The 57671-nt window shown below is 71.0% G+C and carries 47 protein-coding genes; 36 read left to right on the top strand and 11 right to left on the bottom strand.

The features are described 5' to 3' along the window. Positions 1-65: 65 nt before the first annotated feature. Positions 66-2132: a DEAD/DEAH box helicase gene (locus ACIGJI_RS08005; protein ID WP_363444872.1), complete on the top strand. Its 2067-nt coding sequence runs from the start codon at positions 66-68 to the stop codon at positions 2130-2132. An 89-nt stretch (positions 2133-2221) separates the two neighbouring features. Here the strand turns inward: ACIGJI_RS08005 and ACIGJI_RS08000 are convergent, their stop codons facing one another. Continuing rightward, positions 2222-2761, bottom strand: coding sequence for a YaeQ family protein (locus ACIGJI_RS08000; RefSeq protein WP_187663126.1), 540 nt, complete (start codon positions 2759-2761; stop codon positions 2222-2224). A gap of 43 nt (positions 2762-2804) precedes the next feature. Further along, entirely contained in the window at positions 2805-3896 is a 1092-nt protein-coding gene (locus ACIGJI_RS07995; protein ID WP_363444870.1) for an Rv2578c family radical SAM protein, read from the bottom strand. 74 nt (positions 3897-3970) lie between these two features. Between ACIGJI_RS07995 and ACIGJI_RS07990 the strand changes: the two genes are divergently transcribed. Both ACIGJI_RS07990 and ACIGJI_RS07985 read left to right on the top strand, forming a co-directional pair. Then, positions 3971-4900, top strand: coding sequence for a M15 family metallopeptidase (locus tag ACIGJI_RS07990; RefSeq protein WP_363444868.1), 930 nt, complete (start codon positions 3971-3973; stop codon positions 4898-4900). A 163-nt stretch (positions 4901-5063) separates the two neighbouring features. Continuing rightward, the gene (locus tag ACIGJI_RS07985; RefSeq protein WP_363444866.1) at positions 5064-6227 is read left to right on the top strand and encodes an acyl-CoA dehydrogenase family protein; all 1164 of its coding nucleotides are present in this window, start codon (positions 5064-5066) and stop codon (positions 6225-6227) included. Between the two features lie 97 nt (positions 6228-6324). Here the strand turns inward: ACIGJI_RS07985 and ACIGJI_RS07980 are convergent, their stop codons facing one another. From ACIGJI_RS07980 to ACIGJI_RS07965, 4 genes are all read right to left on the bottom strand, one after another. Then, the gene (locus tag ACIGJI_RS07980) at positions 6325-7200 is read right to left on the bottom strand and encodes a siderophore-interacting protein (protein ID WP_363444864.1); all 876 of its coding nucleotides are present in this window, start codon (positions 7198-7200) and stop codon (positions 6325-6327) included. A gap of 11 nt (positions 7201-7211) precedes the next feature. Further along, the gene (locus tag ACIGJI_RS07975) at positions 7212-8024 is read right to left on the bottom strand and encodes an energy-coupling factor transporter transmembrane component T (RefSeq protein ID WP_363445336.1); all 813 of its coding nucleotides are present in this window, start codon (positions 8022-8024) and stop codon (positions 7212-7214) included. Between the two features lie 2 nt (positions 8025-8026). Continuing rightward, positions 8027-9694, bottom strand: coding sequence for an energy-coupling factor transporter ATPase (locus ACIGJI_RS07970; protein WP_363444862.1), 1668 nt, complete (start codon positions 9692-9694; stop codon positions 8027-8029). A gap of 80 nt (positions 9695-9774) precedes the next feature. Then, positions 9775-10320: an ECF transporter S component gene (locus ACIGJI_RS07965; protein WP_187663132.1), complete on the bottom strand. Its 546-nt coding sequence runs from the start codon at positions 10318-10320 to the stop codon at positions 9775-9777. A gap of 176 nt (positions 10321-10496) precedes the next feature. Here ACIGJI_RS07965 and ACIGJI_RS07960 point away from each other — a divergent pair, with 176 nt between their 5' ends. The 7 genes from ACIGJI_RS07960 (at position 10497) to ACIGJI_RS07930 (ending at position 20309) form a co-directional block, all read left to right on the top strand. Continuing rightward, complete coding sequence (locus tag ACIGJI_RS07960; protein WP_363444860.1) at positions 10497-13688, top strand: S8 family peptidase; 3192 nt, start codon at positions 10497-10499, stop codon at positions 13686-13688. A 224-nt stretch (positions 13689-13912) separates the two neighbouring features. After that, the gene (locus tag ACIGJI_RS07955; RefSeq protein WP_363444858.1) at positions 13913-16198 is read left to right on the top strand and encodes a carbon starvation CstA family protein; all 2286 of its coding nucleotides are present in this window, start codon (positions 13913-13915) and stop codon (positions 16196-16198) included. Between the two features lies 1 nt (position 16199). Further along, entirely contained in the window at positions 16200-16445 is a 246-nt protein-coding gene (locus ACIGJI_RS07950) for a YbdD/YjiX family protein (protein WP_187663135.1), read from the top strand. A gap of 129 nt (positions 16446-16574) precedes the next feature. After that, complete coding sequence (locus tag ACIGJI_RS07945; protein ID WP_363444856.1) at positions 16575-17756, top strand: histidine kinase; 1182 nt, start codon at positions 16575-16577, stop codon at positions 17754-17756. Between the two features lie 8 nt (positions 17757-17764). Next, positions 17765-18484 carry a LytTR family DNA-binding domain-containing protein gene (locus ACIGJI_RS07940; protein ID WP_363444854.1) on the top strand — a complete coding sequence of 240 codons (720 nt, stop codon included), beginning with the start codon at positions 17765-17767 and terminating at the stop codon, positions 18482-18484. Continuing rightward, entirely contained in the window at positions 18481-18855 is a 375-nt protein-coding gene (locus ACIGJI_RS07935; RefSeq protein ID WP_105949188.1) for a heavy metal transporter, read from the top strand. The genes ACIGJI_RS07940 and ACIGJI_RS07935 overlap by 4 nt, the downstream gene beginning before the upstream one ends. Further along, positions 18852-20309, top strand: a complete 1458-nt coding sequence (locus tag ACIGJI_RS07930; RefSeq protein ID WP_280569197.1) for a cation acetate symporter — start codon at positions 18852-18854, stop codon at positions 20307-20309. The genes ACIGJI_RS07935 and ACIGJI_RS07930 overlap by 4 nt, the downstream gene beginning before the upstream one ends. A 228-nt stretch (positions 20310-20537) precedes the next feature. On the opposite strand, the gene ACIGJI_RS07925 is transcribed toward ACIGJI_RS07930, so the two are convergent. Together ACIGJI_RS07925 and ACIGJI_RS07920 are read right to left on the bottom strand one after the other, a co-directional pair. Then, entirely contained in the window at positions 20538-21455 is a 918-nt protein-coding gene (locus ACIGJI_RS07925; RefSeq protein WP_363444851.1) for a pirin family protein, read from the bottom strand. Continuing rightward, on the bottom strand, positions 21452-21820 hold the full coding sequence (locus ACIGJI_RS07920) for a GNAT family N-acetyltransferase (RefSeq protein WP_315638086.1): 369 nt from the start codon (positions 21818-21820) through the stop codon (positions 21452-21454). The genes ACIGJI_RS07925 and ACIGJI_RS07920 overlap by 4 nt, the downstream gene beginning before the upstream one ends. A 105-nt stretch (positions 21821-21925) precedes the next feature. Here ACIGJI_RS07920 and recQ point away from each other — a divergent pair, with 105 nt between their 5' ends. The 13 genes from recQ to ACIGJI_RS07855 all read left to right on the top strand — a co-directional run bounded on the left by recQ (position 21926) and on the right by ACIGJI_RS07855 (position 44321). Beyond that, positions 21926-23953, top strand: coding sequence for a DNA helicase RecQ (recQ, locus tag ACIGJI_RS07915; RefSeq protein WP_363444849.1), 2028 nt, complete (start codon positions 21926-21928; stop codon positions 23951-23953). A gap of 226 nt (positions 23954-24179) precedes the next feature. After that, positions 24180-26243: an acyl-CoA dehydrogenase gene (locus ACIGJI_RS07910; RefSeq protein ID WP_363444847.1), complete on the top strand. Its 2064-nt coding sequence runs from the start codon at positions 24180-24182 to the stop codon at positions 26241-26243. A 100-nt stretch (positions 26244-26343) separates the two neighbouring features. After that, positions 26344-27390, top strand: a complete 1047-nt coding sequence (locus ACIGJI_RS07905; protein WP_363444845.1) for an NAD(P)-dependent alcohol dehydrogenase — start codon at positions 26344-26346, stop codon at positions 27388-27390. Between the two features lie 629 nt (positions 27391-28019). Next, on the top strand, positions 28020-28589 hold the full coding sequence (locus tag ACIGJI_RS07900; RefSeq protein ID WP_259952775.1) for a DNA-3-methyladenine glycosylase I: 570 nt from the start codon (positions 28020-28022) through the stop codon (positions 28587-28589). A 130-nt stretch (positions 28590-28719) separates the two neighbouring features. Then, on the top strand, positions 28720-29853 hold the full coding sequence (locus ACIGJI_RS07895) for a serine/threonine-protein kinase (RefSeq protein ID WP_363444843.1): 1134 nt from the start codon (positions 28720-28722) through the stop codon (positions 29851-29853). After that, a complete protein-coding gene (locus ACIGJI_RS07890; protein WP_363444841.1) occupies positions 29853-35771 on the top strand; it encodes an Ig-like domain-containing protein in 5919 nt (1972 codons plus the stop codon). Before ACIGJI_RS07895 ends, ACIGJI_RS07890 begins: the two co-directional genes overlap by 1 nt. A 34-nt stretch (positions 35772-35805) precedes the next feature. Then, entirely contained in the window at positions 35806-36795 is a 990-nt protein-coding gene (locus tag ACIGJI_RS07885; protein ID WP_187663146.1) for a MoxR family ATPase, read from the top strand. Continuing rightward, positions 36792-38162, top strand: a complete 1371-nt coding sequence (locus ACIGJI_RS07880) for a DUF58 domain-containing protein (protein WP_268777671.1) — start codon at positions 36792-36794, stop codon at positions 38160-38162. Before ACIGJI_RS07885 ends, ACIGJI_RS07880 begins: the two co-directional genes overlap by 4 nt. Before the next feature lie 47 nt (positions 38163-38209). After that, on the top strand, positions 38210-40708 hold the full coding sequence (locus ACIGJI_RS07875; RefSeq protein ID WP_366244180.1) for a transglutaminase domain-containing protein: 2499 nt from the start codon (positions 38210-38212) through the stop codon (positions 40706-40708). Further along, positions 40705-42306, top strand: a complete 1602-nt coding sequence (locus ACIGJI_RS07870) for a DUF5684 domain-containing protein (RefSeq protein ID WP_363444837.1) — start codon at positions 40705-40707, stop codon at positions 42304-42306. Before ACIGJI_RS07875 ends, ACIGJI_RS07870 begins: the two co-directional genes overlap by 4 nt. After that, positions 42303-43130: a PP2C family serine/threonine-protein phosphatase gene (locus ACIGJI_RS07865; protein WP_187663150.1), complete on the top strand. Its 828-nt coding sequence runs from the start codon at positions 42303-42305 to the stop codon at positions 43128-43130. Before ACIGJI_RS07870 ends, ACIGJI_RS07865 begins: the two co-directional genes overlap by 4 nt. Then, positions 43127-43801: a hypothetical protein gene (locus tag ACIGJI_RS07860; RefSeq protein ID WP_363444835.1), complete on the top strand. Its 675-nt coding sequence runs from the start codon at positions 43127-43129 to the stop codon at positions 43799-43801. Before ACIGJI_RS07865 ends, ACIGJI_RS07860 begins: the two co-directional genes overlap by 4 nt. Positions 43802-43859: 58 nt before the next feature. Beyond that, entirely contained in the window at positions 43860-44321 is a 462-nt protein-coding gene (locus tag ACIGJI_RS07855) for a hypothetical protein (RefSeq protein ID WP_363444833.1), read from the top strand. 15 nt (positions 44322-44336) lie between these two features. Here ACIGJI_RS07855 and ACIGJI_RS07850 read toward each other — a convergent pair whose 3' ends face one another. The 3 genes from ACIGJI_RS07850 to eccD are packed head-to-tail and all read right to left on the bottom strand — an operon-like array spanning position 44337 to position 48340. Continuing rightward, on the bottom strand, positions 44337-45647 hold the full coding sequence (locus tag ACIGJI_RS07850) for a S8 family serine peptidase (protein ID WP_363444831.1): 1311 nt from the start codon (positions 45645-45647) through the stop codon (positions 44337-44339). Further along, positions 45647-47002: a type VII secretion protein EccB gene (gene eccB, locus ACIGJI_RS07845; RefSeq protein WP_363444829.1), complete on the bottom strand. Its 1356-nt coding sequence runs from the start codon at positions 47000-47002 to the stop codon at positions 45647-45649. The genes ACIGJI_RS07850 and eccB overlap by 1 nt, the downstream gene beginning before the upstream one ends. 3 nt (positions 47003-47005) lie before the next feature. Further along, positions 47006-48340, bottom strand: coding sequence for a type VII secretion integral membrane protein EccD (eccD, locus tag ACIGJI_RS07840; protein WP_363444827.1), 1335 nt, complete (start codon positions 48338-48340; stop codon positions 47006-47008). A 155-nt stretch (positions 48341-48495) separates the two neighbouring features. Between eccD and ACIGJI_RS07835 the strand changes: the two genes are divergently transcribed. The 13 genes from ACIGJI_RS07835 to ACIGJI_RS07775 all read left to right on the top strand — a co-directional run bounded on the left by ACIGJI_RS07835 (position 48496) and on the right by ACIGJI_RS07775 (position 57658). After that, positions 48496-48792: a WXG100 family type VII secretion target gene (locus tag ACIGJI_RS07835; RefSeq protein WP_259952759.1), complete on the top strand. Its 297-nt coding sequence runs from the start codon at positions 48496-48498 to the stop codon at positions 48790-48792. Further along, positions 48789-49445, top strand: a complete 657-nt coding sequence (locus ACIGJI_RS07830) for a hypothetical protein (protein WP_363444825.1) — start codon at positions 48789-48791, stop codon at positions 49443-49445. Before ACIGJI_RS07835 ends, ACIGJI_RS07830 begins: the two co-directional genes overlap by 4 nt. Positions 49446-49480: 35 nt before the next feature. Next, on the top strand, positions 49481-49792 hold the full coding sequence (locus ACIGJI_RS07825; RefSeq protein WP_187663158.1) for a hypothetical protein: 312 nt from the start codon (positions 49481-49483) through the stop codon (positions 49790-49792). Positions 49793-49816: 24 nt separating this feature from the next. Continuing rightward, positions 49817-50587, top strand: coding sequence for a hypothetical protein (locus ACIGJI_RS07820; protein WP_363444823.1), 771 nt, complete (start codon positions 49817-49819; stop codon positions 50585-50587). Between the two features lie 7 nt (positions 50588-50594). After that, positions 50595-51326 (top strand): hypothetical protein, encoded by a 732-nt coding sequence (locus tag ACIGJI_RS07815; protein ID WP_363444821.1) that lies wholly within the window; start codon positions 50595-50597, stop codon positions 51324-51326. 192 nt (positions 51327-51518) lie between these two features. Further along, positions 51519-51833 (top strand): WXG100 family type VII secretion target, encoded by a 315-nt coding sequence (locus tag ACIGJI_RS07810; RefSeq protein WP_187663161.1) that lies wholly within the window; start codon positions 51519-51521, stop codon positions 51831-51833. 41 nt (positions 51834-51874) lie between these two features. Then, positions 51875-52156: a WXG100 family type VII secretion target gene (locus ACIGJI_RS07805; RefSeq protein ID WP_136052373.1), complete on the top strand. Its 282-nt coding sequence runs from the start codon at positions 51875-51877 to the stop codon at positions 52154-52156. Positions 52157-52280: 124 nt separating this feature from the next. Beyond that, positions 52281-52676, top strand: a complete 396-nt coding sequence (locus ACIGJI_RS07800; RefSeq protein WP_187663162.1) for a hypothetical protein — start codon at positions 52281-52283, stop codon at positions 52674-52676. After that, positions 52676-54037 (top strand): S8 family serine peptidase, encoded by a 1362-nt coding sequence (locus ACIGJI_RS07795; protein ID WP_363444819.1) that lies wholly within the window; start codon positions 52676-52678, stop codon positions 54035-54037. Before ACIGJI_RS07800 ends, ACIGJI_RS07795 begins: the two co-directional genes overlap by 1 nt. Further along, on the top strand, positions 54034-55425 hold the full coding sequence (locus ACIGJI_RS07790) for a hypothetical protein (protein WP_363444817.1): 1392 nt from the start codon (positions 54034-54036) through the stop codon (positions 55423-55425). Before ACIGJI_RS07795 ends, ACIGJI_RS07790 begins: the two co-directional genes overlap by 4 nt. Positions 55426-55628: 203 nt before the next feature. Continuing rightward, positions 55629-56915, top strand: a complete 1287-nt coding sequence (locus ACIGJI_RS07785) for a S8/S53 family peptidase (protein WP_363444816.1) — start codon at positions 55629-55631, stop codon at positions 56913-56915. 48 nt (positions 56916-56963) lie between these two features. After that, positions 56964-57368: a YbaB/EbfC family nucleoid-associated protein gene (locus ACIGJI_RS07780; RefSeq protein WP_363444814.1), complete on the top strand. Its 405-nt coding sequence runs from the start codon at positions 56964-56966 to the stop codon at positions 57366-57368. Further along, positions 57368-57658 carry a WXG100 family type VII secretion target gene (locus ACIGJI_RS07775; protein ID WP_187663167.1) on the top strand — a complete coding sequence of 97 codons (291 nt, stop codon included), beginning with the start codon at positions 57368-57370 and terminating at the stop codon, positions 57656-57658. Before ACIGJI_RS07780 ends, ACIGJI_RS07775 begins: the two co-directional genes overlap by 1 nt. Positions 57659-57671: the final 13 nt, after the last annotated feature.

The raw sequence follows: 57671 nt of genomic DNA, 5'->3' as shown, positions 1-57671 counted from the left end.
GGATCGGAGTGCTCGCGCGTGCGCGCAGCGCTGTTCTCGTGCGAGAACGCAAGAAGGACACCCGAATGCCCAAGAACAAGAAGCCCCGTGGCGGTCGCGCCGCCGCGAACTTCGAGCCGCGCTACGGCGCTAAGAAGACCTCGTTCCACGACCGCCACCGACCGACCGGTGGTCGGGACACGGCCCGCGACGAGCGTCCCGCTCGCGAGGACCGCGACTCCCGGGCGACCGGCGGGTACGACCGCCGCCCCGGCAGCCGCAGCCCCGGCCACCGCGGCTATCGCCCGGAGGAGACCGAGTCCGGTGCGCCGAAGCGTCGGTGGAGCTCTCAGGAGCGCGCCGGCCGCGACGAGGCCCGCGGCATCCGCAACCGTGCGGAGTCCGGACGCCGCGAGGCCCCGCACCGCCGCGACGACCGCGCAGGCGCCGGCCGGTTCGACGCCCGCTCCGAGCGTCCGCGGTACAACGACCGCGCAGGGGCCGGCCGCTTCGACGACCGTCCGCGGCGCGACGACCGCGGCGGCTCGCAGCGACAGGGCTTCCGCGACGGCGACCACCGCGACGGGGGCCGCCCGCGCTTCGACGATCGCCGGAACGAGCGTCCGCGCTTCGACCGCGACGACCGTCCGCGGCGCGATGACCGCGGCGGCGACCGCGCCCGCGGCAACGACCAGGGGGCCGACCGCTCCTACGACGCCGCCCGTGCCCGCCGCGCCTTCGACCGCGACCGCACGCAGCGCTCCTTCGAGGGCGGGCGCGAGCGGCCGTCGACCGGCGGGGCCTACCGTACCGAGCGTCCGCGTCGGGACGAGCGCCCCCGCCGGGACGAGCGTCCGACCCGCAACGACTGGAACGCGAAGCCGAAGGCGGCGTTCGAGCAGGCCGACGACGTCGTCCACGAGCGCCTCGAGGCGCAGGCCGTGCAGGCCGTCGAGGTCGAGGGCATCACGTTCGCCGATCTCGGCCTCGGCTCGAACATCACCGAGACCCTGAACGGCATGGGGGCCGCGACGCCGTTCCCGATCCAGGCGGCGAGCATCCCCGCCGTCCTCGAGGGGCGCGACGTGCTCGCCCGCGGCCGCACGGGCTCCGGCAAGACCATCGCCTTCGGCGCGCCGCTCGTCGAGCGGGTGCTGAAGTCGCAGGCGGGCAAGCGTCGCGAGTTCGGCCGCTCGCCGCGCGCGATCATCCTCGCCCCGACGCGCGAGCTCGCGCTGCAGATCGACCGGACCATCCAGCCGATCGCCCGGAGCGTGGGCCTGTTCACGACGCAGATCTACGGCGGTGTGCCGCAGGGTCGTCAGGTGGGTGCGCTGAAGAAGGGCGTCGACATCGTCATCGGCACCCCCGGCCGGGTCGAGGACCTGATGAACCAGGGCAAGCTCGACCTGTCGGACTGCCGGATCGCGGTGCTCGACGAGGCCGACCACATGTGCGAGCTCGGGTTCGTCGAGCCCGTCCAGCGCATCCTCCGCCGCACGGCCGAGGGCAGCCAGAAGCTCCTGTTCTCCGCGACGCTCGACCGCGAGGTCGCGGCGCTCGTGGACGAGTTCCTCGTCGACCCCGCCGTGTTCGAGGTCGCGGGCGAAGACCAGGGCTCCAGCACGATCGAGCACCGGGTGCTCGTCATCGAGCACCGCGACAAGGCCGACATCCTCACCTCGCTCGTCGACCGCGAGGGCAAGACCCTGGTCTTCGCCCGCACCCGTGCCTACGCCGACATGCTGGCCGACCAGTTCGACGACGCGGGCATCCCCGCGGTCTCGCTGCACGGCGACCTCAACCAGGCCAAGCGCACGCGGAACCTGGAGAAGCTGACCTCGGGCCGGGTGAACGTCCTCGTGGCCACCGATGTGGCCGCGCGCGGCATCCACGTCGACGACATCGACCTCGTGGTCCAGGCCGACGCGCCGGACGAGTACAAGACGTACCTGCACCGCTCGGGTCGCACCGGTCGCGCGGGGCGCTCGGGCCGGGTCGTCACGCTCATCACGCGGCAGCGCCAGCGTCGGATGACCGAGCTGCTCGGTCGCGCCGAGATCGAGGCGCCGTTCGAGCAGGCGCGCGTGGACGACGACGTGATCGAGGAGATCGCGGGGCGCGTGCCGTCCGCCGCGGAACTCACCTCCTGACGCGTTCGGGATCAGAAAGGCCCCGGAGACTTCGGTCTCCGGGGCCTTTTCGCACTCCGCACCGGGAAGGTGCGCGGGCAGCCGGGGTGTCAGGGGAGGGTGTGCTCGTGGAGGGTGGTCGTCAGGGACGTGCCGTTGAGGTCGAGGTAGAGAACGCGCTCGGTGACCGTGAGGGTCAGGGTGTTCCGGCGGGCGAGGTGGGGCGTGGCGCTCTCGATGAAGCCGGGGTCGAAGCTGTACACCCGGATGTCCTCGGAACGATGGATGCGCTTGTCGGCCCACGGCGCCATGACCTTGGCCGGGTCGCGGTGCGTGTAGACCACTGTCCGGTCTGCGAGGCGGGAGGCGTGATGCAGCCGCGCGGCATCGGGAGCGCCCACCTCGATCCAGACGGTGACTCGGCCCGTGAGGTCGCGCACGAGCACCGCCGGCTCCTCCGTGTCGGAGACGCTGCCGCCGAACGCGATGCCCTCCGCGAACTCGAGCCCGTAGGCGAGGACCCGGGTGAGCATGTACGCGTCGGTCTCGGACGGATGCCGGGCGGCCCGGAGCGAGACGTCTTCGTAGACCCCGCGATCGGTGTCGGCGAGCTGCATCTCGAACGTGTGGACTGTCGAACCGATCGCCATGATCCTCGAGCCTACGCGGAGCCGCGCCCTCCGGCCGACCGGGTCAGAACAGCATCGGCTGCGGCGGGGCGGCGGCCGCGCGGCCGCTCGGCGTGAACATGACCGGCCCGGCCGGCGGCGTCTCCGTCTGGACATGCCCTTGGCCCGGGCGGGACCCGCGCCGCGGATAGTCGTCTTCGTGCCGGCCGTCGAGCCCGTGCATCCGGATGAGGGGGCGAGCGCGCTTGGCGAGCCACTGCCGGTACGGCTTCGGTGCCTCGACGGAGGCCCCGGGATACAGCCCGCGATACGACGACACGAGATCGGGACGGTTCTCACCGAGCCACTGGAAGAACCACGGCTTGACTCCCGGACGCAGATGCAGGGCCCCGTAGATCACGCTCCGCGCTCCGGCGGCCTTGATACGGCGGAGGGCGTCGTCGATCGCGGGAAGGGAGTCGGTCAGATGCGGCATGATCGGCATGAGGAACACCGTGACGGGGAAGCCGGCGTCGGCGAGCGCGCGCACCGTGTCGAGGCGGGCCTGCGTGGTCGGGGCGCCCGGCTCGATCGCCTTCTGCAGCGCGTCGTCGTACATCGCGATCGACATCTGCACGTCGACCGGCACACGCTGCGCCGCCTTCTTCAGCAGCGGGATGTCCCGACGGATCAGCGTGCCCTTGGTCAGGATCGACATCGGGGTGCCCGACGCCGCAAGCGCCTCGATGATGCCGGGCATGAGGGCGTAGCGCCCCTCGGCCCGCTGGTACGGGTCGGTGTTCGTACCGAGGGCGACTGTCTCGTGCTGCCAGCTCCCGCGGCGCAGCTCCCGCTCGAGCACCTCGACGACATTGACCTTGACGACGATCTGGGTGTCGAAGTCCGCGCCGCCGTCGAGGTCGAGGTACTCGTGCGTGCCCCGGGCGAAGCAGTAGGTGCACGCATGGGAGCAGCCGCGATAGGGGTTGATGGTCCAGGCGAAGGGCATGCGCGACGCCCCGGGGACGTGGTTGAGCGCTGACTTCGACAGCACCTCGTGGAACGTCATGCCGGCGAACTCCGGTGTGGTCACCGTGCGGAGGACGCTCGAACGGTTCTCGAGGCCCGGCAATGCCGCCTCGTCGCTGTCCGCGAGTTTCTGTCCCTGCCACCGCATCCTCCCAGTCGAACAAAGAATCGAATCGAAGTCAAGTGAGTGTGGCACTGATGTTCGAATGGAAGAATGGGGGCATGCCCTCCTCGCCGTACGCTCAGCATGCGGCGCCGCGCTCCCCGATCTTCGGACCCGCCCTGCCGGTCGGGCTGGCGGTGACCGCGATCGGCGTGGTGCTCTCGCTCACCGGCGCGGCCGCGACCCCCGTGGCATCCCCACCGCTCCCGCGCCCCGTCGCAGTGATGCAGGTACCGACCGTGCAGAACACGGCGACCCCTGCGGCGGACCCCTGCGCCGCCCCCGTGGTGCAGGCTGCGATCGCGGCCGGGGACGACGCCGCCACCGTCGCGGGGTTCGGCGGTGGAGCGCGCTTCCGTGAGGCGGTGATCGCCGGTAATGCACCCTGTGTCTCGCTCAGCGATCCCGCCCGGATCTGGGTCGTGGTCAACAAGGGGCGTCCGCTCGAACCCGCCGCCTACGAACCCGAAGGACTGAGCCAGGTGCCGCTGCAGATGACGACCCCGTCGGGCCGGGTGCGCGCGGAGGTCGCCGACGCCGCCGGGCGCATGGCGGACGCCGCCGCGGCGGCCGGGGTCGGACGCATCGGAGCGAACAACGGCTACCGTTCCTACGGCCTCCAGGTCGCGACATACGGTGCGCACGTGCGGGACCAGGGGCAGGCGGACGCGGATGCGGGCTCGGCGCGACCGGGTCACAGCGAGCATCAGACCGGTCTCGCCCTCGACGTCGTGGCCTGTGATGACGGCTGCGGCGGTCTGGACGGCTTCGGCGCGACGCGTCAGAGCGAGTGGGTGGCGGCGCATGCCTGGGAGTACGGGTTCATCGTGCGCTACGAACAGGTCGGCACGCCCGTCACCGGGTACGCCCCGGAGCCCTGGCACCTGCGATACGTCGGCACGGAGCTCGCGGCGGCGTATCACGAAGGCGGCTATCACACGCTGGAGGAGTTCTTCGGGCTCCCGGCGGCGCCCGATTACGACCATTGAGTCGGCGGGGCAGGGGTGTGATCCGCTCGCACTGAGGCATTCCACAAAGGCGATACCCAGTCCCACCCACGATGGGATGCATTCTCACAATCGCCTGCCCTGCCCCGTGTTCCCGCCGTAGACTCGCCGGAGCAACGACGCACGACACGTTCGGGAGGACGGCATGGAACGCGACATCTACGAAGAGGATCACGAGGCATTCCGCGACCTCGTCAAGGATTTCGTCAAGCGCCACGTCACGCACGAGGCGATCGAGAAGTGGGACGCCGCCGGCGAGGTGGACCGCGCCACGATGCGCGCCGCGGGTGAGGCCGGCATCATCGGGCTCTCCGTGCCGGAGGAGTTCGGCGGCGCCGGAATGCTGCAGGACTACCGCTTCCGCGCGATCGTGAACGAAGAGGTCATCGCGGCCGGAGCGGGATCGCTCGCCGGGGCCTTCGGCATCCAGGACGACCTGGCCGTGCCGTACCTCGTGCACATGGGCACGCAGGAGCAGAAGGAGAAGTGGCTGCCCCGCATGGCCACCGGTGAGGTCGTCGGCGCGCTCGCCATGACCGAGCCCGGCGCCGGCTCCGACCTCCGCGGCATCAAGACCACGGCGAAGAAGACGGACGGCGGCTACATCGTCAACGGCGCGAAGACGTTCATCTCATCGGGCGCGACCGCCGACCTCGTCGTCACGTTCGTGAAGACCGGCGAGGGCAACCGTCCCGACGCGTTCAGCCTCGTGCTCATCGAGAAGGGCATGGAGGGATTCGACAACGGCAAGAAGCTGTCGAAGATGGGCTTCCACGGCCATGACACCGCCGAGCTGTCGTTCAGCGACGTGTTCGTGCCGGAGGAGAACCTCATCGGCGGCGTCGAGGGCAAGGGCTTCATCCAGCTGATGATGAACCTCCCCCTCGAGCGCCTCTCGATCGCCGTGGCCGGAGCCGCCGCCGCGCAGGCCGCGTTCGACTGGACCGTCGCGTACACCAAGGACCGCGAGGCCTTCGGGGAGCGCATCATCGACTTCCAGAACAGCCGCTTCACCATCGCCGACATGTCCGCCACGGTCGACGCGCTGTGGGCCTTCATCGACCGCGCGCTGCTGGCCTACAAGGACGGCAGGCTCTCGGCGGAAGAGGCCGCGAAGGTCAAGTTCTGGGCGACCGAGCGTGAGTGGGAGGTGCTCGACGCCGGCGTCCAGCTCCACGGCGGCTACGGCTACATCACCGAGTACCCCATCGCCCGGGCCTTCCTCGACGCCCGTGTGCACCGCATCTACGGCGGCACGAACGAGATCATGCGCGAGATCGTCGGGCGTCAGATCGCCGGCAAGCGCTGACGTCCCCGGGCACAGCTTCGGAGATCCCCATCGACACGCCGGGGCGGCATCGTCCGCCCCGGCGTGTCGTGTCTTAGCTCCGAAGTTGTGCCCGGGATTACGTGCGGGGCTCCGTGGCGGCCTCGCGGGCGGCCTTCGAGGCGGGGGAGGCGGCACCGATCTTCCAGTAGCCGCAGAAGCTGACGGCGTTCCTGTCGACGCCGCGCTCGCCGACGAGCTGCTTGCGGACGCCGGAGGCCAGCGCCTGCTCTCCCGCCGCGTAGGCATGGAACGGCGCGGCGGGCAGAGTGGTACGAGCGAGGGTGTCCAGAGCGAGGGCCCCGGGCGGAATCTCCTGAGGCCGCACGACCCACACCACCTCGAGCCCCGACGGGTGCGCGAACTCCAGGGCGTCCTCCGTGGACGGGACTTCGATGATCGCCGTGCCCGAGGAGTCGGTCGGCAGGGAGGCGCTGATCGACGCGATCGCGGGGAGGGCGGTCTCGTCGCCGACGAGCACCACCCGATCGGTGCCCCGCTCGGGGTTGAATGTCAGGCCCTCGTCGATGATGAGGACGTGCTCGCCGGGGGCGCACGTCTCCGCCCATCGGGACGCCGGACCGGCGGTGCCGTCGGCCGCCGAGCCGTGCAGGACGAAGTCGACGTCGATCTCGGCGCCTGTCTCGGCCGTGGCCGGGCGGTAGGCGCGCACGGTGTAGTTGCGCATCACGGGGCGCTCGCCGTCGGGGATGCGGAGGAACTTCAGGTACCCGAACATCCGGTTCGCCTTCGCGGGCACCCGCTCCAGCCCCGCCTCGCCGCCGATCGGCAGGAACAGTCGGAACCACTGGTCGTAACCCATCGGGCGGAAGCGGTCGATCTCGCCGCCGCCGAGGGTCACCCGCACCCAGTGCGGCGCGAGTCGTTCGGTGCGGAGCACGGTGAGGTGCAGGAGCTCGGCCGTCTCCGGCTTGACCATCTTGCTGAATGCCATGCGGGCACCTTTCAGGGGAGCTGCCAGGGGAAGAAGACGGCGAAGATCGCGGCTGACACGGCGAGCATGACCACGGTGAAGACGGTGTCCCTCGTGCGGAACGGCACGAGGTGCCGCTCGGTCCGCGTCGGATGCGCGCCGAACGCCCGGGAGTCCATCGCAAGGGCGACGCGCTCCGCGTGCCGGATGGCACCCGCGAGCAGAGGGACGATGTACCCCCAGCCGCGGGCGATCCGCGCGAAGGGGCCGCGGCCGCCGTGGTAACCGCGCACCCGGTGCGCGGCGCGGATGACGGCGAGCTCGTGCCCGAACCGGGGCACGAAGCGGAAGGCGGCCAGGGCCGTGTACCCGATGCGGTACGGCACGCGCAGCTGCTGCACGCTCGCACGCACGAGATCGGAGCCGCTGGTGGTGAGGCCGCCGACCAGCGCGAGCGCGACGATCGATCCGAGCCGGAGCGCCGTGGCGAAGCCGATGAGGAGGGCGCCTCCGTAGAGGGTCCAGTCGCCGATCGTCACGACGGGGGCAGTGTCCGCGACCAGGGCCGCGTCGACCCACAGCGAGAAGCCGACGCCGATCGCGACCATAGCCACAGGGAGGGCCAGCAGGAGCAGCGCGAGAAGGCGGCCCGTCACCCGCGCGCCGACGAGGATGAGGACGTACGCGAGCACGAGGAAGGCGGCCGGGGTGGCCAGGTCGCGCACGAAGACGAGGAGCAGCATCGCGGGGGCGAAGCCGGCGACCTTCGCCAACGGATTGAGGCCGTAGAGGAACTGCCGCCGCGAGGTGGCCACGAGCTGCGCATACGGATCGAGCGTGGACATCGTCACGGTGTCACCTCCCACCCGGCCTCGGCGAGCACCCGCTGCAGGGCGGGGACGCGCAACCCGGCGGAGGGGAGGATCGCGGGATCGGAGAACAGTGCCGCCGTGGGGCCCGCGGCCCGGACCCGCCCGTCGGCGAGGACGACCGTGTCGGTGGCGTGCTCCGCGACGAGCTGCAGATCGTGGGTGACGATGACGACGGTCGTGCCGTCCGCCCGGAGACTCTCCAGCAGGTCCAGGAGCTCGGCGGCCCTGGCGCGGTCCTGCCCGAAGGTGGGCTCGTCGAGGGCGAGGACGGGTGGACGGGTGATGAGGGCCGTGCCCACCGAGAGTCGTCGCTTCTCGCCGCCGGAGAGGAGGAACGGGTGCACGTCGGCCTTGTGTGTGAGCCCGAACCGCTCGAGCATCTCCGTCACGCGAGCGCTGACCTCGGCGTCCGGCACATGGCGCAGCCGGAGCCCGTGGGCGAGCTCGTCGAACACGGTGGCGGCGATGAACTGGTGCTCCGGGTTCTGGAACACGAAGCCGATCCGGGCCGCGAGATCCCGGGGGGAGGCGGTGCCCGGATCGATGCCGTCGACGGAGACCCGGCCCTTCGGCGGGGGCACGACCCCCGCGAGGGCCTGGATCAGCGTGGTCTTGCCCGCGCCGTTCGCCCCGACGATCGCGGTGAGACTCCCCGCGGCGATGTCGAGGTCGACCCCGTGCAGGATCTCGGTGCGGCGCCGCGAGACGGTGAGGCCGCGCGCCCTGATGATCGGCTCCCGGTCGACGGCGGGAGGAGCGTCGGCGAGGATCGAGGACGCGCGGGCCGGACCGGCAGGCAGGGCCGCGGCCAGTGCCTCGGGCGTCAGCGGCAGCGGGTCGAGGACGATCCCCCGGTCGCGGAGGCGGAGCGCAGCGAGCGTCGCGGCGGGCAGCCAGACCCCCATCGCCACGAGCTCGTCGGCATGCGCCCGGATGGTCTCGGCGGCCGGACCGTCGAAGACCACCCGGCCCTCGCGGTCGAGCACGACGGTGCGCGTGACGAAGCGCATCGCCGCATCGAGGTTGTGCTCGACGAGGAGGATCGCCCGGTCCCCGGCGGCCACGACCTCGGTCAGCGCCGCATACACGTCGTCGATCCCCTGCGGGTCGAGGTTCGCGGTCGGCTCGTCCAGCACGATGAGAGGGGAGCCCATCGCGAGGGCGCAGGCGATGGCGAGACGCTGTCGGCCGCCGCCGGACAGGTGGTCCGGGTTGTCGTCCCGGCGCTCCCACAGGCCCACCCGCCGCAGCGCATCCTCGACGCGTGCCCGCACGGTGCCGAGCGGGAGCAGGAGGTTCTCAGGGCCGAAAGCCACCTCGTCGTACACCGTCCCCGTGACGATCTGGGCGTCAGGGTCCTGGAAGACCATGGCGACGTACGTGCTGAGGGTCGCGGTGTGCGCGGTGGTCGTGTTGACACCGCCGGCCTCGACGGATCCGGACATGGTCGCGGGGAGCGCATGCGGGATGAGGCCGTTGAGGGCGAGCGTGAGCGTCGACTTCCCGGAGCCGGACGGGCCGAGCAGCAGCACGACCTCACCGGGGTCGATGTCGAAGGTCACGTCACGGGGCGACGGATGCGCGGCATCCGCGTGGGTGAGGGTGAGCTCGCGCACGCGGAGGAGAGGCGCGGATGGGCGCACGGCAGGTCCCGGGTTCGACGGAGGGTGTGCCTCTAACTTAGCTGAGCCTTACCTGTGTTGCCAGCAGGGCGCGTGCGCGATCAGCGGCGTGCGACGCCGGCGGTGCGCAGCGCCGAACCGATGGCGAGGCCGATCGCCGTCCAGGCCACCGGGCCGAGCACGGAGATCGTCAGGTACAGCAGCTGGGCCCAGAGCGGCAGGACGGCGAGGTTCGCCGCGAAGAACACCGCCACCGCCACGACGACGCCGATCACGACCGCCGAGACGAAGAACCGCCAGGCGCCCCAGGAGCGATAGCGGGTGAGGGCGGCGACACCTTCCTGGATGAGGCCGAACAGCAGCGCCGTGCCGATGAACCGCAACGACCACGCCGGGTTGAAGGCGCTCGCGATGAGCGCGGCGAACACGTGCGTGATGAGTGCCACGAGCGGCAGCCGCAGCACCTCCTGCGCGATGATGCCCGGCAGCACGTGCGAGCCCAGCACGAGGCCGTAGAGGAACAGCAGCGGGCTGGCCAGGAGGAGGGGAGTGACCCATCCGGCGATGCCGCCGAGGATGCCCGTGGCGACACCGATCGCTGCGCAGATCAGCAGCACTCTGGTCGACAGGACGGAGGTACGGGCCACGTCTCCAGCCTACTGGCGACATTCGGAGACCCGGCCGTCGTCCACCCTGACCGATCGGCGCGATCGGGATTCGACCATCGTTCAGTTCTCGATCCGGCGCCGAGGAGCGGGTCTATCGTGAGCCGCGGTGCGGCAACGAGGCGGCATCGGGATCATCGGATCATCAGGAGCGAGATATGGGTCGAACACCCCTTCGGATCGCAGCAGCCACCACCCTGGCGACGCTGTTCATCGCATCGACGGCAACCGCAGGCTACGCAGCGACCGGGGAGGTGACGCACCCCGTTCCGGTCGCGGGGACCCCCGGGCACTACATCGTGATCATGAAGGCCGATCCCCTCGCCAGCTACGAAGGCGACGTCAAGGGACTCAAAGCGACGAAGCCCGACGAGGGCGAGCAGCTCGAGACGCAGTCGCAGGACGCGCGGCGGTACGTCAAGCACCTCGAGTCCGAGCAGAAGAGCCTCATCAACGACGTCGGCGTCACGCCGGACACGACCTACCAGGTCGTGCTCAACGGGTTCAGCGCCGACCTCTCGGGTGAGCAGGTGGACCAGCTCCGTGCCTCGAAGGACGTCCTGGGGGTGTATCCCGACGAGATCCGTCACCCCGATGCGCAGACCTCCACGGACTACCTCGGCCTCGGCGACGACCGCAAGGGCCGTGGCGGGGTGTGGCAGCAGACCGGAGGCGTGAAGAAGGCGGGCGAGGGTGTCGTGGTCGGCGTGATCGACACCGGCATCGCTCCCGAGCACCCCTCGTTCGAGGGCAAGAAGCTCAAGCAACAGAAGAAGCAGAACAGCCGCCACAAGGGCACGGATCCCTATACCGACGGCACCTACGTGTACTTCGACAAGTCCGACGGCGGACAGTTCCGCGGCGCGATGGTCGACGGCCAGGACTGGGACGAGCGCGACTACTCCACCAAGCTCATCGGCGGGCAGTACTTCTTCGCGGGAGCGCAGGCCGCCGGGTTCGACTTCCAGTACGACTACCTCTCCCCACGCGACGGCGACGGCCACGGCTCGCACACCGCGAGCACCGCCGCGGGCGACTTCGGAGTGGAGGCCGCGGTCGAGGGCGTCGACTTCGGGACCATCTCGGGCGTCGCGCCCGCAGCGAAGGTCGCCGCGTACAAGGCCTGCTACGTCGGTCCGGACACGACCGTGACCACCGATGACATCTGCGCGCTGAGCGACCTCGTCGCCGCGATCGATCAGGCCGTCGCCGACGGTGTCGACGTGATCAACTACTCGATCGGCGGCGGCGCCGCGAGCACCGTGATGGCGCCAGAGGACCTCGCGTTCCTCAACGCCGCGGCCGCCGGCGTCTTCGTCGCGACCAGCGCCGGCAACGACGGTCCCGATCCGGTCACCGCCGACCACGCCTCGCCGTGGTACACGACGGTCGCCGCCTCCACCATCCCCACGTGGGAAGGCACGGTGCAGTTCGACGGCTTCGAGGAGGCCGGGGCATCGGTGAGCGTGCCGTTCGGGGAGAGCGTCTCCGGGCCCTCCATCGCCGCCGTGGATGCCGCGGCGCCCGGTGCGGTGGATGCGCAGCTGTGCCTGCCGGGCACCCTCGACCCGACGAAGGTCGCGGGGCACATCGTGGTCTGCGACCGCGGCGGCAACGCGCGCGCGGAGAAGTCCCAGGTCGTGAAGGACGCCGGAGGCATCGGCATGGTGCTGGTGAACGTGCCCGGTGGCGCGGACTCGCTCGACAACGACTTCCACGCGGTGCCGACGGTGCACCTGAACGCCGTGCACCGCGCAGCCGTGCTCGCCTACGTGCAGGGCGGTGTCGATCGGCCGATCACCCTCGTCGGTGAGAACACCACCGGGGTGACCACCCCGACCCCGCAGATCGCCGGATTCTCGAGCCGTGGGCCGGTCCTGGCCGACGGCACCGACGTCCTCAAGCCGGACATCGCCGCTCCCGGCGTCGCGATCCTCGCCGCCACGCACAACGCGCCGGGCGAGGAGCCGACCTTCGGCATCCTCTCCGGAACGTCGATGGCCTCCCCGCACATCGCGGGCCTCGGGGCGCTGTACCTCGGGGAGCACCCGAGAGCGACTCCGGCGGAGATCCGTTCGGCCATGATGACCACCGCGTACGACACGGTGCTGCCCGACGGCTCGAAGAACACGGACCCCTTCGAGCAGGGTGCGGGGCAGATCGACGCGAAGCGCTACCTGAACCCGGGCCTGCTGTACCTCAACGGCTTCAAGGACTGGGCGGCCTTCCTCGACGGGAAGGGGCTGTCGGACTTCCCCGGCATCGACCCCATCGACGGCAGCGACCTGAACCAGGCATCGATCTCCATCGGCTCCCTGGCCAGCGCGCAGACCGTCACCCGCTCGGTCACCTCGACCGAGAAGGGCGTGTTCACCGCGAAGGCGTCGGTCCCGGGCGTGAAGGTCACCGTCACTCCCTCTCAGCTCGCCTTCGACAAGCCGGGACAGACGAAGACGTTCACGGTCACGTTCGACAGCACCACCGCTCCGGTCGAGCAGTGGGCCACCGGCTCCCTCACCTGGACGAGCAAGAAGAACACGGTGCGCTCGCCGATCGCGGTGTTCCCGGTCACGGCGGATGCCCCGGCCGAGGTCACCGGCAGCGGCGTCGACGGCAGCACGACGGTGGACATCATCCCCGGTCTCGACGGCGATCTGGCACTGGGCGTCTCGGGCCTCACCCCGTTCCAGCTGCTCAGCGACCCGGACAACCCGGTCGAGGGGCACTCGGGGAACGAGAAGTCGGGGGACGCGAACAAGGACGTGTCCTGGATCGTCGACGTGCCGGAGGGCGCCACGCTCTCCCGGTTCGACCTCGACTCGTCCGACGACGAGGGCAGTGACCTGGACCTCACCGTCTACCGGGTGGTGAGCCCCGACGACCTGCGCTACTACGAGCGCTGGCAGTCGGCCACGGGCTCGGCCGACGAGCAGGTCACGATCCCCACGCCGACTGCGGGCACCTACCTGGTCGTGGCGAACGTGTACTCCACCACCGGGCCGATGACGTGGGACATGACCTACGCCAACGTGCTCCCGGACGGGGAGGGCTCGTTCACCGCGACGCCGAACCCGATCGCCGCGGTCCGCGGGCAGGAGACGAGCTACGAGCTGAGCTGGACCGGTCTGACCGCCGGGACCCGCTACCTCGGACTCGTCCAGTACGGGGACTCGGCCGTGCGCACCGTGGTGACGGTCACGACGCCCGCGGAGGTCGCGCCGACGCCGACCCCCGCTCCGAAGCCGACACCGACACCGACTCCGGAGCCGTCGCCGACCCCGGATCCGACTCCCGCGCCGGAGCCGACCCCGGAGCCGACCCCGCCCCCGGAGACCGACGCCCCCGGGTGATCCGGGATCGTCTGCACGACTCAGGCACGGCCGCACGACGGAATCCGTCGGGCGGCCGTGCCGTCGTCTCCGGGTCGTGCATCCGGTCGGAGCGGGGACTGCCGGGCATCCGTTCGTCGCATGGCCGCCGCCGCTCGTCGCAGCGTGCCCGGATCCGGGTGCGACGGCGGGACGCACTCCCTACCGTGGGGAGACGCAATGATGCGCCCCCAGAGGAGAACCCCATGACCGCACCTTCGTCGCGCCGCCGCGACGGCGCCGGGCTCGTCGACGACGACCCCGTCATCGAGACCGACCCGAACCTCCCACCCGTCGCCCTCTCCGCGGAGCACGAGGCCAAGAGCGGCCGCTGGACCCTGCCGAAGATCCTGCTGTGGACGGCCATCGCCCTCCTCGGCGGCGTCGCCTGGGTGATGCTCGCCATCGTGCGCGGCGAGACCGTGAACGCGATCTGGTTCGTGTTCGCCGCCGTCTGCACCTACCTGATCGGCTACCGCTTCTACTCGAAGGTCATCGAGCGGTACATCACCCGCCCCGACGACCGCCGGGCCACGCCCGCCGAGGTGAAGCAGGACGGCAAGGACTACGTCCCCACCGACCGCCGGGTGCTCTACGGCCATCACTTCGCCGCCATCGCCGGCGCCGGCCCGCTCGTCGGCCCCGTGCTCGCGGCGCAGATGGGCTACCTCCCCGGCACCATCTGGATCATCGTGGGCGTCGTGCTCGCGGGAGCCGTGCAGGACTACACGGTGCTCTTCTTCTCGATGCGTCGCGGCGGCCGGACCATCGGCCAGATGGCGCGGCAGGAGCTCGGCAAGATCGGCGGCACTGCGGCGATCATCGCCTCGCTGCTCATCATGCTCATCATCGTGGCGATCCTCGCGCTCGTCGTCGTCAACGCGCTCGGCGAGAGCCCGTGGGGCGTCTTCTCCGTCGCGATGACCATCCCGATCGCCCTCTTCATGGGCGTGTACCTGCGCTACCTGCGTCCCGGCAAGGTGACCGAGGTCTCGATCATCGGCTTCGTGCTGCTGATGGCCGCGATCATCGGCGGCGGCTGGGTCGCCGGCACCGAGTGGGGCCAGGCGATCTTCCACCTCGACCGCACCACGATCGCGTGGGGCATCATCATCTACGGGTTCATCGCCGCGGTGCTGCCGGTCTGGCTGCTGCTCGCGCCCCGCGACTACCTCTCCACGTTCATGAAGATCGGCGTCATCGTCATGCTCGCCGGCGCGATCATCCTCGTGCGGCCGGAGATCTCGGTCCCCGCGGTCAGCATCTTCGGCGAGAACGGCATGGGACCGGTGTTCGCGGGTCCGCTCTTCCCCTTCCTGTTCGTGACGATCGCGTGCGGCGCGTTGTCCGGATTCCACGCGCTGATCGCGTCGGGCACCACACCGAAGCTCGTGGAGAAGGAGCGGCAGACCCGGTTCATCGGCTACGGCGGCATGCTCATGGAGTCGTTCGTCGCGATCATGGCCCTCGTCGCCGCGATCTCGATCGACCAGGGCATCTACTTCGCGATGAATGCCCCCGCCGCCGCGACCGGGGGCACCGTGGAGGGAGCGGTCGCCTTCGTGAACTCGCTCGGTCTGACCGGGGTGAACCTCACTCCCGACATGCTCACGGGCACGGCTGCGGCGGTCGGCGAGGAATCGATCGTCTCGCGCACCGGTGGCGCTCCGACGCTCGCGCTCGGCCTCGCCCACATCATGCAGCAGGCCCTCGGCGGGCAGGCGCTCATGGCGTTCTGGTACCACTTCGCGATCATGTTCGAGGCGCTGTTCATCCTCACAGCGGTGGACGCCGGAACCCGAGTCGCGCGCTTCATGCTGCAGGACTCGATCGGCGCCTGGTTCCCGAAGTTCCGCGACGTCTCCTGGCGCCCCGGGGTGTGGATCTGCACCGCGATCATGGTGGCCGGCTGGGGAGCGATCCTCATCCTCGGCGTCACCGACCCGCTCGGCGGCATCAACACCTTCTTCCCGCTGTTCGGCATCGCGAACCAGCTGCTCGCGGCGATCGCGCTCGCCGTGGTGCTGGCCATCGTCGCCAAGCGTGGTCGCAGCTACTTCCGGTGGCTGTGGATCATCGCGCTGCCGCTCGCCTTCACCGCGGTCGTCACCATCACGGCCTCGCTCTACAAGATCTTCTCGCCGGTGCCGGCGATCGGGTACTGGGCGAACCACTTCCGCTACCTGGAGGCGCTGAACTCCGGTGACACCACGCTCGGCGCACCGGAGGTGCTGCAGGCCGTCATCCGGAACACCGCGGTGCAGGGTACGCTGTCGATCATCTTCGTGGTGCTCGCGATCATCGTCATCGTCATGGCCGTCATCGCGACCGCGAAGGCGATCCGCAACGGCGGCGGCGAGAACACCGAGGAGCCGCCCGTGCCGTCGCGCCGCTTCGCCCCGGCCGGGTTCCTCCCCGACACGGAGGAGCGCGAGCTGGAGAAGCAGTGGGAGCCGATCCTCGCCGAAGAGCGCGCGGCGGCACGGCACTGAGATGACCCACGCGATGGATCGGACGGATGCCGCGACCTCCCCGCTGCGGGCGCTGTGGAGCGCCCTCGGCCGGGTCGGCCGCGGCATCCGCTGGTACATGACGACGCTGATGGGCGACACCGCGTACGCCACGTACGTCGCCCATCACCGTCGGCATCATCCGGGCGAGGAGCCGCTGACGGAGCGGCAGTTCTGGCGTCAGCGCATGGACGACCAGGACCGCAATCCCGGTGCCCGCTGCTGCTGACCCTTCGACAGGCTCAGGGACCTTCGACAGGCTCAGGGCCCTTCGACAGGCTCAGGGACCCAGGGTGGGTCGCTGAGCCTGTCGAAGCGCGGGTCGCTGATTCCGCGCGCGCGTCCCTAGGCTGAGCGCATGAACGACGTCGTCCTCGCCGCGGTCCTCGGCGCGCTCGGCGGCATCGCCCTCACGGCGCTGCTGCTGCTCGCCCGCCGGTTCGCGCGCGGGTCCGCCGACCTCGGCAGCGAGGCGGAGCAGGGGGCGCTGCGGGCGCTGCATCAGGCGAGCCTCGCCGCCCCGCATCTCCGCGGCGGACTGACCGGGCCGGATGCGGTCAAGGCCGCCCGGCACCTGCGGGCCCTGCTGGGCAGCGCTGCGGTCGCCATCCTCGGCGACGACGACACGGTCACGCTCGACGGCGCCGCGGACGGGCTCGAATCCGCCGCCGTGCGCATCGCCGCCCAGGTGCGCGCGTCCGGGCGACGGCAGGTGTTCCCCGCGCCCTCGCGGACGGACGACCTGGAGGCGGTCGGCGCGCCCATCCTCGTCGACGGGGTGCCGGTCGGGGTGGTCGTCGCCTTCGCGTCCCCGGTGCGCGCTGCGCTCGTGCGGGCGGCGGAGGAGGTCGCCGACTGGTGCGCGGCGCAGGTCGCGCTCGGGGGACTCGAGGCCTCGCGCACCCAGCTCGCGGAGGCCGAGCTCCGGGCTCTGCGCGCGCAGATCTCCCCGCATTTCATCTACAACGCCCTCACCGCGATCGCGTCGTTCATCACGACCGACCCGGACCGGGCCCGCGACCTCGTGCTCGAGTTCGCCGATTTCACCCGATACTCCTTCCGTCGCCAGGGGGAGTTCACCACGCTCGCGGAGGAGCTGGGCAGCATCCACTCGTACCTCGAACTGGAGCGCGCGCGATTCGGCGACCGCCTGCGGGTGACGCTGCAGATCGCACCGGAGACGCTCGCGACGGTCATCCCGTTCCTCTCGGTGCAGCCGCTCGTCGAGAACGCCGTGCGGCATGGCCTGGAGCCGGGGGAGGGCGGCGGCGAGATCCGCATCACCTCCCGAGATGACGGCACGCACACCGAGATCCTCGTCGAGGACGACGGCGTGGGCATGGACCCTGACGGCCTGCGCGCGCTGCTGACCGCGCGGGAGGAGGGCAGTCACGTGGGTCTGCGGAACGTCGACACCCGGCTCCGTCAGGTCTATGGAAGCGGGGGAGGGCTGGTCGTGGAGACCAACGCCGGCGCGGGTACCCTGGTGCGCATGCGAGTCCCGAAATCGCAGCCCCTCCACGACCCGGATGACGACTGAGGAGCGGCATGATCGACGTCCTCGTCGCCGACGACGAGCAGCCGGCCCTCGACGAGCTCGTGCATCTGCTGCGCGCCGACCCGCGCGTCGGCGAGATCCTCACCGCGGGCAACGGCGCCGACGCGCTGCGTCAGCTCTCCGCGCGTGCGGTGCGGATCGCCTTCCTCGACATCCACATGCCGGGCCTTCTCGGCACGGAGCTCGCCCGCGCGCTCCTCGGTCTCGCGGAGCCGCCGGCGGTCGTGTTCGTCACCGCCGACGAGGCCCGCGCGGTCGAGGCATTCGAGCTGCGCGCCGCGGACTACCTCCTCAAGCCCGTCCGGCGGGAACGGCTGCGGAGTGCCGTGGACAGGGTGGTCGCGCAGGAAGCCACGCCGCGCGGCGAGGACGAGGTGCTGCCGGTGACGGTGGGCGCGGCGGTGCGGTTCGTGCGGCGCAGCGACGTGCGCTGGGTGCAGGCGCAGGGCGACTACGCGCGCCTGCACACCGAGGACGACGGCCCCGGCCACCTCGTGCGCGTCCCCCTCTCCGAGCTCGAGACCCGATGGGCGCCCGTGGGGTTCCTCCGCATCCACCGTTCCACGCTCGTCCGGATCGCCGCGGTGACCGAGGCGCGGCTGTCGGGCGGGGAGCCCACGGTCGTCGTCGGCGCGGCCGTGTTGCCGGTGAGCAGGAGGCTCGTCCCCGCGGTGCGGGAGGCGCTCGTGCGGGGCGAGGGGACGGCATGACCGAGGCGCCGAAGCGGGTGCGGGTCACCGCGGACACCCCGCCGCGCCGCTCCTCCGCCGCCACGCGGGGGATCGCGCTGCCCGGAGCACCGGTCGCGGAGGCCGATGCCGTCTACGCGCGCGCTCTGATGCGCAGCCAGCTCCGGCTCGCCCTGGGCACCGTCGCCGGCTTCGTGGTTGTCGTCGTCGCTCTGGCGCTCGGGATCGCGCTCATCCCCGAGATCGACGCCGTCGTCCTCGGCGGGCTGCCGCTGTCATGGCTTCTCCAGGCCTTCGCGTTCTACCCCGTGATCCTCGTCTTCGCGGTGCTGTACGTGCGCACGGCGGTCCGCAACGAGCGGCGGTACCGCGCCCTGCGAGACCGCGAATGAACGCCGTGCTTGACCTCGTCGGCGTCGCCCTGGTCGTCATCGCCACCCTCCTCATCGGCGTGTACGGGCTGCGGGTGTCGCGCACGACGAGCGACTTCTTCGTGGCGTCGCGTACGGTGCGTCCGGTCTGGAACGCCTCGGCCATCAGCGGAGAGTACCTGTCGGCCGGCACCTTCCTCGGCCTCTCCGGGCTGGTGCTGCTGGACGGCGCCCGCGGGTTCTGGTTCCCCATCGGGTACGCCGCGGGGTATCTGCTCGTGCTCGTCTTCGTCGCCGCGCCCCTGCGCCGCAGCGGGGCGTACACGATCCCGGACTTCGTCGAGGCCCGGCTCGACTCGACGGCCGCGCGCCGGGTCACCAGCCTCGCGGTGCTCATCATCGGCTGGCTCTACATCGTGCCGCAGCTGCACGGCGCGGGCATCACGCTCGTCGTGGTCGCCGGGTTGCCGGAGTGGGTCGGAGCCGTGACGATCGCGGTGCTCGTGGCGGCGGCGGTCGCCGCGGGCGGGATGCGCGCGATCACCTTCGTGCAGGCATTCCAATACTGGCTCAAGCTCACGGCGCTCCTCGTGCCGGTGGTGTGCATCGCGTTCGCGCTGAGCGGCGGCCCGCACGATTTCGATCCCGCGCTCGTCTTCCCCGCGGAGGCCGGGCCGTCGGGCTTCGACGCCTACGAGACCGCGTCGCTGCTGCTCGCCCTGCTCCTCGGCACGATGGGTCTGCCGCATGTCCTGGTGCGGTTCTACACGAGCCCGACGGGGGCCTCCGCGCGGCGGACGACCGTGATCGTCATCGCCATGGTGAGCGCGTTCTACGCCGTGTCGAGCGCGATGGGGCTCCTGGCGCGGATCGCCGCCCCGGACCTCGCGCGGCCCGGGATCGCCGACACCGTGGTGCTGCAGCTCCCGTCGCGGGTGTTCCCCGGGCCGGCCGGCGAACTGCTGACGGCGCTCATCGTCGCCGGGGCCTTCGCCGCGTTCCTGGCGACCTCGGCCGGACTCGTGGTCTCGCTCGCGGGGGTCATCAGCCAGGACGTCTTCTCCGGCTCCGTGCGCTCCTTCCGGCTGTCCGCGGTGGTGTGCGCGCTCGTGCCGCTGGGGGTCGCGCTGCTCACGGTTCCCGCGGGGCTCGTGTCGAGCGTGGGGGTGGTGTTCGTCGTGGCGGCGTCGACGCTCTCACCCGTGGTGCTGCTGGGCGTGTGGTGGCGGGGCCTCACCGCGCGTGGGGCGGTCGCGGGCATGGTGTGCGGCGGTCTCGCGACCGGCCTCGCCCTGCTCGTGCACGCCGCCGTGGACGGGGTCGGCGTCGCGGCACCCTACCTCGCGCAGCCCGCCGCCTGGACGATCCCGCTGGCGACCGGGGTCACGGTCGCCGTGTCGCTGCTCGACCCCCGCGGACCCTCACCCCGCACGGACCGCTTCCTCGCGCGCGTGCACACCCCCGACCGCGCCTGACCCTCCTTCTGCGTCCCGGAACAGGCGATCACGCGGGTTCAGGCAGGTGAAAGCCAATCGAGCCTGAGCCCGCGCGAGTGCCTGAAGAGCGGGAAGGGTCGGTGTGTGTGTGGGTCAGGGGGCTCCCGCGCGGGGGCAGGCACTGGCGTGAGAGCAGGCAGGGAGCACCAAGAGTGCCTGTGTTGGCGGGAGTGCCTGAATCAGCGGGAGTGCCTCAGCGGGAGGGGGTCAGAGGGTGCGGCTGCGCGGCATCAGGCGCACCGGAGGGAGCGGCGGCGCGGGGATGCGCTGGTCGTGCCCCTCGACGACGCCGAACCGCGGGGACGCCGCCTCCCAGTCCTCGCGGGCGGCGACGATCTCGTCGTGGGAGCGCCCGGCGAAGTTCCACCACATGACGATCTCGTCCTCGAACGGCTCACCCCCGAGGAGGAACAGCAAGCCGCCCTCACTGCTGGTCACCTCGACGCCGTCGCGGGAATCGCCGAGATAGAGCATGTCGTTGCGGGTCATCGCGTGCTCCGGGACGGCGGCGTCGCCCTCGACGAGGAGCAGCGCGTGTTCCCACTCGGGCCGCAGCGGCAGGCGCACGGCGGTTCCAGCCGGCACGACGATCTCCGCCCCGACGATCGGTGTGTGCACGGTCGCCGGCGAGTGCACGCCCGCGAACTCGCCGAGCACGACCGTGGCCGTGGCGTCCGATCCGGTCGCGGACGGCAGCGTCGTCGTCGGCAGATCGGTGTGCCGCTCGAAGCCGCCGTCGCCGTGGCGCGCGGACTCCGGGAGCACGACCCAGAACTGCAGCGCGTCGAGCGGGACGGGGTCGTCGCCGATGGAGTACTCCGAGTGCGAGATACCGTTGCCGGCGGTCATGAGGTTGAGCTGTCCGCGCCGGAGGTCGGCGTCGCTGCCCAGCGAATCGCGGTGCCGGATCTCCCCGACGAGCGGCCAGGTCACCGTCTGCAGACCGATGTGCGGGTGCGGCTCGACGCGCATCCGGGTCTCGGCCGGGCCGAACCGGTCGAGGAAGCACCACGCGCCGATGGTGGGGAGGTTGCGATGCGGCAGCACCCGGAGCACTTCCATGCCGCGCACGCCGCCGAGCGGGACCGCCCGCGGCTCGAGGACGAGGCGGCGCTGCCCGATCATTCCGCCCTGCCCGTGGGGTCCTCGTCCGCGCCGGCCGACTCCTCCTGCACCGGGGCGTCCGCCGTCGAGCCCGGACGCTGCGGCCAGCGGATCTCGGCGCCGGGCACCTCGTGCGTCTGGAGGTACTTCGCGATGTACGGGCAGAGCGGCACGATCGCGTCGCCCGTCGACGCCACGTCGGTCAGTGCCGCCGCGGCGAGCTTCCCGGCCAGGCCCTGGCCCTGGAAAGCGGGGTCGATCTCGGTGTGCAGGAACCGGATCGCGCCGGGGCGGGTGTCGAACTCGGCGAACCCGGCCAGCACGTCATCGGAACGGATCTCGTAGCGGGAGGCCTCGTCGTTGCGGGTCACGGTGATGTCGGTCATCGGATGCTCCTTCCGGCGTCTGGAACCAACCTACGCCCGGGATCGGGGGTGCGGGCCTGTGGACGTCGCCGTGCCGCTGTCCGTCGGGGTGATTACGCTGGAGGGATGCCGCAGACTCCCCGCGATCCGTACGACGGATGGGTCCCCGAGCCGGACGCGGCATCCGACCAGCCCTGGGACGACGGGTGGGAGCCGACCGAGCCGCCGGAGCCGATGGACTGGGAGCCGCAGGGCGCGGGCTTCGAGCCGCCCCTCGACTGGGGCCCGGGCCCGACGACCGCGGTGACCACCGCGCCGGCCGTCCGCCGCGCCACGCCCAGCCGGTATGCGACGGTCCGCGAGGCACTGCACACCGTGTTCGGCTACGACGACTTCCGCGGCGACCAGGCGGCCATCGTCGAGCAGGTCATCGGCGGCGGCGACGCCGTCGTCCTGATGCCCACCGGCGGCGGCAAGAGCATCACGTACCAGGTGCCGGCACTCGTCCGCGAGGGCACCGGACTGGTCATCAGCCCGCTCATCGCGCTCATGCACGACCAGGTCGACGCGCTGCGCGCCAACGGCGTGAAGGCCGCGTACCTCAACTCCACCCAGTCGATCGAGGAGCGCCGCGAGGTCGAGCGTGCCTACGTCGCCGGAGAGCTCGACCTCCTCTACGTCGCCCCGGAGCGGCTGTCGGGCGCGCAGACGACCTCCCTCCTGCAGCGCGGCACGCTCAGCGTCATCGCGATCGACGAGGCCCACTGCGTGTCGCAGTGGGGTCACGACTTCCGGCCCGACTACCTCGCGCTCGGCGACCTGGGCGAGCGGTTCCCCGGCGTCCCGCGCATGGCCCTGACCGCGACCGCGACGCGGGCCACGCACAAGGAGCTCACCGAGCGTCTGCACCTCGACGCGGCGCAGCACTTCGTCGCGAGCTTCGACCGCCCCAACATCCAGTACCGGATCGTCCCGAAGGTCGACCCGCGCAAGCAGCTCGTGCAGTTCATCCGGTCGCAGCCGGAGGGCGCGGCGGGCATCGTCTACGCGCTCAGCCGGAAGTCCGTCGAGCAGACGGCGACCTATCTCGCCGCGCAGGGTCTCGACGCGTTGCCGTACCACGCGGGCCTGCCCGCCGAGGTGCGGGCGGCGAACCAGTCGCGCTTCCTCCGCGAAGACGGCGTGGTGATGGTGGCGACGATCGCGTTCGGCATGGGCATCGACAAGCCCGACGTGCGCTTCGTCGCCCACATCGATCTGCCGAAATCGGTCGAGGGGTACTACCAGGAGACCGGTCGCGCCGGCCGCGACGGGGAGCCGTCCGTGGCGTGGATGGCGTACGGGCTCGGCGATGTCGTGCAGCAGCGTCGTCTGATCGATCAGAGTCCCGGCGACCGCACGTTCAAGATGCGCATGGGGCAGCACCTCGACGCGATGCTGGCGCTGTGCGAGACGGTGGAGTGCCGCCGGCAGAACCTCCTCGGGTACTTCGGTCAGGACTCGCAGCCCTGCGGCAACTGCGACACGTGCCTCGACGACACGGCGACCTTCGACGGGCTCGTCCCCGCGCAGAAGCTGCTGTCCACCATCGTGCGCCTCAAGCGCGAGCGGAATCAGGCCTTCGGCGCGGGCCACCTCATCGACATCCTCCGCGGTGCCTCGACCGAGCGCATCCGCCAGCAGCGGCACGACGCCCTCGCGACCTACGGCATCGGCGCCGACCTCTCCGACCAGGACTGGCGGAGCGTGGTGCGCCAGCTCCTCGCCCGGGGCATCCTCGTCGCGCAGGGCGACTACGGCACGCTCGCGCCGGGGGAGGCGGCGGCCGGGGTGCTGCGCGGCGAGACCGCGGTGCCCCTCCGGAAAGACACGATCGGACGCCCGTCCTCGCCGTCCCGCGCCCGGAAGGCGAGTGCCGCCGACGCCCTCGACGCCGGAGACCGGGAGCTGTTCGAGGCGCTGCGGGCCTGGCGGGCCGAGACCGCCAGGGAACAGGGCGTCCCGGCGTACATCGTCTTCGGTGATGCCACGCTCCGTGCTCTCGCGGAGCATCGTCCCACGTCGCACGCCGACCTCGACGGCATCACCGGCATCGGCGCGAAGAAGCGCGAGGCCTACGGCGACGGCGTGCTCGCCGTCATCGCCGGCTCCTGACGTCGACCCACCCCCTTCCGTTCGAGCCACCCCTTCGCGGACGCCCGCAGGGGGCCGGCGCGCACGGAAGAGGGTGGGCCGACGGGCCGAACCTGTCGCGAGCCGACAACGACGGGCGCGGACGGGGCGGCGGGGGGTTGGAGGATGCGGACAGGGGACTTCGTGTCGTTTTGTCGCACACCTACCATGAGAGGAATCCACCTTCGTCTCTCCGAGAGGAACGCTCATGGTCGACGCCGCCGTCCGCCCTTCGACGACACCTGACCCGCGCGAGAGCGCGACCGCCCCGCGGATCGATGTCGCCCGCCTGAACGACGCCCTGATGGGCACCTGGGGCGACGTGCGCCGCCAGGCCCGCGAGATGATCAAGGATTCCGCATTCTGGCGGAAGGACGAGGTCGGCAAGGACGACCACCGCGAGCGGGTGCTCAGCCAGCTCCACCTCCTCGTCGACAACAAGGCCGTGCACCGCGCGTTCCCGAAGCGCTTCGGCGGCGAGGAGAACAACGGCGGCAACATCGCCGGATTCGAGGAGCTCGTCGCCGCCGACCCGAGCCTGCAGATCAAGTCGGGCGTGCAGTGGGGCCTCTTCGGCTCCGCGATCCTGCAGCTCGGCACGAAGGAGCACCACGACACCTGGCTCCCCGGCGTCATGGACCTGTCGATCCCCGGTGCGTTCGCGATGACCGAGATCGGGCACGGCTCCGACGTCGCCGCCGTCGGCACGACCGCGACGTACGACCCGGAGACGGAGGAGTTCGTCATCCACACGCCGTTCCGCGGCGCGACCAAGGAGTACCTCGGCAACGCCGCCCTGCACGGCATCGCCGCGACGGTCTTCGCCCAGCTCATCACGAACGGCGTCAACCACGGCGTGCACTGCTTCTATGTGCCGCTGCGCGGCGAGGACGGCGTCGACCTCCCCGGCATCGGCCGCGAGGACGACGGCCTCAAGGGCGGACTCAACGGCATCGACAACGGCCGTCTCTCCTTCGACCAGGTGCGCATCCCGCGCACGAACCTGCTCAACCGCTACGGCGACGTCGCCGCGGACGGCACCTACTCGAGCGCGATCGACAGCCCCGGCCGCCGCTTCTTCACGATGCTCGGCACCCTCGTGCAGGGACGCGTCTCGCTCGACGGCGCCGCCTCCTGGGCCTCCGCGCTCGGTCTGCACATCGCGATCACCTACGCCACGCAGCGTCGCCAGTTCGACGGTGCGGACGGGCAGGAGATCGTGCTGATGGACTACGGCAAGCACCAGCGCCGTCTGCTCCCGCGCCTGGCCACCACGTACGCGCAGATCTTCGCGCACGACGAGTTCCTGCAGAAGTTCGACGGCGTGTTCTCCGGTCGCACCGACACCCCGGACGACCGGGAGGACCTGGAGACGCTCGCGGCGGCGCTCAAGCCGCTGTCGACCTGGCACGCGCTCGACACCCTGCAGGAGGCCCGCGAGGCGTGCGGCGGCGCCGGCTTCATGTTCGAGAACCGGCTCGTCGGGCTCCGTGCCGACCTCGACATCTACGTCACGTTCGAGGGCGACAACAACGTCCTGCTCCAGCTCGTGGGCAAGCGGCTGCTGACCGACTATGCGAAGCAGTTCCAGGGCAAGGACGCCGCAGCGCTCGCGCGCTACGCCGTGGGGATGACCGCCGGCAAGGTGTTCCACGGCGCCGGCCTCCGTCAGCTCGGTCAGGCGGTGACCGACTTCGGTCAGGTCGCCCGGTCGGTGGAGCGCGGCCTGCGCGAGGAGCAGCAGCACGACCTCCTCGCGGGCCGCGTGCAGCAGATGGTCGCCGACATCGCTACCCGGCTGCGCGCCGCCGGCAAGGACAAGGTGCTCGGGGCGCGGCTGTTCAACGAGAACCAGGCCGAGCTCATCGAGGCGGCCAGGGCGCACGCCGAGCTCCTGCAGTGGGAGGCCTTCACCGACGCCGTCCACGCGATGGACGACGCCGAGACGAAGAAGGTCATGACCTGGCTGCGCGACCTCTTCGGACTGCAGCTCATCGAGAAGCACCTCGCCTGGCACCTCATCCACGGACGGCTGTCCACCCAGCGGGCCGCGGCGGTGTCGAGCTACATCGATCGGCTGTGCGCGCGGCTGCGTCCGTACGCGCTCGACCTCGTGGACGCGTTCGGGTACGAGCCCGAGCACGTGCGGGCTCCCATCGCGAGCGGTGCGGAGAAGCAGCGGCAGGACGAGGCCCGTGCGTACTACGCCGACCTCGAGGCCGCCGGTCAGGCGCCCGTCCTGGAGAAGACCCTCAAGCGGCAGAAGCGCTGAGCGGTCGGCCCGGGCCGTCCCCACACGGCCCGGGCCCTCCGGACAGCGGATTCATCGACGGAGGCGGATAGTCTCGGCGAGTACCGACCCGAGGAGCATCATGTCGACCGTCACCGCCTACGCCGCCCCCGCCGAAGCCGCCCCGCTCGAGAAGACCGTCATCGAGCGTCGAGAGCTCGGCCCGCACGACATCCTCATCGACATCGCCTTCGCCGGCATCTGCCACTCCGACATCCACACCGTGCGCGGCGACTGGGGTCCGCAGCAGTACCCGCTCGCCCCGGGACACGAGATCACCGGAACGGTCGCCGCGGTGGGCGCCGAGGTCACGAAGCACGCCCTCGGCGACCGCGTCGGCGTCGGCTGCCTCGTGAACTCGTGCCGGGAGTGCGTGTACTGCCTCCGCGGCGACGAGCAGTTCTGCACGCAGGGCGCCGTCGGCACCTACGGGGCGGTCGACCGCGACGGGACGATCACCCAGGGCGGCTACTCGCAGCAGGCCGTCGTCACCGAGGACTTCGTGCTGCGCATCCCGGACGCCCTGCCCCTGGACGCGGCGGCTCCGCTGCTGTGCGCGGGCATCACCACGTACTCGCCGCTGCGGCATTGGAAGGTCGGCCCCGGCACGCGCGTCGCGGTGGTCGGACTCGGCGGCCTCGGTCACATGGGGGTTCAGATCGCACACGCCCTCGGCGCGGAGGTGACCGTGCTGTCGCAGACGCTCTCGAAGCAGGACGACGGCCTCCGCCTCGGCGCCGACCGCTACTTCGCGACGAGCGACCGGGAGACCTTCCGTGACCTGCGCGGCTCCTTCGACGTGATCCTCAACACCGTGAGCGCCGTCATCGACCTCCGCTCCTACCTCGGGCTGCTCGACGTGGACGGCACCATCGTGTGCGTGGGTGCTCCGGCGGAGGCCCTCGCCCTGAACGCGGGGTCGCTGATCGCCGGACGACGCTCCATCGCCGGCTCGAACATCGGCGGCATCAGGGAGACCCAGGAGATGCTCGACTTCTGCGCGGAGCACGGCATCACCGCGCAGATCGAGGTCATTCCCGCGTCGGCGATCAATGAGGCGTACGAGCGGGTCCTCGCGTCCGATGTCCGCTACCGCTTCGTCATCGACGCCGCCACCTTCGCCGACTGACCCCCGCCCGGTCCCAGGTCCGTCCCCGCCTCACCCGGTGCCGGATCGAAAGCGCACCCCCGTTACCCTCGCGAGGCGTGATTTCCGTCCCGCTCTCGCTCTCGCTCCGGTCTTGGTCCCGCTCCCGTCCGGTGCGAGATCAAAAGCGCACCTCTGGTGCGCTCGCGAGGCACCTCTTTGAGCCCGCTCCTGTCCGAGCCGCCCTGGAGCGGTCCTGTCTTTCCGTCCGGCCCGTTCCGTCCGGCGCGGCGGAGGCGTCTTCCTGATCCCTCTCGGAGGACCTCGGTCCGCTGCCTCCGCGGTCGGTGTGGGAGGGGAAAGGTGCCGGAGTTCCGTGTCGGAGGGTCTGTTTTGATCTCGCGTCGGAGGTGCGCGGCATGGCGGGATGGGAAAGGTGCCGGAGTTCCGTGTTGGAGGGTCTGTTTCGATCTCGCGTCGGAGCTGCGGGTGCGGGATGGGATAGGTGCCGCGGATCTGCGTCGAAGGGCCCTTTTCGATCCCGCGTTGGAGGAGGGCGTCGTGGCGGGATGGGGAACGGGCCTGGGGAGGCGAGGGGAGGGGCGGAATTGAACTCGCACGAGGGGACGCGGGGCCGGGAGGGCGTCGGTGGGGGCGGATACGGTGAGGGGATGACCTCCCTCCTCCTGGGGCCGGACTCCCGCGCGCGCTGCGCGTGGGTCGGCGACGACGCAGAATACCGCCGGTACCACGACGAGGAGTGGGGGACGCCGCTGCACGGGGACCGGGCGCTGTTCGAGAAGATGGCGCTGGAGGGTTTCCAGGCGGGACTGTCGTGGATCACGATCCTCCGCAAGCGTCCGCGGTTCCGGGAGGTGTTCGCGGGCTTCGTGCCGGAGGCGGTGGCGGCGTTCGACGACGCCGACGTGGAACGGCTGATGGCCGACACCGGCATCATCCGCAACCGCGCCAAGATCCTCGCGACGATCGGCAACGCTCGGATCGTGCAGTCGATGGCCGACGGCGAGCTCGATGCGCTGATGTGGTCGTTCGCCCCGCCGGCGACCGGAACGCGGCCCCGGTCGTTCTCCGAGGTCCCCGCCGTCACACCGGAGTCGACCGCACTGAGCACGGAGCTGCGCCGGCGCGGGTTCCGCTTCGTCGGCCCGACGACGATGTACGCCCTCATGCAGTCGGCGGGCATGGTGGACGACCACATCGAGGGGTGCTGGAAGGCCTGACGTCTCGACGGAAAAGAGCGCGGGGCCACGGTCCCTCGCCCGATATACTCGGCACATCGGGGGATCTCCCGGCGCACGACGCCGGGTGGCTGCAGGCGCGCGGTCTCCCATCAGACCGTGAGGAGCAGGAGTGGCAACGCGCATGGCCGCGACACCGCCGACGCTGGCGGGGTACAGCTACGTGCGTCCACTCGGGTCCGGCGGGTTCGCCGACGTGTTCCTCTACGAACAGGACATGCCGCGTCGCGTCGTCGCCGTCAAGGTCCTGCTCGCGGATGCCGTGAACCCCGAGGTGCTGCAGACCTTCAACGTGGAAGCCGACATCTCGGCGCGACTGAGCGCCCACCCGTCGATCGTCACGATCTACCAGGCGTCCATCTCGGCGGACGGGCGGCCGTACTTCGCGATGGAGTACTGCCCCGACACGATGAGCGCGCGGTACAAGAAGGCCCCGCTCCCGCTCGCCGAGGTGCTGGACATCGGCGTCCGCATGGCCGGCGCGCTGGAGACCGTGCACAGGGCCGGGCTGCTGCACCGCGACATCAAGCCGTCGAACGTGCTCATCAACTCCCTCGGCGCGCCCGTGCTGGCCGACTTCGGCATCGCCGCCGCCGTCATCGAGGAGGGTGAGGGCGAGACCATCGCGATGTCCGTGCCCTGGAGCTCCCCCGAGGTCCTCCAGGAGCGCGTGTCCGGGTCCATCCCCAGCGAGGTCTGGAGCCTCGGCGCGACGCTCTACACGCTGCTCGCCGGCCGCAGCCCGTTCGAGCGCGCCGACCGCGGCTCGAACTCCCGCGATCAGCTCACGGACCGCATCATCAAGGCGCGGTATACGGCGGTGCCCGTCGCGGGCATCCCCCCGATCATCGACGACCTCTTCGCGAGCGCCATGCACCGTGACCCGGCGAAGCGGCCGGCGAGCATGGCCGAGTTCGCGGAGAAGCTGCGCTGGGCGCAGTACGAGCTCGGCATCTCGCCGACCGCCTTCGAGGCGGCGTCGGCGGAGTGGGCCGCGGCCGCGCCGGTGAACTTCTCGGACGCGACCGTCCGCGGTCCCGTCATCACCACGGTCGCGCCCGACTCCCGGAGAGCCGCGCGTGCGGCCCGTCCGCAGGTGGCACCCCGCGAGCGGGACGACGTCCCGGCGAGCACCCGCGGCCGGACCCGGTCGCCCCTGGTCGTCGGCATCGTCGGCGCGGTGATCGGCGCGGCCGCCATCGCGGGGATCGGCACCGCGGCCCTGTTCCTCACGGGGATCCTCTGATGGCGGCAGGCAACCGCACCGGCGCCGATGCCACGACCCCACCCCGGGGCAGGCTGATCGCGCTGATCTCGGGGATCCTCGCACTCGTGGTCGTCGTGGCACTCGCGGTGACGGCGCAGGGGTATCAGTCCCAGGAGGTGCCGCGCCTCGAGCCGGCCGTCTGGGTCATGCGCGACAGCGGACAGTACGCCCGCGTCAACACCGAGCTCGCCGAGATCGACACGGTCCGCGACGTCGACGACCCCGAGGCGGTGTGGCAGAGCGGCTCCAGTACGGTGCTCTTCGCCCAGGGGAACCGGCAGCGGTGGGACGTCGATGCGGCCAGCCCCTCCGATCTGCTCGCCGACAGCTCGGAGGAGGGCACGCCGCTCGCCTCGCAGCCGACGCCCGCCGGGACGCGCGACGTCCTCTCCGCCGGGGTCTACGTGGCCTACCGGACCGACACCGGGCAGGTGTCCGTGTCGACCCTGGCCGCCGGGGCGGGGACAGCCCTCGTCGACCCGTTCGCGGAGGTCGAGGTCGAGGAGGGGGAGGACCCGCCGACCTACACCGCCGACGCGATCGGCCTCTCGCCGGACGGCCTGCTCGTCCTCTACTCCGCGGACGAGGAGGCTGTCCGCCGGTTCGACATCGACGAGCACCGCTTCCTCGGAGACGAGTCGCCGGTGGCCGACGCGCCGGAGGCGGGCGAGGGTCTGGCGATCGCGGTCGTCGGCGAGCGCTGGGCGATGCTGCAGCCGGGGTCGGGGGAGCTGTGGCTCTCCGGACGCGATGAGGTCGTCGCCCTGGACGTCGCCGAGGACGCACGCCTGCAGCGCGGGGCCGCCGAGGGCGATGCGGTGCTCGTCGCCGATTCCGACGGCCTCGTGTCCGTTGACCTCTCGTCCGGCGAGTCCGATCGCGTGGCAGAGGCATCCGGTCTCCCCGCCGCACCGGTCTCCGTCCGCGGGGAGACCTACGCGGCCTGGCTCGACAGCGGCGGCGGGACGCTCTGGAGCGCGGGGGAGACCACCCCGCTGCAGGTCCCTGACGAGACGCTCGACGCGGCCGCCATCGAGCCGGTCTTCCAGGGGAACGGCGACCGTGCGGTGCTCGTCGAGACCGGGACGGGGCTCATCTGGACCGCTCCGGACGGCGTGCTGATCCCGCTCGAGCAGTGGAAGATCGAGGACGACACGGAGCAGCAGGAGGGCACCATCGTCGTCGAGGACGTGGCGGAGCAGCTGCCGCCGGTCGCGGTCGACGACGCGTTCGGCGTGCGTGCGGGGGAGCAGGTCATCCTCCCCGTCCTGCTGAACGATCACGATCCGAACAAGAAGGACGTCCTGACGATCGACCCCGAGTCGGTCTCGGCAGGACTCAGCGACCCTGCGTTCGGGGACCTCGCGCTCGTGGCGAACGGGCAGTCCCTGGTCGTCGATGTGAAGGCGGGCTCCGGCCAGGCGAGCTTCACCTACGCCGTGACGGACGGCGCGGCCGTCTCGCCGCCGGCGACCGTGACGCTGACGGTCGTCGATCCCGGCGTCAACTCGGCCCCGGTCTGGTGCGGCGTCGAGGCCTGCACGCAGGACTGGCCCGCGCCGCAGATCCTGGCCGGCGGCAGCACGATCGTCTCGGCGCTCTCCGGCTGGGTGGACCCCGAGGGCGATGCGTTCATCCTGAGCGACGCCTACGAGACGGACTCCTCGGCGCCGGTGATGGTGGCGCCGACGGACGACGGCCGGGTCGCGATCCGGCACACCGATCCGAACGCCGCGGACGCCGTGATCCCGATCACGGTCGTGGTGCAGGACGTGCACGGCGCGACCGCGGAGAAGACCCTCGAGGTCCAGGTCAGCGGCAGTCCCGCGCTCCAGGCATCGGCTGTCGCGGTGACCGCGCGCGTCGGCGAGCGGCAGTCCATCCGGATCTCCGATCACCTGTCCGGAGGCTCCGGGTCGTATCGCCTCCTGGACGCCGTCCAGACCGCCGCGACCGCGCAGGGCTTCGAGGTCACCCCGAACGCGGCCGCGGGCACCGTGGAGCTGACCGCGGCGAAGCCGGGCCAGTACGTGGTGACCTACACCGTGCAGGACGTCACGACCCAAGCCGAGCAGTCCGCCGTCATCCGCATCACGGCGGTCGACGGCTCCGCGGCGCTCGCCATGGCACCCCTGACCGCGTTCGTGCGCGAGGGTGAGGACACGACCGTCGATGTGCTCCGCGCCGTGCAGAACACCAGCGGACGCGTGCTGCTGCTGTCCGACGCCGTGAGCTCCACACCGCAGCTCAACGTGCGCGTGGTCGGCAACGAGAGCCTGCGGGTGAACGGCACGACCGAGGACGGAGAGCCCGGTCTGATCGGCACGGCCACCGTAACGGTCGCGGATGGCGCAGGCGGGGCGGTGCAGGGCACGGTGAGCGTGTTCCTCACCCCGCCGTCCACCGTCACCCGCCCGATCGTCTTCCCGGACGCGGTGACGGTGCGCGCCGGTTCGCTCACGCGCATCGAGGTCGCCGCGAACGACGTCGCGCCACGCGGGGAGCCGCTCCTCGTGCTCCCGGAGGTGACGGGATCCGGCGAGCCGGACGAGCTCGTGTTCGCCGACCGCAACGCTCTGCGTTACCTGGCACCGAAGACGCCCGGCACCTACCGGCTGACGTATTCGGTCTCGCTCGAACGGAACCCGTCGCTGTCCGACGACGGCGTCGTGACGGTCACGGTCGTCCCGCCCGGAACCAACCGCGCTCCCACACCGATCACCCTCACCGGTCGCGTCCTCAGCGGCCAGACGGTCACCGTCCCCGTGCCCACGACCGGGATGGACGGCGACGGGGACCGCGTGGTCCTCTCCGGCGTCGATCAGCCGAAGAAGGGCGGCGGCACGGCGACCATCTCGGCGAACGGCGAGGCGATCGTGTACCGGGCGCCGGCAGGCGGAGTGGACGGCGGACAGGTGTCGTTCCGCTACACCGTGCGGGATCCGCAGGGCGAGGAGGGCAGCGGCGCTGTCCGCATCGGCGTCCTCGACGCGGATGTCGACGACGCCGCTCCGGTGACGTTCAGCGATTACGTCCGCGTCGAGGCAGGATCCCGCACACCGGTCGTGCTGGACCCGCGCTCGAACGACCTCGACCCTGCGCAGAGCGAGCTCGAGATCACCGCGCTCGTGCCGAACGCGCCCCCCGTCAAGGGCAATCCGCTGTACGAGCGGCTGAACGCGCTGATCGATTCGGACACCTCCCTGAAGGACGGCCGCGTCGTGCTGCGCGCCGGGGAGACGGCGGGGACGAACTCGTACTTCTACACCGTGAGATCGACGCGGACCGGGAGCACGGCGCAGGGCCTCATCGTGTTGACCGTCACCGAGGGCACGGTCGCCGATCAGCCGGTCATCGCGGACACCGTGCTCACGGCGCGCGACCGTGACGATCTCGCGGACGGCGGTGTCGATGTCGTGACGGACCGGGTGCGGTGGCCGTCCGGCGACGTCTCGTCCCTGCGCCTGAGCCTGTGGGGTGAACAGTCCGGATACACGGTGCGGGGCAACCGGATCATCGGGGAGGCGCCGAAGGAGGGCGCGCTGGTCCCCTTCCAGCTCACCGGCACCGCCGCGGGCGGACGGGACGTGGCCGCCTACGGCTTCCTGCGGATCCCGGCGTTCGACGATATGCAGGTCCAGCTCGTCCCCGGCGCGACACCGGTCGTCGTCGACGAGGACGCGTCCGTGTCGTTCGCGGTGCAGGACTACCTCGATCTGCCGTCGTCGGATGCCGTGGAGATCGGCTCCGGTGCCTTCACTGCTCAGCGGGCCGCAGCGTCGTGCGCGGCCGACGGTCCGCGCAAGGCGGAGTACCGCGCCGGTCGCGAGGCGCCATGGTCGGACACCTGCCTGATCCCGGTGCGCCTGGAAGGTCAGAAGCGCTGGTCCTTCGTCGACGTGCCGGTCAGCATCCGTCCCTCGGAGCCCCAGCTGCTGCTCTCCTCGATCTCGCACACGATCGCCCCAGGGGCCACCGAGAGCGTCGACCTCTACGCCAACATGGCCGCCTGGGAAGGCGGACGCGAGGGCAACGCGGGCTCCCTCGAGTACCGGATCGTGTACTCGGGGTCGGCGTTCGTCGTCACGCAGAGCGGGGCGAAGCTGACGATCGAGGCGCGCGCCGATGCACGACCCGGCAACACCGAGAACGTCAGCGTGACGGTGCCGCAGTACGGTCAGCCGTCGGCCTCCGTGCGCCTGGTCGTCGGCGCGGCCCCGCCCGACGCTCCACGGGGGGCCACCTTCACGAAGCAGTGCGTCGTCACCAGCGCCAACTGCTCGATCGACGTCGTCTACGTGGCCGGCGAGTACGACCCCTTCGACGGCAAGCCGGGCTCCGGCTTGCGGCTCATGTCGCTCGGGGCAGGCGCGCGCTGCGACGTCGCCTCCATCTCGACGACCGGCACCAAGACGATCACGGCGAGCTGGCCCCGCGGCGGCCAGGCTCCGGGAGGACAGTGCGTGATCCCGTTCGTCGTGGCCGACGCCCAGGGGCGGACCGGCACGGGAACCCTCACGCTCGACCTGCAGGGCTTCCCGCAGGCGCCGGCGAGCGTGACCACCGTGGGCTTCACCCGCTCGACCGTCGTCCTGGAGGTGCCGCTCGGGGAGGCGCGGCGCGCCCACCCCGGGGTGTCCGGCGTGACCATCCTTCAGGACGGGGCCGCAGCCAACGCCTCCTGCAGTCCGGCCGGTGCCGTGTACCGCTGCACGGTCAGCGGGCTGACCAACGGCGCCCCGCACACCTTCACGGCGGCCGCGGTCAACGCCGTCGGCACCTCGGCGTCCACCTCGCCGCACACGAGCTGGGCCTACGCGGCTCCGGTGGTCGCGAACGCGACGGCCACGCCGGAGTATCGACCTGGCGTCTCGGACCGTGGGCGCGGGGCGGTCAGGGTCTCGATCGACGCCGGCGACGACGCCGTCTCGTTCCGGATCGAGGAGACGGGCGAGGTGATCAACCGCACGGGGGCGACCACCACCGCCGACATCGCGCTCTCGCCGGGAGCGCAGACCCTGACGATCGTCCCGATCAGCCAGTTCCAGCCGCCGACCGGCGGCGGGAACGAGGGTGGCGGGTTCCGCACGTCCGTGACCGTCGCGGGCTCCGTGTACTTCGACCCGGCGTCGACACAGGCGACAGCGGTCTCCAACACGGCGGTGAACGTCTCCGGCATCGCCGCGCAGGCCAACGGCAGCGCCAAGGGTGTCCAGGTCACCTACGTGGCGTGGCGGTCGGGCAACGTCAGCTGCACGGCGAACGGGGACGGCACGCTGTCGGTCTCCGGCGGAGAGGTACGGTCCGAGTCCCCCTCGCTGCAGGGGCTGCGGCCGTACCAGCTGTACTACCTCAAGGCGTGCGCATCGAACGGCTACGGCGTGGCCGAGTCGTCCACCACGACCGTCTTCACGTTCACGTTCGTCGAGGGCCCCGGCGGCGACACCACCTACACGGTCGCGAAGGACCCGCGGCGCGACGGGAACCGCTACGACTACCGCCTGGCCTCGGCCCCGCGCATCGACGTCGAGAACGGCTTCGTGCCGCAGTACTACATGTACGGATCGTGGCGCGACGACTTCGCGCTCACCCCGGACTCGTCCCCGGGGCAGGTCCGTGCCAGGGCCTGCCATGCCACGCAGACCGGCTCGTGCTCCGGAGAGGTGAACATCACCGCGACGACCGCGCCGACGGTGGTCAACGCCGTGTTCCAGCCCTGCATGCCCGTCGTCGAGGGTGACGTCGTGACGGTGTCCGGCGCGGCACGCGGCTCGTTCATCCTCGAGGTGACACCCCTGGTCGACACCCCCGGCACCTTCGACGTGAAGCTCTCGTGGAACGGCGCCTACGAAACCCTGACCCCCATCACGCATCGCGTCACGGGCCTGTGCCCCTGATCGCCGAGCACACCGACACGAATACTCTTTCCCTATGCCAGCCACCGCAGCCGCCCCCGTCACCCTCGCCCCCGAACAGGCCTCCTGGTTCGCCGAGACGTTCTCGATCCTGACCGGCAACGTCGAGCAGGCGATCCTCGGCAAGCGCCACGTGGTCGAGCTCGTGCTCGCGACCGCCGTCAGCGGCGGCCACGTCCTCCTGGAGGACTATCCGGGGACGGGCAAGACGGCGCTCGCCCGCGCCGTCGCCCAGACGGTCAACGGCACCAGCAGCCGCATCCAGTTCACGCCCGACCTCCTTCCGGGTGACGTGACCGGCATCACGGTCTACGACCAGAAGGAGGGCACGTTCGAGTTCCACGCGGGGCCCGTCTTCGCGAACATCGTGCTCGCCGATGAGATCAACCGGGCGAGCCCGAAGACCCAGTCCGCGCTGCTGGAGGTCATGGAGGAGGGCACGGTCACGGTCGACGGCGTCACCCGTGCGGTCGGCTCCCCGTTCCTCGTGATGGCGACGCAGAACCCCATCGAGCAGGGCGGCACCTACCGGCTCCCCGAGGCGCAGCTCGACCGCTTCATGATCAAGACCTCCATCGGATACCCGGACGAGGCGGCGACCATGCGCATCCTGCAGGGCGCCGGTCGCCCGAAGACGGTGCTCGACGGCATCGTGGACACCGACACGATCCTCACGATGGCGGAGATGTCGCGCGGCGTGTACGTGAACCCGCTGGTGTCGGATTACATCATGCGCATCGTCGATGCCACGCGCCGGGCGTCCGAGGTCCGTCTCGGTGCCAGTGTGCGCGGCGCCCTCGCGCTGTCCCGCCTGGTGATGACGTGGGCGGCCAAGAACGGACGCACGTTCGTCACCCCCGACGACGTGCGCGAACTCGCCGTCGTCGCCCTCGCGCACCGCCTGGTCCTCGAGCCGGAGGCCGAGTTCGACGGGGTGACGGCCGTGGCCGTCGTCGGGCAGATCCTCCTCGACGTCGAACCCCCGCGCGAGAACGGCACTGCGTGACCTTCAGCACCGAATCCCGCCTGACGCGGACGACCGCGGGCACGAGCACGTCGACGCGGACGTCCACCGTCACGCGTTACGACCGCACGCGCCGCGGTCCCGTGCGCGGCGCGGTCTTCGGCGCGCGTCGCGTCGCCCGCTCCGTGGGCCGCGCGACCAGGGCCACCGTCGGCTGGGTCCGCGAGACGGTGACCACGGCGGGCATGCTCGTGGCCGTCGCGGTGGTGCTCGGTGTGCTCGCCGGGCTGCTGTTCGGCTGGGTGGAGGCCTGGGCGGTGGCCACGATCGCGCTCGTGCTGCTGGTGGCCTGCGTCCCGTTCATCCTCGGTGCCCATGACTACCGGATCGATCTCGTGCTCGATCGCGACCGCGTCGTCGCGGGCGCCGAGATCGGCGCGACCCTGGACGTCCGCAACAACGGCGAGCGCCTCTCGCTCCCCGGTGTCGTGGACGTGCCGGTGGGCGAGGGCCTCGTCGAGGCGCACGTCCCGCTGCTGCGGCCGGGGGCGCATCATCGGGAAGAGCTGACCATCGCCGCGCACCGCCGCGGCGTCATCGACGTGGGCCCCATGACCATCACCCGCGGCGACCCGATCGGCATCCTCCGCCGCGAACTCCGGTGGCCGGACGTGCAGCGCATCCACGTGCACCCGGTGACCGTGCGGCTCCCCAGCACCAGCGCGGGACTGATCCGCGACCTCGAGGGCACGCCGAGCACCACTCTGGTGGACGCGGACCTCTCCTTCCACGCGGTGCGCGAGTACGTCGTCGGCGACTCGCCGCGCCACATCCACTGGAAGTCCACGGCGAAGACGGGCACCCTCATGGTGCGGCAGTACGAGGAGTCCCGGCACGCGCGCATCGCCGTCATCCTGGATCTCGACCCGGAGTCGTACGCCGACGACGACGAGTTCGAGAACACCGTCAGCGCGGCCGCCTCGCTGGCGCTGCAGGGTGTGCGGGACGGCAGGGACGTGCTGTTCTCGGTGAGCAACGAGATCCCGGAGCACGGCCGCGCCGAGGTGCTGTCGATCCGTACGCTGCCCACGGTCACCCCCAAGGCCCTCCTCGACGCGACCTCCACGATCGATCAGACGGCGCGGGTGATGCGGCTCGAGGCCGTCACCGCTCTCACGGCGCAGTCGTATCCCGACCTCTCGATCGGGTTCCTGCTCACCGGTTCCGTCCTGCCGATCGAGCGTCTGCGTCACGCGGCGGTGAAGCTCCCGGCAGCCGTGGAGGCCGTCGCGGTGCGCAGTGAGCTCGGCGCGCAGCCGACGATGCGGACGGCCAGGGAGCTCGCGGTGATGACCCTCGGTGCGCTCGGCGACCTCCCCCAGATGCTCGCCCGCGGAGCGCTGCGGTGAGCGCCGGCGGGCCGAAGCGCGGACGCGCGCGATCCGGACGGGGGTTCGTGCCGTCGGCGCTTCTGCTCTGGTCTCTGGGATACGTGCTGGCCGGTGTGCTCCTCGCCACGGCGGCCGCCTGGCCCGTCTACGAGTCGTCCCGAGCCCTCGCCGTCGGGATCATCGGCGGCCTCCTCGGCATCGCCGTCGCGGTCGTCGCGCGCGTCCTGCGCTGGGGAACGCTGCTCGCCGCGGTCGCCGCGGCCGGCGTGTACCTGCTCGTCGCGGTGCCGCTCGCGATCCCCTCCGCCCTGACCTCCGTGCCCGCGTTCCTCGGCGGTGTGCGGGATGCGGTGCTCGGGGTCGTGCTGGGCTGGAAGCAGATGCTCACGCTGAATCCGCCGCTGGGGGAGTACCAGGCAGTCCTCATCCCCTTTCTCGTGGTGATGCTGTTCGGCTCATTCGTCGCCACGCTGCTCGTCTGGGGCGGGGGCAAGCGGGCGGCGGCGGCCGTCCCGGTGGTGGTGGCGATGAGCGTCTTCGGCATCGCCTTCGGTGTGAGCGGGACGTCCTCTCCCGTGACGGTGGCGGGAATCGAGCTCCCCGCGCCGCGCGAATGGCTGGTCGGGGTGGCGGTCTTCGTGGTGTCGCTGGTCTGGCTCGTCGGGCGCACGCGCCTGCAGCGCGCCGCCGCGCTGCGCAGCGTGGCGGCGGCGAACATCTCCCGTCGCGCGACCCCCGCCTGGCTCACCGTGCGCCGCCACCTCCTCTCGGCGGGGCTGGCCGTGGTCGCCCTGGCCGCGGGCTTCGCGATCGCCCCCGCCGCGGCCGGCTGGTCCGACCGCTCCGTGCTCCGCGACGAGATCGAACCCATGGTCGTGGTGCAGGAACAGCCGAGTCCGCTCAGCTCCTACCGGTCCTGGTTCTCCGGCGACACGCTGGACACGCCCGTGGTGCAGCTGGAGGGCGACCCCGGCGCCGTGGACCGCCTCCGCCTGGTGACCCTCGACGCGTACGACGGCGAGGACTTCCACATCGACGCCGACGACCGCTTCAGTCGTCTGCCGCGCTCCGCCCTCCCGGGCTCCGGCCGGGTGACGCTGGAGGTGACGATCGGCGACGCCTACCGCGGGATCTGGGTGCCGGCACCCGCCGGACTCGCGGAGGCGCCCGGATTCTCCGGGGAGCGTGCCGATGCGCTCGCCGACGGCTTCCATGTGAACGCCGACGGCGACACCGCGATCACCGTCGCCGATGCGCCCGGTGGCGGGGAGGGCCTCGTGCCCGGTGACCGCTACTCCGTGCTGATCGATGCGCCGGAGAAGCCCGGCGACATCACGGCCCTCCAGGGCGGCCGGTCGACCCTCGACGCCGATCGATTCCCCGCGCTCGTCGAGTGGGCGGAGATGCAGGAGCAGCCGCGCACCGGCGCCGGCTACCTCGAGCTGATCGATCGCCTCCGGTCGCGGGGCTACCTGAGCCACGCGCTGCTCGAGGATGCCTCCGCTGCGGGGTGGATCGCGGCGCTCCAGGCGTCTGAGGGATACGCGTTCGCGCCCAGCTACGCCGGACACTCGGCCGCGCGCATCGAGGAGCTGTTCACCGAGCTGACGGAGCAGGAGCGGCGGGCCGGTCCCGACGCCGACCCCGAGCTGCTCGTGTCGGCGGTCGGTGACGACGAGCAGTTCTCCGTGGCCGCGGCGCTCCTCGCGCAGCACTGGGGTCTCGAATCCCGTGTGGTGCTGGGCGCACGACTCGCGACGGCGGAGGAGGTCCCGGGGATCCCGGCCTGCACCGAGGTCTGCACCGGCGCGAACATGAGCGCCTGGGTCGAGGTGCGTGCGTCGGGCGACGAGTGGATCCCGGTCGATGCGACGCCGCAGTACGCGATGCTGCCGAGCGCCATCACCGAGGGAGAGCAGCTGCCGGAGCACCCGACCGTTCCGGAGCAGCCGCGGTCCGAGGCACTGGACCCGCCGCAGGCGCAGAGCGACGCGAACAACGACGCGCCCCCGCTGGAGGAGCCGGGCTCGGAGGTCCTCGCCTTCCTGCTGCCGATCCTCACCGGGGCCGGACTGGGTCTGCTCGCCCTGCTCCTGCTGGCCCTGCCGTTCCTCGTGCTCCTGGTCGCGAAGAGCCGACGTGCCCGCGCGCGCCGCACGGCCCCGGACCCCGAGGTCCGGCTCGCCGGCGCCTGGGAGGAGCTCGCCGACGTGTACGCCGACCACGACGTGCCCATGGTCGCGCAGGGCACCCGGACGCAGCGCGCACAGTCGAGCGGTCGTGCGGCCGCGCAGCGGCTGGCCGCTCTCGTGGACCGCGCCGTCTTCGCCGAGCACCCGCCGACTCCCGACGACGCGACGGCCGCGTGGGCGATCGTGGATGAGGAGCGAGCGGAGCTGGCGAAGACGGGGACGCGGTGGCAGCGTCTGCGCACGCGTGTGCGGCCGACGTCTTTCGTCGCGAGGACGCGCTCCCTGCGTCTCCCCGGCTTCGGCGCGCGACCCACGCTCGGTACGCTCGGAGGGACCGGTTCACTGGATGACCGGAAGAAGGGGGACTCATGACCGCGCCCGCGGACTCCGGTCCGGCCGCGATGCTCGCCATCATCGTCGGACTCGGCCTGCTCGTCGGCCTGGCCGTCTACGTCTGGTACGCCCTGGCGCTCTCGCGCCTGTTCCCCCGCATCGACGGGGAAGGGTGGAAGGGATGGGTGCCCGTCCTCAACGAGGCCGAGATCCTCGCCCGCGGGGGAGTGCCCGCCTGGTCGGTGGTCTTCTACTTCATCCCGCTCGTGCAGCTCTACGGCATCTACCTCAAGGTCGTCGCCACGCATCGCATCAACCGGCGGTTCGGGCGGGGCGCGGGGATGACGGTCCTCGCCATCCTCCTGCCGCCCGTGTGGGCGACCATCCTCGCGTGGGGCCCGGCGCCCTATCCGGAGGGGGACCGACTCGCGGCGCTCCAGCCGGGTCCGCGCCGTAGTGCTCCGCCTTCCGCGGCTCCCGCGCGCGACGCCTCGGGGTACACGATCCCCTCCCTCGCTCCGGCGGGGAACGGATCGCCGGAGGCGCCGTCGCTGATCTTCCCGGACTACGCCGCGCCGCCCGCGGTCGCTCCGACCCCACCCCCGGGTGCCCCGCCGACCGCGGGTGCGCCGCAGGGCGAGCCCGCGGCACCGAGGTCGTTCGCGCCGCCGGTGTTCGCTCCGCCTGCCGCGCCGCCGGCTCCGTCGTCCTCGACGCCGTCTCCGTCGTTCGCACCACCGGCGCCGCCCGCGCCGTCGCCCGCGGCTGCTCCCGTTCCGCCGGCTGCGCCCGTTCCGCCGACTGCCTCGATTCCGCCTGCTGCCCCGGTTCCGCCGGCGGCGCCCGTGCTTCCGCCCGCGGTGGCTCCGACACCACCCTCCCCGGCCGCACAGCCGACGCCCTCCGCTCCCGCGCAGCCGACGACCGGCATCATGGCCGCGATGGGCGACGTACCGCCGGCCGCCCCGCAGCCCGCGCCGGCCCCTGCTCCCTCCGTGGACTCGCCGCCGAGCGAGGAGCCCGCTGCCCCCGCGCCGGCTCCGGAGGCGAACCGTGTCGTCCGACCCGTGCCGCCCTCGTTCCGCGACGGCGGTCAGCCCGAGGCCCCGCAGATGCCCACGATCCGCCCTGTTCCGTCGATGACGGCTGCGGCACCCGCGGCGGAGCAGAGCGCGCCGGCGCCTGCCCCCGCGACAGAGGCGCTCGCGGTCCCGGGCGGTCTGGTCCCCGACGTCGACAAGACCGTGGTGACACCGCGCCCGACCGACGACGACCTCGATGCCACGGTGGTGGTCGCCCGCAAGCGCGGCGTGCGGCGGGTCCTTGTGCTGGACGACGGTCGCCGGTTCTCGCTGTCCGGTGCGAGCGTCGTGATCGGCCGGAACCCCACAGGCGAGCCGGGCGAGCAGCGGCTGGCCATCCCGGACACCACGCGCACGCTGTCGAAGACCCACGCCCGCCTGGTGGTGCAGGAGGACGAGTGGCGACTGACCGACCTGCACGCCACCAACGGCGTCGTGGTAGTCGCGGACGACGGCTCGGAGACCCTCCTGGACGCCGGGGAGAGCGTGGTCGGCACCGGCCGGTTCATCCTGGGCGAAGTGGGCATGCACGTCGTCGCGGAGCGCGATTCGTGACCGTGGAATCCGTCGTCCTCCGGGTCGCCGCGCTGACCGACACCGGGCTCACGCGGACGGCCAACGAGGATGCGGTGCTCGACGCACGCCCGGTCTTCCTGGTCGCCGACGGCATGGGCGGTCACGACGCCGGTGACCGCGCGAGTGCGGCCGTCGTCGCCGCCTTCGAGCCGTTGCGGGGGCGAGCGGTCGACGTCGGCGACATCAGCGACGCTCTGAGCCGTGCCACGGCCGTGGTCGAGGCGATCGCCGCCGCGCACAAGCGCGGCGCAGGCAGCACCGTGACGGGTGTGGCCCTCGTGGAGCACGAGCGCGCGCCGCACTGGCTCGTCTTCAACGTCGGGGACTCCCGGGTCTACCGACACCACGGCACCGAGCTGGCGCAGCTCACGATCGACCACTCCCTCGGGCAGGAGCTCGTCGATGCCGGAGAGCTCCGCCCCGAGGACCTCGCCTCGTTCTCGCGCCGCAACGTCATCACGCGGGCGGTCGGCGCTCCGGACAGCACCGCGGACAGCTGGCTCCTCCCCGTCGTCGACGGTGAGCGGCTCCTGCTGTGCTCCGACGGGCTCACCGGCGAGGTCAGCGACGAAGCCATCCGTGCGACGCTGACCATGAACGGCCGTCCGGAGACAGCGGCGGCGGCTCTGGTGCGCCGCGCGCTGCAGGGCGGCGGACGCGACAACGTCTCGGTCCTCGTGATTGACGTCATCTCCGGCGGCGCGCGGCCCCGTCCCGACGACGCGGCGGGCGGACGGGCCGCGGTGTCCGCGCTCACCGACTCGATGCTCGACGGCACGACGGTCCCGGTGCGAGCGCGATGAGCGACGATGAGGTCGAGGAGACCGTCATCCTGACGCGGCGGGATCGCCGGCGGGCCGAAGCGGCCGTCGACCCGGTGCCCCCGGCGGCCGATGACACCTCGTCCGCCGTCGACGAGGCGACCATCGTGGTGGATCGCGCGAAGACGGCTCCGGCTCCCGACCGGACCGACGATGCCGCAGTGGACGCGCCCGAAGGCACCGTCGCCGATGAGCCGGACGATGCCCGGCCCGAGGACGCCGCGGGCGAGGCCATCGACGACGCGACCGTGGTCGTCGATCGGTCCGCACCTCCGGCGGCCGACGCCCCCGAGGACGCCACCGTGGCGGTCGCGCGTCCGGCTCGACGCCTGCGGCGGAAGAAGGGTGCCGCCGCAGCAGGCGACGGCATCGCACCGAAGACCGCGGGGCCGCGGTTCACGGTCGATTCCTTCGCCGCCCCGGACGGCGCACCGGCCCCCGCGATCTACAAGCCCCGACCGGCATCCCGCACCCCCGTCGCCCCGCCCGTCGTCGTCGGGGCGGCCGCACCCACGCGGGTGGTGGAGCCCGGGCTGCCCTCCGTCGCCAAGCAGGCGCAGCGGTGGAGCGTCTTCACCCTCGCTGCGACCGTCGGCGCGAGCGTCGTGTCGGTGGCCGTTCTCGTGGTGCTGGGCTTCGTCGTCTTCGGCTGAGGAAGCAGGCGCCGTGCGGTCCTCGCTAGGGTGGGACGTCGGTGGAGGGGACGGACGGATGGATCAGGGTGTGAAGCGGTCGGCGACGACGAGCAACACGTCGCGCAGGCCACGTGTCGCCGGCGTGTTCGCCCTTGTGTTCGGTGCTCTGACGACGATCGTCGCGATTCCCTCGCTCGTCGCGGCGGGGACCGACCCGGGATTCCTCTTCGCGGGTCTGGTGGCTCTGGTCGTCGCAGCGGTGTCGTTCCTCTTCGCCGGCTTAGCCTTCCGGTTCGTCCGGGAGCCGTCGACGACGCTCACCGCGATGACCCCACTGCTCTGGCTCGTCGCGGCGGCGCTCTTCGTCGGTGTGCTGGGCAGCATGGGGGCCTTCGTCTACGGTCAGGTCGTTCAGAACCAGCAGAGCGCGGCCGTCGGGCTGCTCCTGCTCCCGTTGGCGGGAGGTGTCATGATCACCGGTGCGGTGCTCGTGGGGGCGGTCGTCAGGGCGCGACGGGCGGCAGCCGCCGGCCGGTGAGTCGGCCTCTGACTCTCAGACCTCGGGCTCGGGGCGGTCGAGGAGGCCGCCCTGTCGTTCGACGTCGGCCGCCGCGTCGGGCGGGGACTCCCGGCGTCGCCGGAGCACGATGAGGATGCCGAGGACCCCGAGCAGGGTCGCTCCGGCGATCGCGGCGATCAGCGCCACCTCGCGGGTGAGGATGAAGGGCGGCACGCCGTGGTCGGGGTCGACGCTCACGACCGGGGGTCGCACCGCGCTCTCCGCGGTGTCGAAGAAGGGGCTGACGGGCCCGCGCGTGGTGGGGTCGGGGAGGAGCTGGATGGCGGCCGACGGCCGGATGAAGCCCCAGCCGTTCACGTCGTCGCGGTTGTCGGCATCGGCGCGGAGTGCCGTGGCCGTCAGTCGATACGCCCACCCCGCCGGAGGATCGTCCGGGTGTGCCTGGGCGACCAGCGCGGCCGCCGCGCTCACGTAGCCGGTGGCGAAGCTCGATGCCGGGGCGTCGGAGGCGAACAGGCAGTCGCCGCCGCCCGTCGCCGCGGTGAGGACATTCGCGCCGGGGGCCGTGACGCCGACCTGCGGCCCGTGGATCGAGCTGTCGGTCGCGAGGCCGTTGGCGTCGGCCGCGCTGACGCCGAGGGCCTGTTCGTAGGCGGCGGGATACCGGGCTCCGTCTTCCGCCTCGGGGTCGGAGGCCCTGTTGCCGCCGCTGGCGACGACGAGCGCTCCGACCGCAGCAGCGTGCTCTACCGCCCCGCGCAGCGCAGGCGAGTCCGTCTCCTGTGACGACGAGACGTTGATGATGTCCGCGCCGTTGTCGGCCGCCCAGTTGATGCCGTCGGCGAGGCGCTGGGCGCTCGGGCCCCACCCCTTGTCGACGTCCTGCGGCGAATCGCTGCGGAACGCGCGCACGGACAGCAGGCGCGCGTCGGGGGCGAGGCCCACGACACCGGAGCCGGAGACGGGCTGCGCCGCGATCTGCCCGGCAATGGCGGTGCCGTGCCCGGTCAGATCGCTCAAGCCGTCAGCGCGTTCCCCGTCGCCAACGAGGTTCACACCGCCGACGACGACACCGGCGAGGTGCGGGTTGCCGGCGTCGATTCCGGAGTCGACGACCGCCACCACGATGCCCTTCCCGGTGGCGAGACGGTTCGCATCCTCCGCCCCGAGGGCCGTGAGTGCCGACGGCGCCTCCGCAGCGAACACCACGGTGCCGGGCTCGCAGGCACCGGTCGCCATCGACACGATCGTCGTGGGGGCAGCCGGCGCGGCCACCGCGGCGGCCGGCGTCCCCAGCACGGCAGCACCCACCACGAGGGTGGCGAGAGCGGCACGGCGGCGCATCACTCGTCCCCGGAGCCGGGCGACTCTCTCGCGGCCTCGGTGGTCAGCGCCGGCCCGGCGGCGAAGAAGTCGATCCACGCGCTCGGCACCCGTCCGACGTCGCCCGGGGTGTAGCCGAGCTGGGCGAGCGGGCCGCTCGCCGCGTCTTCGGCCGACTCGTCCAGGACGGCGCCCGGAATGGCGTAGGCGGTGCCGGACTCGTCGACGAGAACGGCCATGCCCACCGCTTCATCGGACGGGCCGCTCGTCTGCACGAGGGCCCCGCCGCCGACGGTGACGCCGACGCGGTCGCGACCTTCCGGCAGCTCGGTGCTGGTGGACCCGAGGACGGTGCGGGCGTCGTCACCCAGGACCGCGCACGGCGTCTCGTCGGATGCGAGCGGCGTCAGCGGAAGCGTGGGCCAGTCGTCGCCACCGGCGTTCGGCACGGTGGGCACGTCGGCCACTTCCGCCGGCGACACCTCTTCCTCGTCCGTGCCGGCCTCCTGCGCACTGCCGAGCAGGTAGAGCTGGTACGCGAGCGGGCTGAGGCGCGCGAGCTCTCCGGTCGCGAGCGCGACGTAGCGCTCGTCCGCGGGGCTGCCCTGCACGTGCACGATCGTGCCCGCCGTCAGGTCGGTCCCCGGCACCTGGGCGCCGACGGCGTTCAGCCGGATCGGCTCCAGATCGGCGCCGCTCTCGAAGAGGTTGAGCCAGCGCCCGTCGACCTCGATGACGTCGCTGGTGCCGAGGCCGACCGCGCGCAACACCGCGTTGGCGTCGTCGGCGGGGACGGCGTATCGCAGGCCGCCGGCGATCACGAAGAGCTCGTCGCCACGCTGCACCACAGCGCCCGTGCCCGTCGACGGTGCCGCGATCGGCGTCCCCGAAAGCGAGACGGCGGTGCCGGCGGCGTCGTCGACGCACGCCGTCCATGCCGTGTTGATCAGGGCACTCGGGGTGGGCAGGTCGTCGGGCGCGCCGAGGATGCCGATCGAGCCGCCGACCGGGATGCCGTCGAGGGCGGCCTGATCCGTGCGCACGACCTTGAACTCGCCGGCGGGGATGAGCAGGCGGGCGCTGGCGGTGTTGATGACGGGGTACAGCGTCCCCTCGACCGAGACGTAGCGGGCGCCCGTGTCGGTGGCGACGATGAGGCGGTTGTTCTGCCAGTCGCCCGGGAGGCCCGGCTGCATGATGCCCCAGAACACGCCGACGAGGATCACGCCGACGGTGAGGGCGATGCCCGCGATCACGGCGCGCAGCGGCTTGGCGGGTTCGAGCTCCTTGCCGCCGGGGGCGCCGCCGGTGAAAGCGGAGAGGAGTCGTCGTCGGCTGAAGCCCTGGGCCTCGATCAGGTCCTTCTTGGTCGCCATCGGTCAGACGAGCCCCGCCGTGATGACCCCCAGCGGGAGCAGGAGGGCGAGCGCGACGACCTCGACCGTGTCGCCGAGCCGCGTGAGGCGGAGGCGGGCCTTGGGTGTGAGCAGCGTGAGGCCGATGAGGACCACGGTCGCGACCACGAGGATGAGCAGCATCCAGGTGCGCACGTCGGGGAGGGCGAGAGCGACGGTCACACCGGTCGCGGCGAGGCCGATGGCCCCGATCGCCATCAGCACGAGCACCCCGAGACGGGCGTGCATCTGCCGCGACTGGAACATCATGCCGACGAAGGCGAGCACGCACAGCACGGCGCCCGTGACACCGCTGGCGGCGACGAGCGGGGTCGCGATCAGGGCGGCGAGGCCGAGCGCGGCACGGAGCGCGATCAGCGTGCGGGTACCGGCCGCGGCGCGACGCTTCACCTCCTCGGCATCGATGGGCTGCGGTGCGGAGAACATGTCGGCATCACTCTGCGGCGAGATCACCCGGATGCGGGTGGAGCTCAGGGCCAGCCACGGGATGCCGTTCGCGAGCAGCGCCGTGGTCGCGAGCATCAGTGCGTACGAGGCGAGCGGGTCGCCGAAGATCGCGGCCGCCGTAGCCGTGATCCCGATCGAGGCGCCGAGGGCGATGGGCACGAGGTGGATCTCGGGCTTGTCCTGGGTGACGGCCAGGCTGAGGCCTCCGACGACGACGAGTCCGAGCCCGAGAGCGGCGAGCGGCCAGCCCCAGATGCTCTGCGCGGGGACCGCGAGGTAGCCCGCGAGCCCGCCGTACGCCGCGGCGGTGAGTCCGAGCGCATGACCGGCCTCCGGCTGCCGCAGCCGCATCAGCACCGCGGCGGCGACGCTGAGCACGACCGCGCCCGATCCCGCGATGATCGCCGGGAGCAGAGACGTCGGCGGCGTCGCGACGAGGAGCACGGCGCAGAGGGCGAGGAAGGTGAGGCTGACGAAGAGGGCGGTGCGGGAGCTGTCCGCGGGCGTCCAGGAGTTGTGCTGCTCCGCCGTCGCGTCGATCACGGCTTCCACGACGTCGTCGTAGATGCGCGGCTCGCGCATGAGCCCGCCGCGCACCAGGGTCAGCAGCTCGCCGTCGTGCACGCCCTGGGCCGCGGCGCCGCGAGCGGGGTCGAGGGGCGTGCCGTCCGCCCGCTGCAGCGCGTATCCGCCGTGCGTGAGGGTCGGATCCAGCACGCCCAGACTCCGAGCGAAGCCGGGGATGATCTCGACCAGGGGGACCTGCGATGGCACCCCCACGTCGAGCCTGCGGTCGTCGCTGACCACGGAGATCCGCAGCACGGTTCCTGCCACGGTGCCGCTCTGGCTCATATCGGTGGTGTCCCCCCACGTGTGCGATGCTCTCCCGCCGCAGGCGTTGCGGGGGTCCGGCCCGGACTCACTCTAGTTGACAGGCCAGATACTATCTGTTGCGAACGCGTGGACGAGCGATGGCGGCGTCGCGCGACCGGAGGAAGGCGGGGGAGATGTCGGAAGAGATGAAGATCGGCGGCTCGCAGATCGAGGCGCTGGTCGGTGAGCTCCGTGGGGCGCGCGACGAGATCGCGCGACTGCTCGGCGACCTGCAGGCGAGCCTGGACCGGCTCGCAGGTGAGTGGAGCGGCGAGGCCCATCGCGCATATGCGCACGCCCAGGGGCGCTGGAATGCACTGATGCAGGAGATGCAGGACGAGCTCGACCGCGTGCAGCGACGGACCGGGGACTCGAACGACGTCTTCGCGAACGCACAGCGGTCCACCAAGAGCTTGTGGAGTGAGGCATGACGAATCACGATTCGACGCATGAGCGTCTGGGAGCCCTGCGCGCGGCGGATCCCGAGATCTGGACAGTGTCCGACGATGATGGGCTCGTACAGGTGTCGGTCGGGGCCGACGGTGCGTTCGACCTGCTGCGCCTGTCGCCGCAATGGTGGCGATCGGTGCGTGCGGAGGATGTCGGTCCGCTGATCCTGCGGCTGTTCCATGCGAGCGAGGCGTCCAGGAATCAGACGAAGGTGGAACTGGAAGAGGAGCTGGGGCACCGCGCCTCAGCGGGCGAGACCGCCCCCACCGTGGAGACGCCGAGAACGCAGGGCCGCGCCGCCCTCAGCGCTCGGCTCGGCAACCTTCTCGCCGCGTTCTCGGAACTCGATGACTATCGGCGATCCGTCGAAGCAGCGACGCGCGAGTCGATTCAGCTGCGCAGCCCGTCGGGAAACGTGACGCTCGAGCTGGTCGGCGGGACTCCTCGCGCCCTGGACGTCGACCCCTACAACGTCCAGTTCACGCCCGAACAGACTCTCGCGTCCGAGATCGTCGGACTGTTCCAGGAAGCGGACCATTGGCTGCGTGATCAGCGTGACCGCGTGCTCGGTGACCTGCCGGAGCTCGAGGCGGTCGTGTCATCCGTCCGCGCCCGCACCCACCCCTCGCACTGACCACCCCTGCACCCGCATAGCGACGACGGAGGACCATGAGTTACGAAGACTATGAGGCGGCGCTCGAAGATCTCGAGGCGGACTCGAAGGTGTGGAGCGACCTGTCCACGACGTACGGCGAAGTGGCCGGGATCGTCGAGGAGTGCGCACTGGCCCGATTCGAGATGGACGGAATCGGACACATGGTCGGTGCCGAAGAGAACTACAACACGGCGCAGGACACGATCTCGACGCTCGTCGACGATGCCAAGATCGCGCTCCAGGCCGTGTCGGACAAGCTTGTCCAGACGAAGCGGAACTACGAGGCGGCCGACGGCTACTCGCAGTGGTTGCTGGATCAGGGCTGAGCCGGAGCCTCGGAGAGGAACAACATGGAGTTCATCACACCCACCGACCAGGGTTCGTTCGACGACCTGGTGCGCAACGTCACCGACGGCATCGCCGAGACCGGCCAGAAGCTCACGGAATGCAACGAGGCGTACGACGCCAAGAAGGGCGACATCAGCCTCTGGGATAAGTTCCTCGACTGGTTCAAGAACACCATGAACGAGGTCAGGGAACGCCTCAACGACGCCATCGAGAAGTACAACGAGTTCGTCGCCACGATCGCCGACTATCTGAGTCCCGGCAATCCGTTCGCGATGTACGCGAAGCACGACAAATGGATCACGGTCAAACAGAAGATCACCGGCTCCAAGACGACGATCGAAGGTTCCTACCTGCGCGCGGACAGCACGTGGAAGGGCGACCCCGGCGATGGCTACGGTGACCTCGCCGAACGGCAGAAGGCCGCGATGGACACCCTGGCGGGGTACACGGACTCGATGATGGACTTTCTCAACGAGTACGCGGAGAAGATCCTCAACGCGTGGATCGACTTCGGTGAGCGGATGATCACCTACATGCTCGACCAGGTCGACGCGGCGTCCGAGTTCATCTCGGCAGACCCGCTGAAGTGGCTCGACATCGTGCCGAAGATCGTGAATGTCTGCACGAACCTTGCGCAACTCGCGGTGGACATGACGGCGCAGCTGGCCCGGAACTTCACCGCATCGAAGAGCACCGCCGACTCGCTCAAGCAGGGGATGGCCAATCTCTACGGCTTCCCGAACGGCACCTGGCCGGCTGCCATCATCTACTGAGGTGATCATGCACGAAACCCGCATCCGCCGTGCGCGGAAACTGCTCGCGTGGACGGGGGCCCTCTGCCTGGCCGCCTCCATGAGCGCGTGTGCTCCGGCGTCGCCGGTGCAGCCGATCGCGACACGCATCGACGACCTGCAGGCAGAAGCCACGGTCGAGAACTTCTTCGAACTCCTCGAGGACGGAGATGCGCGATCGGCGGCGTTGATGACCGACCTCGACGTCGACATCGACGCCGACGAGGCGCTGCTGCTCGCCGACGAGGTGTACTCGTCTGTCGATTCGAGGCCTGAACTCGTCGAGGTCACCCGGGCGGAGACGGTCGCGGACGGCGCGCAGGTACAGGTGCGGTACCAGGTCGGAGACGACACCAGGGACGAGACCATGCACCTCGTCCGCATCCCGAAGGAGGGCACGGTCCCGGAGCATCGCCTCGTCCATCTGTCGTCCGAGACGGTCGGGGTGGACATGTCGGGTGCGGAACGGCTGCCCGACGGCACGGAGTACCGCATCAACGGCGTGGACGTGACCGCGGCGATCGTCGCGGCAGTGCAGAATGCGTCCGCCACGGGAGGGACACCGCGCGTGCTGGCGTTCGGGGGCAGCTACCCGATCGACGTCGTGGTTCCGGGTGGCGACGGATTCACCGACACGTTCCTGCTCGAGGTCCCGACCTTCGTCGCTGGCGATTCAGCCGGCGAAGGATTCGCGGACTTCGTCCGTCAGCACGGGTTCTGAGTGGTGAGGGCACTCATTCATCGATCCAACATAGAAATTTCGATACGGATCTGTCCAGGCCGTTGGAAATGGGCACCGACCTGCCTTAGCCTATGTGCGGAAACAGATTGGTCGGGGGTTGTTCCGAAGTCGTCCCGTATCGGGAAGGCGCTCCCCCGCGTGTGTCCTCATGGGGACCGGAGGGAGTGAGTAATGGCTGATGTCATCTCCGCAGAAGAGGGGGCTCTGCGTCGCGGAGCCCAGGCCGTGCGGGAGACGAAGTCCGGGATCGATCAGCAGACCAAGAAGGTCCGCGGTGAGATCGAGCAGCTGCGCGGGTTCTGGACGGGTGCGGCTGCCGCATCGTTCACCACGCTGATGTCGCGGTGGGACGAGCAGGCTCGTCAGCTCAACGAGGTCCTCGTGACGCTCGAGGATGCCCTCGCCGGCACCGAGCGCGACCAGGCCGCGACCGAAGAAGCTCACCAGCAGACCATCTCGGGCCTCGGCTCGATGATGGGCGCCTGAGCGCAGACCGCAGAGATTTCAAGGAGAACATGATGCAGTCGATGTCCGTTCGCCCGGAGCAGGTCAACGCTCTCGCGGCGCAGATCCGCAGCGGGTCGCAGGGTATTCGTTCCGAGCTGGACCGCCTCGAGTCCGAGGTCGGCAAGCTGCGTGCGGCGTGGGATGGTGCCGCGCAGCAGGCCTACGACCAGGCGCAGGCCAAGTGGAACCGCTCGCTGAGCGAGATGCAGCAGCTGCTCACGCAGATCGCCGGGAAGACCGAGGAGATCTCGGGTCAGTACGTGCAGACCGACAAGTCGGCTGCGGGGCGCTTCGGCGCGTGAACCCGAGGCGCGGGTCTGGCGCAGAGATGCGTCGGACCCGCGCCGTCTGCTGTGCTTTTCGGTGAGCCACCGGACGGTACAGCAGGCGTGACGGGATCGCCGGAGGAAAGAAGAGGGGGCGTCGATGACCATCGGAATCGACCTTGATCAGATACTCGCTGAGATCAAGCGCATTCAGCGGGACATGCAGCAGCTTCCTGCTGCATCCGAGGTCGCCGTCTCGGAAGGTGGCGTGTCGGAAGCGACCGCGGATTTCCGCTACGCCGTCAAGCGTGTCGCCGACGGCATGGGCAAAGCGACACAGAACTCGATCGTCGCGCTGAACGACGCCAACGAAGCCATGCGTCTCGCGGTCATGGCCATCGCGGAACAGGATGCAGCGATCGCCGACGAAGCGAAGCTCATCCTCTCCTTGTTGGATTCCGCCGTGGAGCAGGCTCCGACGACGCCCCAGCCGACGCCCGCAGGGGCGCAGACCTCGGAGACCTCGACGGATGAGCCCGAGGAGATGGACTACTGATGAAACGCGGACGACACCTGGTCGCTGCCGCGATCGGCGTGGTCGCGATGAGCGTCGCGGTCGCCGTGCCGGCGACAGCATCGGATGCGTCCGAGGGCGGGCTGTGGTATTTCAACCGGGGCAAGGTGCAGGCCGCACAGGACGCCGGCCTCGACGGTTCCGGAGTGACGATCGCCGTGATCGACACCCAGGTGAATCCGGATGCTCCCGGTCTGCGGGGCGCTGACCTCCAGGTGCGGGAGGAGTCGTTCTGTTTCGACGAGTCGGGAAAGCGGTATGACGCGATCTCCTCGGACTATGTCGCGGCGAATCACGGCACGAACGTCGCCTCGATGATCCTGGGCACGGGAGAGGCGGTCGGCGGCACCCCCATCAAGGGTGTGGCGCCGGGCGCGACGGTGCTCTATTACAACTCGATGATCACCACCAGCGCGCCGGAGGGGAACGACGTCGAGTCCACCTGCCTGCAGGAGAACGGCGAGCTGATCAATGACGATCTGAGCGATGAGGGAATGCGCCGCCCCTCCGGCCTGGCAAAGGCGATCTCGGCGGCGGTGGACGACGGTGCGGATATCATCTCGGTTTCGCTGGGCGGGCTGGTCGACGCCGCGGATTCGGTGGCGAAGGCTCATGCGGCCGGAGTCGTGGTGTTGGGTTCGCTGCCGAATGTGGGCGGGGTCGGTGACTGGCCTTCGAGCTACAACGGTGTCGTCGCCGTGCAGGCGTTCGGCCCCGATGGCAAGATCCAGTACTCGACGTACGATCCGGTGCTCGCCGAGCCCTCGCCGAATCTGAGTGAGGACGTGAAGGTGGCGTCTCCGGGGCTGGAGATCATCGCGCAGGGCACCGCGGACTCGTGGGACGCGCAGCAACTGCGTTCGGGGACCTCATTGGCGACGCCGATCGCGGCCGGCTTCCTGGCGGTCGTGAAGCAGAAGTACCCGGAGGCGACGTCCAATCAGCTCATCCAGAGCATGATCCACAACACCGGGACGAAGGGCGAGCACGAACCGAAGTGGAACAACAGCGGCGGGTACGGGGCGATATCGCTCTCCGGCATGCTGGCTGTCGATCCGACGAAGTACCCGGATGTGAACCCGCTCTGGGACGCCGACGATGAGAACGCTGTTCCCCAGCAGGCCAACGTGGACGAGGAAGCCGCACTGCTCGCCGCGAGCGCTTCTCCGCAGCCGACGAGTGAGGCGGGCGATGATGCGGGTAACGCGGGGACGGATCTCGTACCGCTGCTGATCGGCGGTGGGGCCGTGCTCGCCATCCTCGTCATCGGCGGAGTGGTACTCGCCGTGGTGCTGACGAGCTCATCACGACGACAGAAGACGCAACAAGGGGGAGACCGATGACTGGACCGTACGAAACCGAGCTCAATCGCATTCGCGGACTCGAGGACTGGCGCATCCCGAAAGCCGCTTCCCTGCAGACGGCGCTCAACTCCCTCGTCGGTGCACTGGGCACCGTGCTGGATTCGTCGGCGTGGAAGGGCAGCTCTTTCGAAGCCGCACGAGAGTCGCTGGGGAAGCTGCAGGAGAACTTCCGCATCCTCGAAACTTACGTCGGACAGCTCACCACGACGATCGAGAACGCGAACACCTACCGTCGCAACGCGGCATCGACGGAGCTTCCGTCGACCAGGATCGACCCGTTCTGGGCGAACGCCGCCAAGGTCGGTTCCGTCGTCGTGCACCCGGTTCTCGGCCCGCTCGCCGCGGACAAGGCGCTCGATGTGATCGGCGGCTTCCTCGGCAACAAGCGTGAGGAAGAGGCGAAGCGCATCGTGCAGCAGATCGAGTCGGCCCTCGCGCCGTCCGCGAAGTCGCTCACGGCCGCGTCCGCGACACTGTCGGAGTTCGACCCGCGGGTCGCGGTTCCCGCACCGCCGCAGAAGCCGGTGGACCCGGGCACGGATGTCACCGCTCCGCACATCTCCTATCCCGGAGGCGGAAGCTCCCCCGGCGGCTCCAGCCCGGGTGGCGGAGGCCATCCGGGAAGCGTGAGTCCGCCTGCCTCCCCTGGCGGTGGACAGATCGGCGGGGTGAACCCTGGTGGCTGGGAGCCGACACCTCCCGGCGGCGGCTGGGAGCCCACCCCTCCCGGCGGCTGGGAGCCGACCCCTCCCGGTGCGGGCGGCGATGATCCCTCGATCGACTCTCCCGGCGGCGGCCTGCTTCCGGGCGGGCCCGGTGGCGGTCTTCCCGGCGGTTCCGGTGGTCCCGGCGGCTCCGGTTCCGGCTCGCTTCCCGGCGGTGCCCTTCCGGGCGGGGTCTTCCCCGGCGGTGGTGGCGGCCTCGGCGGCATCATGGGCGGTGGCGCCGGTGCGGCGGCGATCGCGGCGAGCTCGAAGATCGCCGGCTTCGGCAGCATGGGCGGACTCGGCGGTGCTGGCTTGGGGCCGGGCGCAGGCGCTGGGCTCAAGGCCGGTGGCGGTCTGCTCGGTAACTCCGCCGTCGGTGGTGTCGGCGGCATCGGTGGAGCAGGGGGCCCCGGCGGTATGGCCGGTGCCGGCGGCGTCGGCGGGGCGGGTGCCTCGGGCACCGGGTCCTCCGGCGCGGCAGGTGCCGGTGGCCGACCCGGCATGGGCATGATGGGCGGCGCCGGTGGCGCCGACGAGGAGGAGAAGGCGAAGCGTTCGGGCCTCGGTGGTCCTATCGCGCCGAAGCTGGAGGACGACGAGGAAGCCGGCCCCCGCGCCAAGGGTGCTCGCGCCGGATCCCGCGACGAGCCTGCCAACTGAATGACGCCGCTCTGGTCCGAAGAGGCCGGGCGCGGCGACCGCGTCGGATGAGTCCGGGGAGTTCGGGGTGCCGCAAAGAAGGGGGACCAATGGGGGGTCGAGGTAGCCGTCGTCATTCGACACAGACCTCGCCGTCCGCCACAGAATCGATGCGGCGAGTCTCTCGCGGTCTAGCCGCGGTCGTCGGCGTGGCCGGCTTTGCGATGGCGGCCCTGGTGCCGTCGGCGGCGGTGGCAAAGACGGCGGAGTCGGGCTTGTGGTGGTTCGATCGTGGCCGGATCCAGGAAGCTCACGATGCGGGCTTCGATGGTTCCGGTGTCAAGGTGGCCGTGATCGACAGTCAGATCAATCCGGATGCGGTCGGTCTCCGCGGGGCGGACGTGACGGTCCGGGAGCCGTCGTACTGTCTGGATGCGTCTGGGACGCCGTATCCGTCGGTCGCGACAGATTATGTGGCCTCGCATCATGCGACGAACGTCGCATCGATGATCGTGGGAACGGGGGAGGCACCCACTGGCGGCGCCCCGGTGAAGGGCGTCGCGCCCGGGGTGGAGATGCTGTTCTACACTGCGCCGGTGGTCGACGGTGTCCTCGACGACGAGGGCGAGGATGCTGAGTGTCTGCAGGAGGGTGGCAGCAAGTTGGCGGCGGACAACCGGACAGGGCTGGACCATGCCGTCTCGGACGCAGTGGCTGACGGGGCGGACATCATCTCCATCTCCTCCGGTGGCATGGACGCATCGAAGGGCATCGCGGAGGCTTACGCCAACGACGTGGTGGTGGTCGCCAGTATGCCGAACGAGGACGGGATCGCCTCCCCGCCGGCCAGTCTGAACGGTGTCGTGGCCGTGCAGGCGTTCGGTGAGGACGGCAAGATCCAGAACGGGCAGTACGGGGAGCCGAACGTGAGTGACGACGTCATCGCCGCCGCCCCGGGTATCGGTCTGTTGCTGCAGGGCGCGTCGGACTCGTGGGAGGCGCAGTCGCTCGGATCGGGGACGTCGTACGCGACGCCGATCGTGGCGGGGATGCTGGCGGTCGTGAAGCAGAAGTATCCGGAGGCTACAGCGGGGCAGCTGATTCAGAGCCTCATCCACAACACGGGCACGAAGGGCGAGCACGAACCGAAATGGAACTCCGGCACGGGATACGGCGCGGCGTCTCTTGCCGGGATGCTGGCGGTGGATCCAACGAAGTATCCGGATGAGAATCCGATCTTCGATGCCGATGATCCGAACGCCTCCCCGTCACTTGCGATGGTGAACGAGGTCAAGGCGGCACAGGATCGGGAAAATGCGACAGCGAGTCCACGATCCTCTTCCGCGCCCGGCGGGGCCGAGCAACCATCGGATGTGTCGGCGATGCCGTGGGTGATCGGCGGCGGGATCGTCGTCACTGTTCTGGTTGTGGGCGGGATCATCCTCGCAATCGTCGTGGCGCGAAACTCACGACGACAGACCGCCGCGCAAGGGGGAAAGCATGAGCAGTAAGCGCAATCGGTCACTCGACTCGTTGTGACCGAACGGAGGGGGAAGAAGATGCCGGAGGGAAATGACGTTCTCGCGTCGATGGAGGCGTTGAACGCGAAGATCGATGCGCAGATCGCGCGTTCACGCGAGCTTGCGGACGAAGCGGCGCGGGTGTCTGCCGAGGTGACGCAGACCACGGCGACGATCACGTCGTCGGATGGTCGGGTCACGGTGGTGGCGCAGCCGACCGGAGCGATCACCGAAGTACGGCTGTCGAGCGCCGTCGACGATGCGATCGCGCTCGGTGCGACGATCACCGACACGATCGCCGCGGCTCAGCGCGCGGCGGCCGACGCCGTGGTCGAGTCCCTTGCGCAGACGCTCGGTGCGGATTCCGGGCTGGTCGACGCTGTCCGGCGGGACGTCCAGGTCGCGTTTCCGGCCCCGGGCGACGACACCCTCGGGTACCGCTGATGGCGACGATCGAGGTCAACCCGTCCCGCCTGGCCGCGGCTGCGCGCTCCATCGGCGATGCGTCCGCGAACATCGACGCGGCCCTGGAGCAGCTCGTCGGGATCGCCGGCGTGCTGCGGGATTCGTGGTCGGGGGAGGCCCAGTCCGCGTTCGACTCCGCGCACGGGCGCTTCGACCTGTCGATGCGGGAGCGCAGCGCCCTCGTCGAGGCCATCGCGACCACCCTGGACGATCTCGCGACGTCGTACTCCGAGACGGACCTGGCCGGCCAGCGCGCACTCGGGGGGTAACTGAACATGACGA

Source organism: Microbacterium sp. NPDC064978 (assembly GCF_044543605.1).
Taxonomy (GTDB): Bacteria; Actinomycetota; Actinomycetes; order Actinomycetales; family Microbacteriaceae; genus Microbacterium; species Microbacterium meiriae.
This window is presented reverse-complemented; position numbering and strand designations above follow the sequence as displayed.

Excerpts from the sequence above, each read along its gene's own strand:
- ACIGJI_RS08005 (WP_363444872.1), top strand. The coding sequence starts at position 66 with ATGCCCAAGAACAAGAAGCCCCGTGGCGGTCGCGCCGCCGCGAACTTC.
- ACIGJI_RS08000 (WP_187663126.1), bottom strand. The coding sequence starts at position 2,761 with ATGGCGATCGGTTCGACAGTCCACACGTTCGAGATGCAGCTCGCCGAC.
- ACIGJI_RS07995 (WP_363444870.1), bottom strand. The coding sequence starts at position 3,896 with ATGCGGTGGCAGGGACAGAAACTCGCGGACAGCGACGAGGCGGCATTG.
- ACIGJI_RS07990 (WP_363444868.1), top strand. The coding sequence starts at position 3,971 with ATGCCCTCCTCGCCGTACGCTCAGCATGCGGCGCCGCGCTCCCCGATC.
- ACIGJI_RS07985 (WP_363444866.1), top strand. The coding sequence starts at position 5,064 with ATGGAACGCGACATCTACGAAGAGGATCACGAGGCATTCCGCGACCTC.
- ACIGJI_RS07980 (WP_363444864.1), bottom strand. The coding sequence starts at position 7,200 with ATGGCATTCAGCAAGATGGTCAAGCCGGAGACGGCCGAGCTCCTGCAC.
- ACIGJI_RS07975 (WP_363445336.1), bottom strand. The coding sequence starts at position 8,024 with ATGTCCACGCTCGATCCGTATGCGCAGCTCGTGGCCACCTCGCGGCGG.
- ACIGJI_RS07960 (WP_363444860.1), top strand. The coding sequence starts at position 10,497 with ATGGGTCGAACACCCCTTCGGATCGCAGCAGCCACCACCCTGGCGACG.
- ACIGJI_RS07955 (WP_363444858.1), top strand. The coding sequence starts at position 13,913 with ATGACCGCACCTTCGTCGCGCCGCCGCGACGGCGCCGGGCTCGTCGAC.
- ACIGJI_RS07950 (WP_187663135.1), top strand. The coding sequence starts at position 16,200 with ATGACCCACGCGATGGATCGGACGGATGCCGCGACCTCCCCGCTGCGG.
- ACIGJI_RS07945 (WP_363444856.1), top strand. The coding sequence starts at position 16,575 with ATGAACGACGTCGTCCTCGCCGCGGTCCTCGGCGCGCTCGGCGGCATC.
- ACIGJI_RS07940 (WP_363444854.1), top strand. The coding sequence starts at position 17,765 with ATGATCGACGTCCTCGTCGCCGACGACGAGCAGCCGGCCCTCGACGAG.
- ACIGJI_RS07935 (WP_105949188.1), top strand. The coding sequence starts at position 18,481 with ATGACCGAGGCGCCGAAGCGGGTGCGGGTCACCGCGGACACCCCGCCG.
- ACIGJI_RS07930 (WP_280569197.1), top strand. The coding sequence starts at position 18,852 with ATGAACGCCGTGCTTGACCTCGTCGGCGTCGCCCTGGTCGTCATCGCC.
- ACIGJI_RS07925 (WP_363444851.1), bottom strand. The coding sequence starts at position 21,455 with ATGATCGGGCAGCGCCGCCTCGTCCTCGAGCCGCGGGCGGTCCCGCTC.
- ACIGJI_RS07920 (WP_315638086.1), bottom strand. The coding sequence starts at position 21,820 with ATGACCGACATCACCGTGACCCGCAACGACGAGGCCTCCCGCTACGAG.
- recQ (WP_363444849.1), top strand. The coding sequence starts at position 21,926 with ATGCCGCAGACTCCCCGCGATCCGTACGACGGATGGGTCCCCGAGCCG.
- ACIGJI_RS07910 (WP_363444847.1), top strand. The coding sequence starts at position 24,180 with ATGGTCGACGCCGCCGTCCGCCCTTCGACGACACCTGACCCGCGCGAG.
- ACIGJI_RS07905 (WP_363444845.1), top strand. The coding sequence starts at position 26,344 with ATGTCGACCGTCACCGCCTACGCCGCCCCCGCCGAAGCCGCCCCGCTC.
- ACIGJI_RS07900 (WP_259952775.1), top strand. The coding sequence starts at position 28,020 with ATGACCTCCCTCCTCCTGGGGCCGGACTCCCGCGCGCGCTGCGCGTGG.
- ACIGJI_RS07890 (WP_363444841.1), top strand. The coding sequence starts at position 29,853 with ATGGCGGCAGGCAACCGCACCGGCGCCGATGCCACGACCCCACCCCGG.
- ACIGJI_RS07885 (WP_187663146.1), top strand. The coding sequence starts at position 35,806 with ATGCCAGCCACCGCAGCCGCCCCCGTCACCCTCGCCCCCGAACAGGCC.
- ACIGJI_RS07870 (WP_363444837.1), top strand. The coding sequence starts at position 40,705 with ATGACCGCGCCCGCGGACTCCGGTCCGGCCGCGATGCTCGCCATCATC.
- ACIGJI_RS07860 (WP_363444835.1), top strand. The coding sequence starts at position 43,127 with ATGAGCGACGATGAGGTCGAGGAGACCGTCATCCTGACGCGGCGGGAT.
- ACIGJI_RS07855 (WP_363444833.1), top strand. The coding sequence starts at position 43,860 with ATGGATCAGGGTGTGAAGCGGTCGGCGACGACGAGCAACACGTCGCGC.
- ACIGJI_RS07850 (WP_363444831.1), bottom strand. The coding sequence starts at position 45,647 with ATGCGCCGCCGTGCCGCTCTCGCCACCCTCGTGGTGGGTGCTGCCGTG.
- eccB (WP_363444829.1), bottom strand. The coding sequence starts at position 47,002 with ATGGCGACCAAGAAGGACCTGATCGAGGCCCAGGGCTTCAGCCGACGA.
- eccD (WP_363444827.1), bottom strand. The coding sequence starts at position 48,340 with ATGAGCCAGAGCGGCACCGTGGCAGGAACCGTGCTGCGGATCTCCGTG.
- ACIGJI_RS07835 (WP_259952759.1), top strand. The coding sequence starts at position 48,496 with ATGTCGGAAGAGATGAAGATCGGCGGCTCGCAGATCGAGGCGCTGGTC.
- ACIGJI_RS07830 (WP_363444825.1), top strand. The coding sequence starts at position 48,789 with ATGACGAATCACGATTCGACGCATGAGCGTCTGGGAGCCCTGCGCGCG.
- ACIGJI_RS07825 (WP_187663158.1), top strand. The coding sequence starts at position 49,481 with ATGAGTTACGAAGACTATGAGGCGGCGCTCGAAGATCTCGAGGCGGAC.
- ACIGJI_RS07820 (WP_363444823.1), top strand. The coding sequence starts at position 49,817 with ATGGAGTTCATCACACCCACCGACCAGGGTTCGTTCGACGACCTGGTG.
- ACIGJI_RS07815 (WP_363444821.1), top strand. The coding sequence starts at position 50,595 with ATGCACGAAACCCGCATCCGCCGTGCGCGGAAACTGCTCGCGTGGACG.
- ACIGJI_RS07810 (WP_187663161.1), top strand. The coding sequence starts at position 51,519 with ATGGCTGATGTCATCTCCGCAGAAGAGGGGGCTCTGCGTCGCGGAGCC.
- ACIGJI_RS07805 (WP_136052373.1), top strand. The coding sequence starts at position 51,875 with ATGTCCGTTCGCCCGGAGCAGGTCAACGCTCTCGCGGCGCAGATCCGC.
- ACIGJI_RS07800 (WP_187663162.1), top strand. The coding sequence starts at position 52,281 with ATGACCATCGGAATCGACCTTGATCAGATACTCGCTGAGATCAAGCGC.
- ACIGJI_RS07795 (WP_363444819.1), top strand. The coding sequence starts at position 52,676 with ATGAAACGCGGACGACACCTGGTCGCTGCCGCGATCGGCGTGGTCGCG.
- ACIGJI_RS07790 (WP_363444817.1), top strand. The coding sequence starts at position 54,034 with ATGACTGGACCGTACGAAACCGAGCTCAATCGCATTCGCGGACTCGAG.
- ACIGJI_RS07785 (WP_363444816.1), top strand. The coding sequence starts at position 55,629 with ATGGCGGCCCTGGTGCCGTCGGCGGCGGTGGCAAAGACGGCGGAGTCG.
- ACIGJI_RS07780 (WP_363444814.1), top strand. The coding sequence starts at position 56,964 with ATGCCGGAGGGAAATGACGTTCTCGCGTCGATGGAGGCGTTGAACGCG.
- ACIGJI_RS07775 (WP_187663167.1), top strand. The coding sequence starts at position 57,368 with ATGGCGACGATCGAGGTCAACCCGTCCCGCCTGGCCGCGGCTGCGCGC.